Source organism: Pseudoflavonifractor sp. An176, assembly GCF_002160435.1.
GTDB classification, from domain to species: Bacteria; Bacillota; Clostridia; order Oscillospirales; family Oscillospiraceae; genus Enterenecus; species Enterenecus faecium.
In genome coordinates this window covers 171198-228868 of the sequence record NZ_NFKO01000001.1, presented here as the reverse complement: position 1 = coordinate 228868, position 57671 = coordinate 171198, and the positions used below count along the sequence as shown (strand labels likewise).

The following is a 57671-nucleotide window of genomic DNA, read 5'->3' as shown; positions in this document are numbered from 1 at the left end:
ATCAGGTGGCCCCTATGCCGGAAGCGGCGGGTATGGAAAAAGTGCGTACCATGCGTGAGTGTTTGCCCTCGGCCCCCTACATCCTGCGGGTAGAAGTGCTGGGAGACTTGGAGCTGACCAACGGTACCGGGCAGCAGAAGGTAAAGGTGGCCCAGGTCTATGCCGGGGAGGACTTAGAGGTGGGGCAGGAGTTTTACCTCTATAGCTATGCATGGTGGGTTAGTCTTTCAGAGAATTACAAAAGCCTAGAGCGTGCATATGTCAATGTTTTGGAAGTGGGACGAGAGTACCTAGTATTTGTAAATGGAGAGATTGATACTTTGAATTCCTCTATTCCGGTCTATCGCTGTATGGAGGGAGTTATGCTTCCGGATGGCGGATGGATGGACTTTATGTCCCCGGTGTTTTGTTATGACAACATCGAGAATGTTCCGGTTGAATACACTGGGAAATGGGAGTCTGGCGTGACCTACACCCAGGGCCGGGACAACGAGTTCTTTGGAGCCACCGACAAGCTCATTGAAGCCTGGGAGCAGCTCAAAGCGGAGATGCTCCAGAGATATCCCCGCTGACACATTGCCCATACAACGACGAAAGCCCTGTACCATGCGGTACAGGGCTTTGAGTCATGAGTGTATGGAATTACACAGCACGGGTGACCTTGCCGGAACGGAGGCAGCGGGTGCACACATAGACGTGCTTGGGGGTGCCGTCCACCACAGCCTTAACGCGCTTGACGTTGGGCTTCCAGGGACGGTTGGAGCGGCGGTGGGAGTGAGAAACCTGGATGCCGAAGTTCACGCCCTTACCACAAAACTCACATTTGGCCATATCTACAAACCTCCTCGCTGGTTGGAATTACATTCATACGATAACTACGATATCTTACCAGAAACTTAAGAGAAAATCAAGGGGCATTTTTCAAAAAGAAGTATTTTTTTCGTTGGGGCTTTGTGGTAAAATAAAGGAACAAAACGCGAGGAAAGGGCGTGAAATCATGGGAAAAGGGCCTACCATTCGTTTGGGCACCATCATTGACCAGTTTCATCTTGAGGTGCTGTACGGCCCGGAGGGCTACCGGGACCGCCAAATCTCCATCCAGGACGTGAACCGTCCCGGCCTCCAGATGACGGGTTATTTCGACTACTTTGACCGGGAGCGTATGCAGCTGCTGGGCCTGGTGGAGTGGTCTTACTTGCAGGAGCGCACGGCAGAGGAGCGCATGGAGCGCTTTGACCAGCTGTTTTCCTATCACACCCCGGCGGTGATTATCGCCCGGGGCCTGGAGCCGTACCCGGAGTGCATGGGGTCGGCCAAGAAGTACGACCAGGTTCTGTTGCGCACCAAGGAGAATACGGCGGATTTCATGAGCACCCTCATCGCCTACCTGCGGGTGGCTCTGTCTCCCACCATCACCCGCCACGGCGTGCTGGTGGAGGTGTACGGCGAGGGCGTGCTGCTCATGGGCGAGTCCGGCGTGGGCAAGAGTGAGACCGCCATTGAGCTTATCAAGCGTGGCCACCGCCTCATTGCCGACGATGCGGTGGAAATCCGCCGGGGCTTCAACAACCGCCTGGTGGGCACCGCCCCCGAGCTCATTCGCCACTATATGGAGCTGCGAGGCATTGGCGTGGTGGATGTCCGCCGCCTGTTCGGTATGTCCGCCGTCAAGTTCGAGACCAACATCGACATGCTGGTGAAGCTGGAGAACTGGCAGGACGGGGCCATGTACGACCGCCTGGGTGCCGACGAGTTTTTCACAGAGCTGATGGGTGTGCAGCTGCCAACCCTCACCATTCCCGTCAAGCCGGGACGGAATCTGGCGGTCATCCTGGAGGTGGCGGCCATGAACAACCGTAATAAGAAGATGGGCCACAATGCGGCGCTGGAGTTCACCCGCCAGATTGACGCCCACATTGATGGTCAGCTCTCTTCGGACCGATGAGGACACCTGGACACAACGCCTTTCCGGGCGTTGTGTCTGCTTTTCAGGAATTTATATAAGGAGGAAGCGATATGTGTGGAATTGTAGGATATGTGGGGAGGGAGCAGGCGGCGCCCATTTTGTTGGACGGCCTGTCCCGCCTGGAATACCGAGGGTATGACTCCGCCGGAGTGGCGGTATACCATGACGGACAGGTGCGGGTGGCCAAGTCCAAGGGACGTTTGCAGGTACTCTCGGACATGATCCAGGGCGGACGTGCCATTCCGGGCACCATCGGCATCGGTCACACCCGTTGGGCCACCCACGGGGCGCCCTCGGACACCAACTCCCACCCCCATGTCAGCCACAGCGGCAAGATTGCGGTGGTGCACAACGGCATCATCGAAAACTATGCCCAGCTCAAAAGCTTCCTCCAGGCCAAGGGGGTGCCCTTTGTCTCTGAGACGGACAGCGAGGTGGTGGCCCAGCTGGTGGAATACTTCTATGAGGGGGATCTGCTGGCGGCGGTGGGCCGGGTGCTCCACCGCATTGAGGGCGCCTATGCCCTGGGCATCCTGTGCTGCGACCAGCCCGACCAGCTCATCGCCGTGCGCAAGGACAGCCCCCTGATTTTGGGGCTGGGGGAGGAGTCCAACTTCCTGGCCTCTGACGTCACCGCCATTCTCCGCCACACCCGGGACGTCATCTATATGGAGGACGGGGAGGTGGCGGTGCTCACCGCCCAGGGCATCCAGTGCTACAACAGCCTGCTCCAGCCCATCACCAAGGAGGTCGCCCGGGTGGACTGGGAGGTGGACGCCGCCGAAAAGGGCGGCTACGAGCACTTCATGGCCAAGGAGATCATGGAGCAGCCCGAGGCGCTGCGCCGCACCATCTTCCCCCGCATTCAGGACGGGGAGGTGTACCTGGAGGACTTCGCCCTCACCGATGAGGAGATCCGAGACCTCCAAAAGCTGTACATTGTGGCCTGCGGCTCCTCCTACCATGTGGGCATGGTGGGCAAGTACCACCTGGAGCGGCTGCTGCGCAAGCCCGTGGAGGTGGCCCTGGCCTCCGAGTTCCGATACATGGAGCCCATTGTGGATGAGCACACCCTGGTGGTGGTCATCAGCCAGTCCGGCGAGACCCTGGACACCATGGCCGCTCTGCGGGAGGCCAAACGTCTGGGGGCCAAGGTGCTGGCCATCGTCAATGTGGTGGGCTCCTCCATCGCCCGGGAGTCTGATGTGGTGCTGTACACCTGGGCCGGGCCGGAGATCGCCGTGGCCACCACCAAGGCGTATAGTACCCAGCTGGCGGTGCTCAACCTGTTGGGGCTGTACTTTGCCCGGCGACTGGGCACCATTGAGACGGAGGAGTACCGGGACATTTTGGGCCAGATGCTCCTGCTCCCCGCCCAGATGGAGGAGGTGCTGGCCCAGAAAAGCCAGATCCAGTATCTGGCCTCCCAGTACTTCAACCACGAGTCCATCTTCTTCATGGGGCGCAACGTGGACTATGCCCTGGGCCTGGAGGGGTCGCTGAAGCTCAAGGAGATCTCCTACATCCACTCCGAGGCCTACGCCGCCGGAGAGCTGAAGCACGGCACCATCTCCCTGATTGAGGACGGCACACTGGTGGTGGCGGTGGGCACCTACGGGGCCCTCTTTGACAAAGCGTTGAGCAATGTGGTGGAGGTGAAGAGCCGTGGAGCGGACGTGCTGGCCCTCACCACCGCCAGCCATGCCCAGCGGATGGAGGAAGTGGCCAACGGCATGATGCTCATCCCCGACACCCACCCCATGCTGCTGCCCTCCCTGGGCGTGGTGCCCCTCCAGCTGTTTGCCTACTATGTGGCCCTGCACCGGGGCTGTGATATCGACAAACCCAGAAATCTGGCCAAGTCGGTTACCGTGGAATAAAACTCCGTTCACCCTCGGCCTTATGGCCGGGGGTGAAAATTTGTCTTGCAATTTTCGGGGCAGAGGAGTACACTGACAGACAAACAGGCAGAGTAGGTGCGCACGTGTGGTGCTCTCCCTTGGGGGAGAGACAGTGCCGGCGGGACGGGGAGTTGTCCGCCGGACGAATAGCACGAGGGGAAATCCCCCCAGGCTTGCAGTGTGCCCACCGCATCCCGCTGCCGCATAGCGGAGCCATTGTCCCTCCTTTGTGCGGCGTTCCCGTTTCCGGGCTGCCCGTGCAAAGGAGGTATTTTTATGGACAAACACCCGCCCCTGACCACAGGGGCACAGGCAGTGGAGTATATCCACTCCTTTTCCTGGCTGGGCAGCCGCCCCGGCCTTTCTCGCACCCGGCAGCTGCTGGCTGCCATGGGCAACCCGGAGCAGCAGCTCCAGTTCATTCACATTGTGGGCACCAACGGCAAGGGCTCCACGGCGGCCATGCTGGCCTCGGTGCTCACCGCCGCTGGCTATACCACGGGCCTGTACACTTCCCCCTACATCCACCACTTTGAAGAGCGGATGACGGTGAACGGGGCGGAGATCACCGGAGACGAGCTGGCCGCCATCACGTCCTGGGTGGGAGGGCTGGCCGACCAGATGGAGGAGCATCCCACCGAGTTTGAGCTGGTGACCTGTGTGGCCCTGGAGTTCTTCCGTCGCCGGGGCTGTGACATCGTGGTGCTGGAGGCCGGTATGGGCGGCCGCCTGGACTCCACCAATGTCATCCCCGCCCCCCAGGCGGTGGTCATTACCAACATCGGCCTGGACCACACCGCCCAGCTGGGCAATACCGTGGAGGCCATTGCCGCCGAGAAGGCGGCGGTTATCAAAGATGGTTGCCCCGTCATCCTCTATGAGCAGAAGGAGAGCGTCACCCAGGTGGTGCGTGAGGTCTGTCAGGCCCACGGGGCCTCCCTCACCATTGCCCGCGCCCAGGACGTGGTCCTGGACCGGGAGAGCCCGGAGGGGCAGTGGTGGAGCTGGAAGGGTCAGTCCCTCTTTGTCCCTCTGCTGGGGGACAACCAGCGCCACAACGGCGCTGTGGTGCTCTCCACCCTGGAGGCCATTTCCGCCAAGTATCCCGTCTCGCCCCAGGCTCTGGCCCAGGGGCTGGAGCGGGTGCGCTGGCCCGGCCGATTTGAAGTCCTGTCCCGTAACCCCTGGTTTGTGGTGGACGGGGGGCACAATCCCCAGTGCGCTGCCACGGTGGCGGACAACCTGAAACGCTATTTCCCGGGAAAAGCCCCGGTGCTCCTCATGGGAGTGCTGGAGGACAAGGACCGGGCGGGGCTGTGTGAGCTGGTGGCCCCGTTGGCCCAGGCCTTTGTCACCATCACGCCCCCCAGCCCTCGGGCGCTGGACGCTGAAACTCTGGCCCACGAACTGACGGCCTACGGAAAGCCGGCCTATGCTGCCGCCTCCATCTCCCAGGGGGTGGAGCAAGCCATGGAGCTGGCGGTCGCGGACGGGCTGGTGTGCGCCCTGGGCTCTCTGTACTCTGTGGGAGAGATTCGCACCTGTGTATTGTCGAAAAAGGGAGATTTGTCATGAATAAAAAGTTTTCGGTTCTGATCTTGGCCCAAGTGGCCGTTTTGCTGGCCATGGAGGTGGTGCTGTCCCGGTTCTTCTCCATCGCCACCCCCATCACCAAGTTTAGCTTTGCCTTTGTGCCTCTGGCGGTTTGCGGCGCCCTGTTTGGCCCGGTCTGGGGCGGCGTCATGGGAGCCTTAGCGGACCTGCTGGGTGCCATCCTCTTTCCCATCGGGCCCTATTTCCCCGGCTACACCTTAAACAATGCCCTCCACGGGGTGGCTCTGGGCATGGCCCTGAAAGAGGGACGGAGAAAGTGGTGGCAGCTGGCCCTGGCCTTGGTGTTCAACCGCGTGGTCATCGGAATCTTCCTGGCGGCTTTGTGGGGACACATGCTCACGGACAATCCCTACTGGGCCGTGGCGGGCGCCCGTGTGGTACAGGCTGCGGTGATGGCTCCGGTGCAGTTTATCATCATCCGACTCATGCAGCGCCCGGTGGAGCGGTACGCCGACCTGTCCCACAGACGGGGCATGGCGTAATCTCTGATTTCATAATGGATACCATGTCCGCATACCTTCTTGGATAGGAGGTGTGTGGACATGGCTTTTTTATCCCAAATCAGCGGTGTGCTCTGGGGTGGCCCGCTGTTGGTGGGCTTTCTGGCGGTGGGGCTGTACTACTCCCTGCGCACAGGATTCTTCCAGATCTTCGGTCTGCCGGTGTGGTGGAAGCACACGGTGGGGGCACTGTTTCAACGGCAAAAGGCGGAGCAGGGGGGAGTCACCCAGCTGCAAGCTCTGTCCACGGCCTTGGCGGCCACCATCGGCACTGGCTCGGTGGCGGGTGTGGCGGCGGCCATCTTCTTCGGCGGTCCGGGGACGGTGTTCTGGATGTGGATGTCCGCCCTGCTGGGGATGATGACCGGGTGCGCAGAGAAAATCCTGGCCATTCAATACCGGGAGAAGGACGAGAAGGGCCAGTGGCGGGGCGGGCCCATGACCTACATCCAACTGGGACTGAAACTGCGGTGGCTGGGCTGTGTGTACGCTCTGCTGTGCGTGGCGGAGACTCTGGTGGGGGGCAACCTGGCCCAGGCCAATTCCATCGCCACCGCGCTGGAGCGGTCCGTGGGGCTTTCCCCGAAAGTGGTGGGAGTGGTGCTGGCAGTGGTGGTGTCGGTGGTGCTCATGGGGGGCATCCGCCGGGTGTCCCGGCTCAGCCAGCTACTGGTGCCGGTGATGGCGGTGATCTTCATCGGCGGCGGGGTAGGGGTGATTGCCGTCAATGCCCAGAAGCTCCCCCAGGTGATGGAGCAGATTGTCACCTATGCCTTTGCCCCCAAGGCGGTGGTGGGGGGCTACTCCATAGGCCTTGCCCTGCGCTACGGATTGGCCCGGGGGGTGTTCAGCAACGAGGCGGGGGTGGGCATGTCCGCCATGGCCCACGCCTGTGCCCAGGTGGACCACCCGGGAAAACAGGGCATGTGGGGCATCTTTGAGGTGTTCTTTGCCACCCTGGTCATCTGCACGGTCACGGCGCTGGTGATTCTCACCTCTGGGGTCTACGACCCCGTGGCTGCTCAGAACATGATTGTGGTCGGGGAGGTTCCCCGGGAAATGCTGGGCAGCAACCTGGCCGCTTCCGCCTTTGCCTCCCTGTGGGGGAAGGCAGGGGAGTGGATGGTGACGGTGAGCCTGACCCTTTTTGCCTTTACCTCTCTGGTGGGGGCGGGATACTATGGGCGTCGGGGGGTGGAGACCCTCACCAAGTCGCCCCTGGTGTTGGGGGTGTACCATGTGGTGTTTCCCCTGTGCGTGGTGGCGGGGGCTGTGGGAGACTTGGCGGCGGTGTGGGAGCTGGTGGACCTGTGTAACGGCCTGTTGGCCATCCCCAATCTGGCCACCCTGTTGCTGCTGTCTCCAGTGGTGCTGCGCACCCTAAACCAGTGGCTGAAGAAAAAATAAAAAGAATTTGAAAAAAGGTGTTGACATTGGCGGAGAATCTGGTATAATGACCTTCGTTGACCCGACAGAGGCCACAGGGAGTGGTATCGAAGAGGTCATAACGAGCACGATTGGAAATCGTGTGACGGCCAAAAACCGTCCGAGGGTTCGAATCCCTCCCACTCCGCCAAAACCCCGAACGTTTTGCGTTCGGGGTTTTCCTTATTCCATATCCTTCCGCTCTTTTCACAAATTATGGCCAGGTTCTAGGAGTGTAAAAAGTATGAGTATGCAAATTCGCAGTAAAAAGGATTTGAAAGAAGCGGTGCCTCCGTTTCTGGCATTTTTAGGTATGTTCGTTATCATCTGTGCGGTGATGTTCCTGTGGGGGGGAATTGCCGATTACCAGGTGCGGCAAAAGCAGGTGGATTGGCCTGTGGTAGATGCTACAGTCATGCATGTGGATGAAGAGAGGAGAACCACACATAGTCACACAACATATACAGAGTATACGATCCATTACCAGTATTCAGTTGATGGACAAGTATACGGTGGAAATTTTGAGCAGAACAGGGGGATGCAGGTGGGTGAAACCATACAAGTCAAGTACGACCCCGATGATCCTGCGTACTCCACCGATGTACTAGAGCCGTCCCTTTCTTCCATCGTCATCGGTTCTGTGTTGGCAGTGGCAGGGGTCACAGCAATCATAGAGGCAAATGTTCTGGAGAAAAAGCGAAAATTGGTAGACGCTCGATGTGAGTAAGCGCGGCGTATTATAGGGAAGGCATTCCAGGCGGAAGCGGCTGTTTTACGGCCGCTTCCGCCTTTTCTGTTTTTTGCCCCAGTGACCCCACCAGAAGGCAGGGAGAGAAGACAGCTGGAGCGGGTCCTGACCCGGAAAATCGTTCTCTATATTTTTGTGTGCAAAACGCACAAAAACGGGAAAATATGGTCAAAATTTAGATGACCTGTGTGTATGTTGCCTGAAAGGGGCGAGATGTTTAGTCAAAATGACGGAGCAAAAGGGTTGCAAAGCGGTTTAAAATGGGTTACAATACGGTTACAATTTGACAACAAATTGAAACAAGGAGCGATTGAATGAATGTGAAGGTGACCAGCGCAATGCTGGCGACACTCATGGCATGCACATTGATCCAGCCCAGTAAAGCAGTTCAGCCTCAGGTTTCTGAGCCCGCTGTCGTCGAGCAGTTGGGCAGCGCAGATGAACTGATGGCCGTGGTTTCTGCCGAGGCGATCGTGGCCCGGCAGGCCGCAGAGAACATCCAGCACCCCCAGGGCATTGGCCTGTATCTTGACTCCGTCGCACTGTTGAACGTGGGGCGTGAGATGATCGGGGGAGAGTGTTACGTAACCGTGAAATCTTTCCTGGCTGCCGCCCAGCCCCAGGCTGTGGTGGAGCAGGTGGACGGCGGTGTGTCCGTGTCCGCCACCGACCCGGCGACCCAGGAGACTCTGCAGATGTCGGTGTACGACGGCGCCTGTTATGTGGTGGCCAACGACCGCTATCTCTATCTGGACCAGGGTGTGGTGAACCTGAACGGGGATCTGGCGATTCCCGTGGATACCCTGGCTGAGATTCTGAACCTGAAGCTGGTTCGGGACGATGCCACCGGGTACATCCGCCTGTACACTCAGGAGGGCCAGGGCTATATCACCCCTGGCAGTGCCTATTACAACAGCAATGATCTCTATTGGCTCTCCCACATCATCTATTCGGAGAGCGGCAATCAACCTATGGCGGGGAAGATCGCAGTGGGCAACGTGGTGATGAACCGCGTGGCCAGCTACAAGTTCCCCAACACGGTGGAGGGCGTGATTTTCCAGAAGAATCAGTTTAGCCCTGCCTCCAGCGGCTCCATTCACCGCGACCCCAACTGGGAGAGCGTGGTGGCTGCCAAGCTGGTGCTGGACGGAGCGGTGGTGCTGGATAACGCTCTGTTCTTCAACCGGGCAGGCCTGGACTGCTACGCCTCCCGGAACCGTGCCTATGTGGCCACCATTGGCGGCCACTCCTTCTATGCCTAACGAGTGTCCTGTGCCCCCCAACTTGGGGGGCACAAAATTTTTTTCAAAAAATCGAAAAAAGGGGGTTGACATTTTTCGTATACGTGCTATACTAAGCAAGGCTCAAGCGAGCGGCGCAAAACGAAGCACAAGACAAACGAACAAACATAGCGGATTAGTGTAATGGTAGCACACCAGACTCTGACTCTGTTCGTGAGGGTTCGAATCCTTCATCCGCTGCCAAACGGACATGACCAAGGTCATGTCCGTTTTTCTTTTTCTCAGAAAAACCCACCTCTTGCCTGGACCGGGGCAAAGTGATATAATAATTTGCTAATATGGGTATCCCCGGGATAAACGAGGCCTGGGAGTCATACCTATGAAGAGAAGAGTGAATGCTTTGTAGGGACCGAATGTTCCATGGAGTGATTCCACCGATAAAGGAGAATGGTCATGAAGATTGTGGTATTGGCGGGCGGACTGAGCCCGGAGCGGAATGTCTCGCTGTCCAGCGGCTGCAAGGTGTGCACCGCCCTGCGCCAGCGGGGGCACCAGGTGGCCTTTGTGGATATGTTCCTGGGCACCCACGCCCCGGTGGAGACCCTGTTTGACGCACCTCTGGATGAGGAGCTGACCCGGGTGGGCCGGGTGGCCCCCGACCTGGAGCAGGTGAAGGCCTCTCGCACTGACGAGGGCGCCAGCCAGTTCGGCCCCGGAGTGCTGGAGCTGTGTGCTCAGGCGGACGTGGTGTTCCTGGCCCTCCACGGAGCCTGCGGCGAGGACGGCCGGGTGCAGGCCGCCCTGGACCTCATGGGCATCCCCTATACCGGGTCCAACTACCTGGGCTCCGCCATCGCCATGGATAAGGACCTGACCAAGCGCATCGTGGCCCCTCTGGGGGTGCAGACCCCCAGCTGGGAGCTGGTGGACTATACCGCAGCGGACATCCCCGGCCTGGTGGAGCGTCTGGAAGTGCCCTGCGTGGTCAAGCCCGTGGACTACGGCTCCTCCATCGGCGTGTCCATTCCCCGCACCAAGGAGGAGCTGCAGGCTGCTCTGGAAGAGGGGCTGGAGCTGGGCGGCCGCTGTGTGGTGGAGCAGTACGTGTCCGGCCGGGAAATCCAGGTGGGCATTCTGGAGGGAAAGGCCCTGCCGTCCATTGAGATCATCCCCAAAGAGGGATTCTATGACTATGAGAACAAGTACCAGCCTGGGGCGGCGGACGAGATCTGTCCCGCCCAGATTCCCCAGCAGTGGGAGCAGCGGCTGGCCGAGGCCGCTTTGAAGGTGTTCCACGGGGTGGGCCTGGCGGTGTACTCCCGGGCGGACTTCATTGTCACCGAGGACGGCACCCCCTGGTTCTTGGAGATCAACACCCTGCCCGGCATGACTCCCACCAGCCTGCTGCCCCAGGAGGCGGCTGTGGTGGGCATCGACTACGGCACCTTGTGCGAGCGCATCATTGAGGCATCCTTGCAGGCCCGCAAGGCGGGACACTGAGGACCAGTAAAGGAGAAGAAGAGATGGAAGCTTTGACATTGGCGCAGCTACTCCAGGCAGTGGGCGGCACCCTCATCGGAGGGGAGGCCGACCTGAATCAGACGGTCACCGAGGTGTGCACCGACAGCCGCAGTGTCCCACAGGGCTGCCTGTTCCTTCCCCTGGAGGGGGAGAGGTTTGACGGCCACTCCTTCATCAACAGCGCCCTGGAGCAGGGGGCGGTGGGGTGCATCACCGCCCGGGAGCGGGAGAGCTACCTGCCGGGGAAGTTCTACATCAAGGTGCGATCCACCCAGCGGGCCCTGCGGGACCTGGCCCGGTACTATAAGGAGATGTTCCACATCCCCTTTGTGGCGGTGACCGGCTCGGTGGGCAAGACCACCACCAAGGACATGGTGGCGGCGGTGTTGGGGGCCAAGTACAAGGTGCTGAAAACCGAGGGCAACTTCAACAATGACATCGGCCTGCCCCTCACCCTGCTGCGCCTGGACCACACCCACCAGATCTGTGTGCTGGAGATGGGCATGGACCACGCCGGGGAGATCGACTACCTCAGTGAGCTGGTGGAGCCGGATGTGGCCCTCATCACCAATGTGGGGGACTCCCACATTGAGAACCTGGGCAGCCGGGAGGCCATCTTTGCCGCCAAGTGTGAAATCTTCAACCATCTCAAGGCGGATGGCACCGCCATTCTCAACGGGGACGACCCCATGCTTTCCACCCTCAAGGGCAAGCTGCCCCAGACCACCTACATGGTGGGCAGCGGGGAGGGGCTGGACTACACCGCTTTTGACATTGACAGCGACGGAGCCAGCCACATCTCCTGCCAGGTGAAGACCCCCCACAGCAAGTTCCAGGCGGATATCCCCGCCCTGGGCACCCATATGATCTACCCCACCCTCATGGCCACCGCGGTGGGCGAGCTGTTCGGCATGGAGGCCGACGAGATCACCCGGGGCATCCGGGCGTTCCTCCCCACCAAGATGCGGATGAATGTGGTCAACTGCCCTGGGGACGTGGTGATTTTGAACGACGCCTACAACGCCAATCCCCAGTCCATGCGGGCAGCTGCCGCCGTGCTGGGCGACGCCAAGGACCGCCGCCGTGTGGCCGTGGTGGGAGACATGAAGGAGCTGGGCGCCAATAGCGCTATGTTCCACCAGGCGGTGGGCGGCTACTTTGCCCAGGCCGGGGTGGAGCGGCTCATCGCCATTGGTGACCTGGCCAAGCACATGGCCCAGGGAGCCGTCCAGGCGGGCATGAGCCAGGAGCAGGTCTCCTATTTCCATGACCTGGAGGAGGCCAAGGAGGCACTGAGCCGGGAAATCCGAGCGGGGGTGACCATTCTGGTCAAGGCCTCCCGGTCCATGGCTTTTGAGAAGATTGTAGACTATCTGACGGCCCAGACCCAGAAGTAATAATGGGTTAGAGGCCGGTGGACGAGGAGAACGGAATGATTGATATACAGTTGACCGGCCTGGTCAAAGAATTTGAAGTGGGCAGAAAAATCCTGGACGGGTTTTCCCTCCAGGTGGATACCGGGGAGCGGGTGGGCCTGCTGGGCCGCAACGGCGCCGGCAAGACCACCATCTTCCGCATCATCACCGGCGAGGTGGAGGCGGACGAGGGCACTGTTACCATCGCCCCCGGCAAGCGGGTGGGCCTCATCTCCCAGATTCCCGTCTACCCCGAGGGGTACACCGTGGAGGACGTGCTGGACACTGCCTTTGAACGCCTGCACAACATCGAGCGGGAGCTGGCCGAGCTGGGGATGAAGATGGGGGACCACCCCACCCAGAGCGTCATGGAACGCTACGACAAGCTCACCGCCGCCTTTGAGGCGGGGGGCGGTTACCACACCAAGACCCAGCTCAACAAGGTGTGCAACGGCCTGGCCATTGACCAGGATATGAGAGGACGGCTCTTTTCCGCCCTGTCCGGCGGCGAAAAGACCCGCATCAACCTGGCCCGTCTCATCTTGGAGGATACGGATATCCTCCTGCTGGACGAGCCCACCAACCACTTGGACCTCAACGCCACCGAATGGCTGGAGGAGTATCTGGAGCACTTCCCCGGCACCGTCCTGGCCATCTCCCACGACCGATGGTTCCTGGACAAGGTGGTGCGCCGGGTGGTGGAGCTCCAGGACGGCAAGGCGGAGTTGTACTCCGGCAACTACACCTTCTACGTGGAGGAGAAGGAGCGGCGGTACCAGGAGCGGCTGCGCCAGTATGAGAAGGAGCAGGCCAAGATCGCCCAGCTGGAGCAGGCCGCCCAGCAGATGCGCCTGTGGGCCTTCCAGGGCAACGATAAGCAGTACAAGCGGGCCATCAACATGGAAAAGCGCATTGAGCGCATGAACACCACCGCCAAGCCCACCCGGGAGAAGAAGATGACCACCCGGTTTGGGGAGCGGGAGTTCCACGGAGACGAGGCCATGGTGGTCACCGGGCTGTCCAAGCGCTTCGGGGACCGTACCCTCTTCTCGGATTTGAATCTGGAAGTGGCGGGGGGCGAGCGCATCGCCCTGTTGGGAGACAACGGCACCGGAAAGTCCACCTTCCTGAAAATCCTCATGGAGGAGGAGGCCCCGGACCAGGGCAGCATCTACCTGGGCCCCTCCATCCGGGTGGGGTACCTGCCCCAGATCATCCACTTCGATCACCCGGAGCGCAACTTGGTGGACACCATGCTCTACGCCCAGAACTGCACCACCCAGGAGGCCCGGGACCGTCTGGCCTCCTTCCGGTTCCGGGGGGATGACGTGTTTAAGTCCGTGTCCACCCTGTCCGGCGGTGAGCAGTCCCGGCTGCGGCTGTGCATGCTCATGGACAGCAAAATCAACCTCCTGGTGCTGGACGAGCCCACCAACCACCTGGACATTGACTCCAGAGAGTGGATGGAGGAGGCGGTGGCGGAGTACGGGGGCAACCTGCTCTTTGTCTCCCACGACCGCTATTTTATCGAGAAGTTTGCCACCCGTGTGTGGATGCTGGAAGACGGCAAGATTCAGGACTTCCGGGGCACCTACGGGGAGTTCCGGGCCTGGCGGGAGCGGCAGGCCCAGCTGAAAAACGCCGCCAAGGCCCAGGTGCAGCCGGAAAAGCCCAAGGCGGAGGAGAAACCCAAGCGTTCTGGCGGCACCAAGGAGCTGGAAAAGCAGGTACGGAGTGCGGAGCGGGCGGTGGAAAAGGCGGAGATCCGCCTGGACGAGCTCACGGGTGAGCTGGAGGCTGCCGCCAGCGACTACCTCAAGGCCCAGGAGCTCTACGAGGAGCGCAGCCGCCTGGAGGACGAGCTGGCCCACCTGTATACCCAGTGGGAGACCCTGGCTGCCCAGCTGGAAGAGGCCAAGGGGTGAGAACATGACGGACAAACTCAGAGGCATTGAGCAGCGGTACGGGGAAATTGAGGCCCGTCTGGCTGCCAACGAGACCTATGAAGACCCGGACCTGGTGTCCCGGCTCAACAAGGAGCAGCGGGAGCTGGAGCCCTTGGTCACCGCCTACCGCAGCTGGTGCAAGGCAGGGGAGGACCTGCGGGGAGCGGAGGAGCTGCTCTCCGACCCGGACTTTAAGGACCTGGCCCAGGAGGAAATGGCCCAAGCCAAGGAAGAACTGGAGCGCCTGGAGCAGCTCATCCGGGAGCTGCTGTTGCCCCGGGACCCCAACGACGACAAAAACGTGATTGTGGAGATTCGTGCCGGAGTGGGCGGGGAAGAGTCCGCCCTCTTTGCCCACTCTCTTACCCGCATGTACACCATGTACGCGGAGAAGCGGGGGTGGAAGGTGGAGGTCAACAGCATCAGCGAGACCGAGCTGGGAGGCGTCAAGGACATCTCTCTGACCATCTCCGGGGACGGGGCCTACTCCCGGCTGAAATTTGAGAGTGGCGTACACCGGGTGCAGCGGGTGCCGGAGACGGAATCTGGGGGCCGGGTGCACACCTCCACCGCCACCGTGGCGGTGCTGCCGGAAATGGAGCAGGTGGACGTGCAGCTCAATCCCGCCGATGTGGAAATGCAGGTCTACCGGGCCTCCGGCGCCGGAGGTCAGCATGTGAACAAGACCTCTTCGGCGGTGCGCCTCATCCACAAGCCCACGGGCACAGTGGTGGAGTGCCAGCAGGAGCGCAGCCAGTTCCAGAACCGGGAGAAGGCCATGCGCATTTTGGCCTCCATGCTCTACGACCAGGAGCAGCAGCGCATTTCGGAGGAATACGGAGACCAGCGGCGCAGCCAGGTGGGCTCGGGCATGCGCAACGAGCGCATCCGCACCTACAATTTCCCCCAGGGGCGGCTCACCGAGCACCGCATCGGGCTGACCATATACAAATTGGACGCTGTCATGGACGGAGATCTGGACGAGATCATCGACGGGCTCATCACCGCCGACCGGGCCCAGCGGCTGAAACAAGGAGAGGGCTAGAGAAATGTATACCCATGTGATTTTTGACTTAGACGGAACCCTCCTCAACACCATTGACGACCTGGCCAACGCCGGAAACTGGGTGTGCACCCAGCGGGGCTGGCCCACCCACACCGTGGAGGCCTACAAGACCAAGGTGGGCAACGGCATCCCCAAGCTGGTGGAGCGGTTTGCCCCCCAAGGCACATCCCAGGAGGAGCTGGAGGAGGCTCTGGCCCAGTTTATGGACTACTACGGGGCCCACAAAGAGGACCTCACCGCCCCCTATTGGGGGATGGCCCAGGTTCTGGACGCCTTAAAGCAGGCGGGGGTGGGCATCGGTGTGCTCACCAACAAGGCCCACTCTCTGGCTGGGGCGGTGATGGAGCGGTACTACCCTGGGGTGTTCACCCACATCCAGGGGGCACTGCCCGACCAGCCCACCAAGCCCGACCCTACCTTGCTCTATGCCCTCATGGAGCAGATGGGAGCCAAGCCGGACACCACCCTCTTTGTGGGGGACAGCAACGTGGACATCCGCACCGGTAAAAACGGCAAGCTGGACACCTGCGGGGTGCTGTGGGGGTTCCGAAGCCGTGCTGAACTGGAGCAGGAGGGGGCCCACCACTTGGTGGAGCGGCCCGGACAGCTCCTCTCCCTGGTGCTGGGTCGACCTGAGACCCAGACCTTGGCTCCCCACGAGGTGACCAAGGCTGCCCAGCTGTTGGCAGCGGGGGAGCTGGTGGCGGTGCCCACCGAGACGGTGTACGGCCTGGCCTCGGATGCCTACATCGAGGAGTCGGTGCGGGCCAACTACGAGGCCAAGGGCCGCCCGGAGGAGAAGCCCCTGAACGTGCTGGTGGACGGCATGGACATGGTGGAAGGGGTGTGCCGGGACATTCCCACTGAGGCCTACACCCTGGCCAAAGCCTTCTGGCCTGGCCCTCTGACCATGATTTTGTGGGGCAAGGGCACCCTGCCCTCCATCGTTCCCGCCGGGGGCACCACTCAGGGGGTGCGCTGCCCCGACCACCCGGACACCCTGGGGGTTATCCGGGCTCTGGGCCATCCTCTGGCCTGTCCTTCCGCCAACATCTCCGGCCACCCCAGCCCCAAGAACGCTTCCCAGGTGCTGGAGCAGCTGGACGGCCGCATTGGGGCAGTGCTGGACGGCGGCCCATGTTCGGTGGGGGTGGAGTCCACCATTGTGAACCTGACCGTAAAACCCTTCCGCATCCTCCGCCAGGGCGGCCTGAGCCGCGAGGCCATTGAGCAGGCCCTGGGCTGTGAGGTGGAGGGATGAGCTTCACCATCATTGGCCTCACCGGGCCCACAGGGGCGGGCAAGACCACCGTGCTCCACGTGCTGGAGGGCATGGGGGCGGCGGTGTTGGACGCCGACGCCATCTACCATGACCTCACCGTGTCCAGTCAGCCCATGCGCCAGGCGCTGCAAGAGCGGTTTGGCCCGGACATCTACGATGACCAGGGTGTGCTGCTTCGAAAGCAGTTGGGGGCCAGGGTGTTTGGGGACTCCCAGGCCCTGGAGGATTTGAACGCCATCACCCACCGCTATATCCAGCTGGAAATCCAGCGCCGTTTGGACCAGGCCCAGGCGGAGGGAAAGCAGATGGCGGTGGTGGACGCCATTGCCCTCATTGAGAGCGGAGTGGCGGACATCTGCCACATCACCGTGGCGGTGGTGGCCAAGGCGGAGACCCGCATCGGGCGCATCATGGCCCGGGACGGCATCGACGAGACCTATGCCCGCAAGCGGGTGGAGGCTCAGAAGCCTGCGGAGTTTTTCCAGACCCACTGCCAGTACACCTTACACAACGACGGAGACGACCCGGGGCAGCTGGAACAGCAGGCCACGGCGTTGTTTGCCCATATATTGCACAGATAAACATATAGGAGGTTATACCCATGGAAGAGAACAACAAGGGAAAGCTGCTCCGGGAGCAGCTGCTCAACCAGAAGAAGAACGGCTGGGACAAGGTGGACGAGGCCACCGAGCACGCCATTTTTGATTACTGCGAGGGCTATAAGGTCTACCTGGATAAGGGCAAGACCGAGCGCACCTGTGTGGACTACACCGTGGAGCTCATTGAGGCTGCCGGTTTTGTGCCCCTGGAGCGGGGTATGGAGCTGGTTCCCGGCATGAAGGTCTACCGGGTCAACCGGGGGCGCGGCATCAACCTGGCGGTCATCGGCTCTGCCCCCCTGGATCAGGGCGTGTCCATTGTGGCTGCCCACATCGACGCCCCCCGTCTGGACCTGAAGCCCACCCCCCTCTATGAGGACAGCGAGATCGCCTTCCTCAAGACCCACTACTATGGCGGCATCCGCAAGTACCAGTGGGTGACCATCCCCCTGGAGCTGCGGGGCGTGGTGGTGCTCAAGGATGGCTCTGTGGTGAATGTGTCCGTGGGCGGCAACCCCGGCGATCCCCAGTTCACCATCAACGATCTGCTGCCCCACCTGGGTGCGGACCAGTCCAAGAAGCCCCTGGGCGAGGCTATTCCTGCTGAGAGCCTGAACCTGGTGGTGGGCAGCCGCCCCCTGAAGGACGACGAGGGCGACGGCCGGGTGAAGCTGGCTGTGATGCAGATTTTGAATGAGAAGTACGGCATCACCGAGGCCGACTTCATCTCCGCCGAGATCGAGGCGGTCCCTGCCTTCAACGCCACTGACATCGGCTTTGACCGTACCCTGCTGGGCGCTTACGGCCACGACGACCGGGTGTGTGCTTACGCTGGCCTGAAGGCCATGCTGGACCTGGAGGGAACTCCCTGCCGTACCGCCGTGTGCGTGCTGGCCGACAAGGAGGAGATTGGCTCTGAGGGTGTGTCCGGCATGCAGTCCGCCTTCTTTGACACCTTCATGGAGGACCTGTGCGACAGCCAGAACGTGCCTCTGCGGGCCTGCTATGAGAAGTCCTTCTGCCTGTCCTCCGACGTCACCGCCGCCTTCGACCCCAACTTTGCTGAGGTCTATGAGCGCAACAACTCCGCCTTCGTTAACTACGGCGTGGGCCTGAGCAAGTACACCGGTGCCCGCGGCAAGGGCGGCTGCTCCGACGCTGGCGCTGAGGCTGTGGGCTATATCCGCCGCCTGCTGGACGACCGTGGGGTTCTGTGGCAGATGGCTGAGCTGGGTAAGACCGACCAGGGCGGCGGCGGCACCGTGGCCTGCTACATGGCCAACCGCAACATCGACACCCTGGACGCCGGCGTGCCCGTGCTGTCCATGCACTCTCCCTTTGAGACCGTGTCCAAGCTGGACTGCTACATGACTTACGCAGCCTGCCGGGCTCTGTACGAGGGCTAAGATTTCCGTTCAAAAGGCAAAGCCTTTTAAACGGAGAAGTTGCAGCCTGCTGCGCGCAAGATTTTGCCCACCAGGGGCGGGCAAAACTCACACTTGCAGGCTGAGAGGTGTTTTTCCCGATGCGCATGTCCCCGGGAAAAACGGATTCTGATGTTTCGCACCTGCGGGTGCGAACTCTGCGAGGCTTTTTTGCCGTTTGCAGGATAAAGCACCCCATTCCTGGAAATACTATCCGGGAAGGGGGTGCTTTTGCATGAAAAAAGAGGATAACAGCGGGGGAACACAGCCTGCGGAGGAACAGCAGCAACAGCTCACCGAGCTGGGGGCTTCCATGGTGAAGACCGGGTGCGGGACCATTCAGACCATCACCATCATTGGCCAGATCGAGGGGCACCAGGAGGCCCCGGAGGGGGCCAAGACCACCAAGTATGAGCACGTGCTGCCCCTGCTCACAGCGGTGGAGGAGAGCGATGAGGTGGACGGGCTGCTCATCCTGCTCAACACCATGGGGGGCGACATCGAGGCGGGGCTGGCCATTGCGGAGATGATCGCCGGGATGTCTAAGCCCACGGTGTCCCTGGTGCTGGGGGGCGGCCACTCCATCGGGGTGCCCTTGGCGGTGTCCGCCAAGGAGTCCTTCATTGTGCCCTCCGGTGCTATGACCATCCACCCGGTGCGGCTCAACGGCATGGTCATCGGGGTCAGCCAGACCTTCCACTACTTCCAGCGGGTGCAGGAGCGGATTTTGGACTTTGTCACCCACAACAGCGCCATCACCCGGGAGCGACTGGAGAAGCTAATGCTCAACACACAGGAGATGGCTGCCGATATGGGCAGCATCGTCTACGGCCAGCAGGCAGTGGAGCTGGGGCTCATTGACCACCTGGGCGGGCTGTCCGACGCCATGGCCTGCCTGCGCAAGCGCATGAAGAAATATCGTAAGAAGTGAACATCCCGCTCTGGTTATCCAGAGCGGGATGTTCCTTTAGCGCAGGGGAAGACGGCGAACGGGGCCGCCCTGCTTTTTCTTTTTGTAGAGGGAGGGACCATAGAGGAAGATCACCGCCAGCACGGCGGATATGCTGGCCTGAATGATAAAGGCCATGTCCACGGCCAGATTGGCCGTGGAGGCATCGGGACTGTCGGGATTGTATTTGATGGTCAGGGAGTCCCCAGCCTTGAGATCGTCGCTGGAGCGCTGAGCGGTGCCGGTGTAGGTGGTGTCTCCTGCCTCATATTGGTACTCCACCTCATACACCGTGGTACCATTCACCTGGGAGTCAGTGACCTCCACCACCTGGGCAGTGGCAACGGTCCACTCGGTCTGGTCCCACTGGGTCTGGAAGTTGGAATAGCCGGAGATGAAGATGCCAACGGCGCTGACGGCAAATACGAAGCCCAGAAACAGGATGAAGTTGAAGAGAAAGCCCGAAGACTTCGCCTGCGGCTGGTTGTGTGTTTTCTTTTGTTTCATGTTGATTCACCCCAAAAAGTATCAGGGACAAGGGAGACGCACCGTCCCATGTCCTTTCCTGTAATGATACCCGACCTGGGGGCCTGTGTCAATGAAATCCGAAGTTGTATGTATGTGGATGAAAAATCCACCGCAAAATGACAGAGAACGAAAAGAAAACCTTGCGTTTATTGTAAAATGTGCTAAACTAAAACAGACAAGTGGAAGCGAAATTTGACAAGGGAGGAAAGGAAATGAAGGTAATGAAGAAAAAACAGGTGCTCAGCCTGGCGCTGTCCGCCCTCTTCCTGGCCAGCAGTCTGCCCCTGCAGGCCATTGCGGCAGACACAGGTGGAGATACCAAGGCGGCGGCCCGTGCCGTAGAGGGTACCGCCATGATTACCCCGGACAGTCCGGTGTTTGTGTCCTCGGGGGCGTCCACCGCCCACTATGCTGTGGACGGCATCACCCAGGAGACCTATCAGTGGGCCTCGGACGACATGAAGACCAGCGGTGCGACCCCCACCGATGCCCAGACCCCCCAGTGGCTCACCGTAGACCTGGGGGAGAGCGTGACCCAGCCCGTGGAGGTGGCGGGGGTTCAGCTGTGGTACAACATGAAGGTGTGGCCCATGGTGTACGAGATTCAGACCTCTTCGGACAACGGGACAGAGGACGCCTGGACCACCCTGGTGCGGGTGGAGCGCTCCCCCTTTGACGGAGCGGTGAAAAACGGCAGCGGCCAGAACATCGCCGACGAGACGGGGAACACCACCCCCGCCTCCGCGGCCAACACCGACACCATCACCTCGGACACCACCCCCGCCCTGGCAGAGGGGGCCTCAGTGGAGCGGTATGTGCGCTTCTATGTGGAAAAGGTGAACACCGCCGCTCCCGGCAACAACGTGTGCCTGCGGGAGATTCAGGTGTATGCCAAAGAGGCGGAAGAACCCACCGAGGAGCCCTGGAACCTGGCCCTCAACCGCCCGGTGACGGCCAGCGGGGCCGTGGAGGGGACCTCCGCATCCAATGCGGTGGACGGCTCCAAGACCACCCAGTGGAACTCCCCGGACCTGAAGGACTTCAAGGTCACCGACAACTCCAAGGACCAGGAGCTCCAGACCCCTCAGTGGCTCCAGATGGACCTGGGAGCCACCGGCTCGAAGCTTCAGACCGTGAAGATCACCTATGCCAGCAACAAGGTGTGGGCCATGGAATATGAGCTCCAGACCACCGACACCCCGGAGGATGCCGATTCCTGGCAGCGGGTGGCCTATGTCAGCCGAGCTTCGGCTAATTCCACTCTGGTCAACGGAGAGGGGCAGAACATCGCAGACCCTGCCAGCTATACCGACACCATCACCACCACGTCCCAGCCCGCTCTGGGTCAGACCCAGCTGGGCCGGTATGTGCGGCTGTACATCCACAAGACCAACGCCCAGGCCCCCGGCGGCAACAATGTGAACATTGCCGAGGTTGCGCTCATGGGCACCAATCCCGACGTTCACCCCCCTGTGGACGTGGATGGAGCACTGAATAAAGTCACTGTGTCCAATCCCAGCCTGGGAGATACCCAGATCACTTTGCCCACCATCTCCGGGGCGGACCTGGTGGTGCGGGGCAGCGAACTGGAGAACGTGGTGGCCAATGACGGCACCATCAGCTCGTGGAACATTGGCGCTCGGGACGTGACGCTGCTGCTGCGCCTTACCGACCGGGGAGACGAGACCAGCTATGCCCAGAAGAATGTCACCGTCACCGTGCCCGACCACTCCTCCAACTATCCCACTGAGTGGTTCCCCACGGTGACCAACCCCAACCCCAAGCCCGAGGTCATTCCCACCGTCCAGGAGTGGTACGGCTATGAGGGCAGCTTTACCCTCACCGCGGACTCCAAGGTCATCCTCAACGACAAGGCCAATGTGGGCCTGGACAAGGTGGCCCAGAACCTGGTGACCGATGTGGAGGAGATCTCCGGCATCACCCTGACGGTGGAGACAGGCACCGCCCCCACCGGGCCCCACGACATCTATCTGGAGTCTCTCACCGACCCCGCCGCCTATGACCTGGGGGAGGAGGGCTACCTGATGGTGACCAATGACCAGGGGCTGCACATCTATGCCCCCACCTATACCGGATGCCTGTATGGCACCATCACCGCCGAGCAGATTCTGTGGCAGGCCCAGGACCATGTGTCCATTCCCCAGGGCATCATGCGGGACTATCCCGCCTATGAGGTGCGTGGCATCATGCTGGACGTGGCCCGCACCCCCTACCGCTATGAGCTGCTCCAGGACTATGCCAAGATCATGCTGTGGTACAAGATGAACGAGTTCCACCTGCATGTCAACGACAACGACAACGCCAACATCAGCTCCTCCTCCTTTGAGACTCATTCCGGCTTCCACCGCCTGGAGAGTGAGGAGTTCCCCAGCCTCACCTCGGAGACCAAGCATGCAGGCATTCCTGCCGATCTCATCAACTCCGACTACTACAACAACAACGAGGACTATCAGGGCAACCCCACCTACACCAAGGACCAGTGGCGGGCGCTGACCCAGATGTGCGAGGACATGGGCATGTATGTGCTCACCGAGCTGGACATGCCCGGTCACTCCCTGCTGTACAACAAGTACGCCGCTGAGAACCCGGACAACATTGAGTGGCTGGCCGGGGGCACCATGCTGGCCCCCAGCACCACCAGCCTGGGCCAGCAGCTGGAGCTGCTGGACTTGACCGGCCCCAACAGCCAGCGGGCCCTGCGCTTTGCCTCCACCCTGTGGGACGAGTACACCCGTGGGGAGGACCCGGTGGTGAACGCGGACGTGGTGCACATCGGCGCCGATGAGTACTGGGTGCACAACCAGGCCACCAACGATGCCTTTGCCAAGTTTGCCGACACCATGCGCCAGACCATCCAGAACAACCTGGGTGAGGACACCAAAATCCGCATGTGGGGCGCCAGCACCGGCAGCTTTGCCACCGCTCAGACCGCCCTGGGCAAGACCGCCCAGGAGCTGGCGGAGGACTACCAGCTGGACATCTGGAGCACCGCCTATGACCAGGCCGCCCAGCGTGTGGCCGAAGGGTATCAGGTCATCAACTGCCGGGACGCCTTCCTGTACGCCAACCCCGGCCGCACCAACCGAGACGTGCCCAACGCCGAGTACCTGTTCTACGACTGGAACCCCACCATGTTCGGCGGCAACAACCCCCTGGTGGGTGAGCCCAACCTGGTGGGCGCCAAGGGCGTGGTCTGGGGCGACCAGAGCCAGGAGGGCATGACCGAGCAGGACATCCACCAGCGGGTGCTGCGCACCGTGTCCATCCTCAGCGAAAAGACCTGGGGCGGCACCGACGAGGAGGATACCTTCCCTGAGTACGAGCTGCGTGCTGCCCGTCTGGCCGAGGGCCCCGGAACCCAGATCGCCATGGAGGTGGACAGCGCCAGCTCCCTGGTGCTGGACTACAACTTCCAGAATGTCTCCAAGGACGGAGATAAGGTGTATGACGCCAGCGGCAACGGCTATGACGCCACCCTCACCGGCGGCGCTGTGGAGGACGGCTGGCTCACCTTCGACGGCTCCGCCCTCCTGGAGACCCCGTTGAAGACTCTGTCCTATCCCTACACCGTCTCCTTTGATTTGAAGCTCTCTGTCCAAGATGGTGAGGCCAACACCGCCGAATCCTCCCTGTTCTCCGGCTATGACGGCCGCATCCAGGTGGCGGGACACAATGGCAACCTGAGTGCGGATGTGAACTACTTCACCCGTGACTTTGGCTACCAGGTGCCCACCGACGGCACCGCGGTGAACATCACCATCGTGGGCACCTTCCAGGCCACCCGACTCTATGTCAACGGCCAGCTGGTGACCTTCCTGTCCCAGAAGCAGGACCAGGACGGCGTGACCCCCAATGCGGTGTCCACCCTCTACTCCTCGGTGCTGCTGCCCCTGGAGAAGATCGGTCAGGACTTCCACGGCCAGATGGCCAACCTGAAGGTGTACAACAAGGCCCTGTCTGCCCAGGAGGTGGCAGGGACCGATGACGGCCTGGTGAACGTGGCCCAGGACGCCTACGCCGGCGGCGACTCCTACCAGAGCAGCGACGCCTCCGGCCAGGACAACGGAGTGCAGCGCACCCGCATCGCCATGAAGGCGGTGGACGGCGAGACCTTCACCAGCGACGACGATGCCTCTTCGGAGATCTACTCCTACTGGCAGGGCGACCACGGGGACAGCTCCCTCACCGTGGACCTGGGCCAGGTGCGCACCATCTCCCAGGTGGACCTCCAGTGGAGAGCCGACGGCGTGGGCCGTGACATCAAGATTATGACCTCTCTGGACGGGGAGACCTGGACCGAGGCCAAGGTGGTCTCCGGCAACACCGCCGCCCGCCAGACCGTGAAGCTGGACCAGGCGGTGGAGGCCCGCTTTGTGAAGATGCAGGGTAACCAGTCCAGCGGTGTGTACAAGCTCCAGGAGATGCTGGTCTACGAGCAGGTGGACAAGACAGAGCTCCAGGCGCTGTTGGCCCAGGCCGAGGAAATCGTGGCCGAAAAGGGCCTGACCTTTACTTCTCAGGACACTCAGGAGGAGCAGGCGCTGTTTGAGGCCGTGGTGCTGGCCCGTGCCCTCCAAGGCAGCCCCTTGGCTACTCGCAGCGAGGTGGAGAACAGCGCCGCAGCCCTCACCGAGGCCATGGAGAATCTGCCTGTGGAGCCTACACCTACTCCCACTCCCGAGCCTACGCCGGAGCCCACCCCCGAGCCCAGCCAGGTGGACAAGACCCTGCTGCAAAAGACCTATGACTACGCCATGACGCTCTCCACCGAGGGTGTCACCGACACTGCCAAGGCTGCTTTTGAACAGGCACTGGCCAATGCCAAGGTAGTTCTGGCGGATGAAAACGCCTCTCAGGAGGATGTCAACGCCGCTTGGGACGCCCTGCTGGAGGGTATCTGGGGCCTGGGCCTCACTCAGGGCGACAAGGCCATGCTGGAGCAGCTGATCGCCAAGGCGGAGGACATGACTGCCAACGCTGACAAATATGTGGCCGACCACTGGCAGGAGTTGGTGGGCGCCCTGGCGGCTGCCAAGGACGTGATGGCCGACGGCGACGCCATGGAGGAGGACGTGCAGCCCGCCGCTCAGGTGTTGCTCAATGCCATCCTGGCCCAGCGTTTCAAGGCTAACAAGTCCATCCTGGAAGACCTCATCGGCAAGGCTGAGAGCTTGGACCTGTCCGGCTACACCGCCGAGAGCGTGGCCACCTTCCGCACCGCTCTGGCCAACGCTCAGATCGTGATGGCGGACAACAGCCTCACCGAGGACGACCAGAAGACGGTGGACGCCGCTGTGGCTCAGTTGGACACCGCCATCCGTGGTCTGACCACCGAGAGTGGTGAGACCCCCAACGCCACCGACAAGCCCGAAACCACGGACAAGCCGGATGCCACCCAGAAGCCGGAGAGTGTGCCTCAGACCGGAGATGGGAACTGGGTGATGGTGCCCGTTCTGACCCTCTTGGTCTGTGCTGCTTGCCTGGCTGTGGTTGCGGCGGCCCGCAAGCGAGTCCGCTGATCTCTTTGCACCAAATACCCCGGACCGGGTTCTCCCGGTCCGGGGTATTTCGCGTGTCGAACCAGTTCGACACGTTTCTCAAAAATGCCAGCATTTTTGAGAGAAATTGCAGCCCGCTGCATGCAGAATCGGGTCAAAGGGCGACCCGATTCCACACTTGCGGGCTGAGATGTGTTTTTCCCGATGCGCATGTCCCCGGGAAAAACAGATTTTGATTTATTTTCCCGCCCTTAGGCGGGAAAACTCTGCCGAGGGCTTTTTGACGATGCAATATCATCTGGCCTTTTGCATGGATATGAGATATTTTGACGAGATTTCCGATGGTAGGGAGAAAAACGCTGGAATTTGACTATGGGATGTGGTAATATACTATGATGCACCGGATTTCAGTCCTGGGCAATCAAGAAAAATGAGGTGATAATCTTGTCCTTGCTCATGTCAATGTTTATGGGCTTTGTCCAGGGCGTGGCGGAATTTCTGCCCATCTCCAGTTCCGGGCATTTGACCCTGTTGCAGCACTTCTTTGGGATGAAAGAGGTGGATAACCTCTTTAACATCCTGCTGCATTTTGCCACGCTTCTCGCTGTGTGCGTGGTATACTGGAAGGACATTGTGGAGATGGTGGTGGAGTTCTTCCGCGGCTTCGCCTCTCTGTTTTCCGGCCACGGCAGCCGGGAGTCCCGGCCCCCCACGGCCCGCCGCCTGGTGTTGATGGTCATCGTGGGCACTCTGCCTCTGTTTGTGGTCCTGCCCTTGGAGGGGGTGGTGGAGCAGCTGGGTAACTATCCCGCGGCTGTGTCTGTGATGCTCATTCTCACCGGCTTTATTCTGTTTTTCTCGGACCGCATGGGCGGCGGACGTAAGAACGCCCGCACCGCCACCGTGAAGGATGCTCTGTTGGTGGGCATTGCCCAGGGGGTGGCTACCATCCCCGGCATCTCTCGTTCCGGCAGCACCATTTCCGCCGGTATGCTTCTGGGCTTTGACCGGAAGTTTGCCGTGCGCTATTCCTTCCTGCTGTCCCTACCTGCGGTGCTGGGCGCTACCTTGCTCAAGGTGGGCAAAGCCGTGGGCGAAGGTGTGGACACCAGTTTGCTGCCCAACTATCTGGCGGGCATGGTGGTGGCCGGCGTGGTGGGGTATTTCTCCATCCAGCTGGTGCGCCTGCTGGCCAGCAAGGGCAAGTTCGGCAATTTTGCATACTACTGCTGGATCGTGGGCGTAGTTTCCCTGGTTGCCGGTTTTATCGTACTCTAATGTGAGGAGGAAGCTATGGCTTCAACGCAAAAGAAAACCACCAAAAGCGGCGGGAAACGGACCCAGAGCAAGTCTGCCGCTCCCAAAAGTACCAAAAAGAAGACGACCTCCACCGCCAAGCCCAGAAAGAAGGCGGCCCCTGCCGCTCCTTCCTACCACCGAGAGATTGGCGGCGTGGTATGCCTGGTGTTGGCCTTCTTTGGCTCTTTTGGCTACTTTGGTGTCAAGGCCGCATTCATCGACCTGTTTTGCGACTTGCTCCGGGGCCTGTGTGGCTACGGCTACTACCTGGCGCCGCCCGTGCTGGTGCTGTGCGCCTACATCTTGATCTTTCACCGCCGCCGCCCGGTGCGGCTGCGCCTGACCTGTGCACTGCTGCTGCCGGTGCTGGCCGGGGCTATACTCCACCTCATGCTCAGCGGCATCCGCTTTACATGGGGGATGAATCTCATGGGCCAGCTGTGGATGGCTGGCCTGCGCAGCAACTCCGGCGGTGTGCTGGGTGGCATCCTGGCCATCTCCTTCCGCTACGCCTTCAGTACGGTGGGAGCTATGGTGGTGCTCCTGGTGGTGACTCTGCTCACCTTGCTCTTCTCCTTCAACCGCACCCCGGTGGAGTTCTACCAGGACATGCGGGGCTGGATGGAGGAGCGGGAAGAGGCCCGGCAAGCCCGGTGGGAAGAGGAGGAAGCGGAAGAGCCTCAGACCTATGAGGAGCCTCAGCCGCCCGCCCCTCGGAGAAGGGAGCGGAAACCCGCCATTGATATTCCCGTAGACGACACCCCCGCCCCTCAGCCTGCCCCCCGAAAGAAGAAGCTATTCGACTTGTGGGGGAAGGAATCCGAGCCTACGCCGCCCGCCGCAGTTTCGGAGGAGCCCACGGGTGAGGTGGCGGTGGAGGAGGAACTGCCCGAGATTTTCCCCGCACCCCAGGTGGAGCCGGAGCCTGAGTTGGCTGTGGCTCAGCCCGTCCCCGCACCGGCCCAGCCCCCGGTGGAGAAGGTTACCCGCCAGGAGGCTCAACAGGCCCACGCCCAGGTGGCCCAGGAGATCGAGGCAGGCATGGAACAGAGCAACACCGGGGTGTACCGCTATCCCCCTGTGTCCCTGCTGGCGGAAGGCAGCGGCATGGCCGCCGCTGCCGCTGGAGAGCTCCAGACCAACCAGCAGCGACTCCAGGACGCCCTCATCTCCTTCGGCGTGGATGCCCACATCGTCAACGTCACCCGGGGTCCCTCGGTGACCCGGTACGAGCTGGAGCTGGAGCAGGGCGTGAAGCTGAACAAGATCACCAACCTCTCCGACGATATCGCCTTGGCTCTGGGCGCCTCCGCGGTGCGTGTGGCCCCCATCCCCGATAAGATTTCCACGGTGGGCATTGAGGTGCCCAACCGCCAGGTGAGCCCTGTGGCCATTCGGGACGTCATCAGTGACCGAGCCTTTACCGACAGCCCCTCCAAGGTATCCTTTGCCGTGGGCAAGGACATCGGGGGCAACTGTGTGGTGGGCAACATCGCCAAGCTGCCCCATATGCTCATTGCCGGTACCACCGGTTCCGGTAAGTCGGTGTGCACCAACTCCCTCATCATCTCTCTGCTGTACAAGGCCACCCCCGACGAGGTGCGCCTCATCATGGTGGACCCCAAGATGGTGGAGTTGGGGGTGTACAACGGCATCCCCCATCTGCTCATCCCCGTGGTCACCGACCCCAAGAAGGCCGCCGGTGCTCTGCAATGGGCGGTGTGCGAGATGATGAAGCGGTACAAGGCTTTCTCTGAGGTGGGAGCCAAGGATCTGGCTTCCTACAACAACCACGCCCGCAAGAGCGGGCGGGACACCATGCCCCAGATCGTGGTGGTCATCGACGAGCTGGCCGACCTGATGCTGGTGGCCGCCAAAGAGGTGGAAGAGTCCATCTGCCGGGTGGCCCAGATGGGCCGTGCCTCGGGCATGCACCTGGTCATTGCCACCCAGCGTCCCTCTGCCGACGTCATCACGGGCCTGATGAAGGCCAACATCCCCAGCCGCATTGCCTTTGCCGTGGCCTCCAGCTTGGAGTCCCGCATCATTCTGGACACCACCGGTGCCGAGAAGCTGGTGGGCAAGGGCGACATGCTCTATGCCCCTCTGGGCCAGGGCAAGCCCCAGCGTGTCCAGGGCTGCTTTATCTCTGAGGAGGAGGTGGCCCAGGTGGTGGACTTCATCAAGCAGAGCGGCACCGCCCAGTACGACGAGTCGGTGATGCATGAAATCGAAAAGCACGCCGAGGAGAAGGAGAAAGGCGCCAAGGGTGTGGGCGGGTCCGATCCCAACCAGGGCGGGGACTATGACGAGCTGCTCCCCGCTGCCATCGACGTGGTGCTGGAGGTAGGACAGGCCTCGGTGTCCATGCTCCAACGCCGCCTGAAGCTGGGCTACGGCCGAGCCGCCCGCCTGGTGGACCAGATGGAGGAGAAGGGCGTGGTGGGCCCCTTTGAGGGCTCCAAGCCCCGCCAGCTGCTCATTACCAAGGAGCAGTGGCAGGAGATGCAGTACCGCCAGAACATGGTGGACGCCGTGCCCGAACCCTCGGAGCCGGTACCGGAGGAGTTCCCCTTTGAGGGGGACGCCGTGGAACAGAGCCGGGATTTACCGCCATTTTAAGAAGAAAAGAGCTGGACAGAACTTGGGTTCTGTCCAGCTCTTCTACTTATTGAAACCAGCTGGTCTCCCGGCTGTCCACCACATCCAGGGCGGCGGAGAGCATCTGGGCGGCTTCCCCCCGGGTGAGAGTGTCCGAGAGAGTGGCCCCAGGGGCCACCACGTCCAGCGCCTCCAGGTTGGCCACCGACTGGCTGGCCCAGGCGGGAATCTCTTGGCTCACCGAGGTGGTGTGGATGGGGATGTCGGTGGTGCACAGAAGCTCTTCCAGCATCACCGCGGCCTCCAACTGGGTGATGGAGTCCGAGGGGGAGAACACCACTTGGCCGTCCTCATTTTGTTCTCCCAGCCCAGCCCCCTGCATCACAGCAGCGGAGACATATCCTTTGGCCCAGGCGGAGATGTCTCCATCGTCATAAAAGCCGGTGGTGGAAACCCCGTCCAGGGGCTGGGTCTGGGTCACATCCATGGCCAGCACCAGAAATTCCTCCCGGGTGAGGGGCTGATGGGGGTCAAAGTAGGCCACCCCTGCCATTTGGCGGCCCACGTAGATGCCCTCCTCGGCCAGGCGCAGGGCGGCATAGTGGTAGGGACTGCCGTCCAGATCGGCATAGGTCACTCCACAGGTGGGCACGGTGATGGAGATTTCCACGGTGGCGGGCTCGGAGACGTTGCCCATGCTGTCAATGGCCACATAGGAGAACACGTCCGAACCCTTCTTGTTCTCGTAGGGGGTGTACCAGAAGGTGGAGGTGTCCTTCTCATCCAGAGTCACCTGGCCCCGGGCGGGGCTGTCCACCACCTGGTAGGTGATGAGATCTCCCTCGGGGTCCACGGCGGAGAAGGTGCTGGTGATGGCAATGTCCTGATAGGTGGTCAGGGTAAGATTTTTCGCCACCGGCGGGGTGTTCTCCCCGCTGGTGCTGACGGTGGTGACCACGGCGGCGGACACCGGCATGGTCAGGGCCCCCGCCAGCAGCAGGCAGAATAGGGGAAGACGGTATTTCACAAGAGGGTGCCTCCTTGCTCTGAGTTGATACCTCTAGCATGGCACATGGTGGTGAAAAATATTCGATCAAGTTCGGTCTTTGAGCCAGCTGGGCAGCGGCCTCATTTTAATACCCGACACCATGCCCATGGCCACAAAGAGGGTGAGGGTGGAGGACCCGCCGTAGCTGAAGAAGGGAAGAGTCAGACCAATGACCGGGGCCACATACAGGCACATGCCCACGTTGAGAATGGTCTGAATCATGAGCATGGCGGCGATGCCCATGGCGATATAGGCGGACATGCGGCTCTTGGCCTGCCGGGACACCCACACACAGCGCAGGATGATGGCGAAGAGGAGCAGCAGCACCACGCAGCACCCCAACAGCCCCAGCTCTTCTCCACACACCGAGAAGATGAAGTCGGTGTGGCGGGCAGGCAGGTTCTGAGATAGAGCGGACTGGGTCTGTTTGCCGTGGAGGTAGCCCATGCCGGTGATTTGCCCGGAACCAATGGCCAGCAGGGAGCGGCTCTGCTGCCAGCCCCGGCCCAGAGGGTCCAGGGAGTGGTCAAAGACCACCCGGAAGCGCATGATGCGGTAGTCCGTCCAGAACTTGGTGTGGGGGAGCACGAAATTCCATAGCAGGATTACTCCGGCCACCAGGGGAATGCCGACCCCTAGGAACCACCGCTTCTGGACGCCGCCCACCCAAGCCATGATGACAAAGATGAACAGGTACACCAGCACCATGCCGTAGTCGCCGGAGAGGGCGGCCAGCATTCCGGCAAAGAGCATGGTCAGCCCGGCGTACTTCAACAGGGAGGTGAATCGGCTCACCCCAAAGGAGCGCTGGTGGTTGATGAGCCAGGCCAGCACGCAGATGTAGGCCAGCTTGGCCATCTCGCCGGGCTGGAAGCCGGTGGATAGGCCGGGGAGAAAGACCCAGCTGCGGTTTCCGGTGCCGTCGTCTCGGCCGAAGGGGAGCAGCAGCAGGATGATGGCCAGACCCAACACCAGAAATACCTTCCACCACTTTTCCAGCAAAAATTCCAGGTCTACAAAGGTAATGACAATGTAGATCACGATGCCCAGGCAGAGAAAGATGGCCTGCTTGAGGGGGTAGCTGTGGAGGGCAGGGTCGTACCGGGTGGCGCTGTACACCAGGGCAATGCCAAAGAGATTGGCGCACACGCACAGGGTCAGGAGCAGCACGTCCCCTTTTTTAAAGAAATCACGAAGGTTATCCATGAAGACCATGGGAGTTCTCCTCTCATAATATGGGAAAGATCACAATGATAAAGATTAGTATAGCACATATGGCCGGGGTGTGCTATACTGTCTTGAAAGAGTTTACAAGTTGAGGTGAACGGCTATGCAGTATATCACCCACAGCCCGGAGGAGACCAGGGCGTTGGGCCGTACATTGGCACAGGCGCTCCAGGGGGGCGCCGTGGTGGCATTTACCGGGGACCTGGGGGCGGGGAAGACCGCCTTTGTCTCTGGAATGGCGGAGGGATTGGGAATTGAAGAGCGGGTGACCAGCCCCACCTTTACCATCGTCAATGAATATGAAGGGGGCCGCCTGCCTCTGTTCCACTTTGACATGTACCGCTTGGGCAGCGCCGACGAGCTGTTCCACATCGGCTGGGAGGACTACTTGGCCCGGAATGGTGTGTGTGCCGTGGAGTGGAGCGAGAATGTGGACGAGGCCCTGGACGGGGACACCATTCGGGTGGATATCTCCCGAGGCGAGGACGACAACACCCGCATCATCACCATAGAGGGGGTAGCGCTATGAAGATTTTGGCCTTGGAGACCTCGGCGGTCACCGCCTCTGTGGCCATCACCGAGGACGAGAAGCTGCTGGGGCAGTCCTTCCAGAACAGCGGCCTGACCCACTCGGTGACCCTCATGCCCATGGTGACCCAGCTGCTGGACAACGTGGGGCTCACCCTCCACGACATTGACGTGGTAGCGGTAGCCGCCGGACCTGGCTCCTTCACCGGGGTGCGCATCGGCGTGGCCGCGGCCAAGGGCCTGGCTTGGCCCGACGGGAAGCCCTGCGCGCCCTGCTCCACCCTGGAGTCCATGGCATGGCAGTGCGCCCACATGGAGGGGGAGATCTGCGCGGTGATGGACGCCCGGCGCAATCAGGTGTACGCCGCCCGGTTCTTAGCCCAGAACGGGACTCTCACCCGGCTGAGCGAAGATGCCGCCATTGGCCTGGACCAGCTGGCCCAGGAGCTTGAAAAATCCTCCAATGCGAAATTTCTCGTTGGAGATGGCGCATCCTTGTGTTATAATTTCCTCAAAGAGCGGGGAATATCCGCCACTATGATGCCGCCCCACCTGGTCTATCAGACCGCTTGGGGTGTGGCCCGGGCAGGGCTGGAGCTGGCCCGCCGGGATCAGCTGGTGTCCGGGGCTGCCATGGCGCCCCAGTACCACCGCCTGAGCCAGGCCGAACGGGAGCGTTTGGCCCAGGGCAAATCTTTGACCAAATGACCGATATAAGAAAAGGGGTTTGACGACTATGGAAAAAGTACACGTTTTGGACCATCCGCTCCTGCAGCACAAGCTGTCCATCCTGCGGGACAAGAACACCGGCGTGAAGGACTTTCGCAGCATCGTCTCTGAGATTGCAGGGCTGATGTGCTACGAGGCCACCCGGGACCTGCCTCTGGAGGATGTGACTATTGAGACTCCCGTGGCCACCGGCACCTTCAAGATGCTGGCCGGCAAGAAGCTGGCTGTGGTGCCCATTCTCCGGGCTGGCCTGGGCATGGTGGACGGTATTCTGAACCTGATTCCCTCCGCCAAGGTGGGCCACATCGGCCTGTACCGGGACCCTGAGACCCTGGCTCCCGTGGAGTACTACTGCAAGATGCCCAGCGACATCGCCGAGCGGGATGTCATCGTGCTGGACCCCATGCTGGCCACTGGTGGCTCCGCTGCCGCTGCCATCACCTTCCTCAAGGGCTACGGCTGCAAGCACATCAAGCTGATGAACGTGCTGGCCGCTCCCGAGGGCATCGCCTGCATCCAGAAGGAGCACCCCGACGTGGACATCTACGTGGCTGGGCTGGATGAGAAGCTCAACGACCACGGCTATATCGTGCCCGGTCTGGGCGACGCTGGCGACCGCATCTTCGGCACCAAGTAAAGAATAAAGAATCGTCCCGGATTTTCCGCTCGAAAATCCGGGACGATTTTTTTATCTCTCTTTCAGCAGCTTGTCCAGCTCTTCCATAAAGGTGTTGATGTCTTTGAACTGGCGGTACACCGAGGCAAAGCGCACATAGGACACCTCGTCCACGTTCCGCAGCTTCTCCATCACCAGCTCGCCGATCTGGGTGGAGGGAATTTCCCGCATCAGCTCATTTTGCAGGGTCTGCTCGATCTCATCGGCGATGCGCTCCAGGGTGTCGGTGGGTACCGAGCGCTTCTCGCAGGCCTTGAGCATGCTGCCCATGAGCTTGGTCTTGTCGAAGGACTGGCGGCGACCATCCCGCTTGATGACCACCAGGGGGAGGCTCTCCATGGTCTCGTAGGTGGTGAAGCGCTTGTGACAGGCCAGGCATTCCCGGCGACGGCGAATGCTGCTGCCCTCGTCGGCGGGGCGAGAGTCTACCACCTTGCTCTCAGGGTGGGCACAAAAGGGGCATTTCACGGGCGGATCATCCTTTCCTTGTGTGATGATAAGATTGTGGAAATTATAACATAAAAGTGGGCGGGTGTGTACCAGTTGTAAAAAATTTTTTTCGCTCTGCATAAAGAAAATTCAGGGGTGGCATACTGCTGACAGTGAGGTGATAAACATGGATAAACGTGATAGCCGCATGACCAATAAGATGGGCTCTGAAAACTGCAAGCGCCAGAGCACCGAGAACCGCAAGAAGCAGTCCCCGGAGAATCGCAAGCAGTCCGGCATGGAGAGTAAGAACCCCATGGGCAAGGGCTACTAAGAGCGGAGCCTGAAGGAGAGAGCGTGTGTATGAGACCAAGAGGTTTTGTACACACGCTTTCCCTTTCTGGAGAGAGGAGCCCGCCCTCTCAGGGCAGGCTCACAGGATGTTTTTCAAAGAGGGCAGCTCCGCCTCCACCAGCAGCTCCAGCTGATAGAGAATGCGGGCGTTGGCCGCGGCATATTCCCCCGGCTGTTCCCGCTGCTCCAAAATGGCCAACGCCTCCTGAAAGGCGGTACTCACCCCGTCAATGTCGTCGTGGTGTAGGGTGGTGTGGAGGTAGAACATCTGGTCCTCCCAGTTTTTCCAGGCCTTCTGAGTGAGGTCGTAGGCTTTCTCCCAATCCCCCTGCTGTACTGCCTCCCCGGCCTGTTCCAGTTGCATAGAGAGAGACTGGGTTTCATGGGAGAGGTACCACACGTGGAGGGAGCACCCGGCCACTAAGGCGGCCAGAAGGACCACCGAACATAACAATCGTTTCATTGCTTGCCCTCCTTGGGGACACAATAGGTGTGGCCCAGATCGTCCACCGTCATGAGAAACACCTGCTTGTGGGAGGTGAGACCGTGGGAGGCAAGCTGCTGCTGGAGCCACTGGTCCCCGTACCCTCGGCCCCGCAGGTCCTGGGCGAGCAGCCGCCCGTCGCTGATGACCACCAGGGGCAGACCGGGCTCTTCCGGGTCTTGTCCCACCTGTCGGGCGGTGGCGGGCTGGAGGGCGGCGTAAGGGAGGACAGACAGCTGGCCGTTGGTCTCCAGCACGGCGGTATGGATTTCCTCCAGATAGGGGTGGCCCAGAATGCGCAGTTCTTCCAGAAGCTCGTCCAGGGTCAGGCGATTGGCCCGCAGGGCCTGCTCCACCACCTGCCCCTGGCGCACCACCACGCTGGGGCGGCCCCCCAGGAGGGTGCGGAACCGGATGGACTTGGTGGAGAGAATGGAGAGGATGGAGGCAATGGCCAGCAGCACCGCAATGGGAATGACCCCGGTGAGCAGGGGAATGCCGTTGTCCTGCATGGGGACGCTGGCCAGGTCGGCGATGATGAGGGCCAGGGTCAGCTCGCTGGGTTCCAGCTCCCCCAACTGCCGCTTGCCCAGCAGACGAATGCCCGCCACCAGGAGAATGTAGAGCACCAACGTGCGAATGAGTACCACAAACATGGGAACACCTCCGGCAAAATATGGTTTATTGAACATTTTGCCCTTGAATCTAGGGGAATATCCCTGGCGTTTGTCCATAATTCCGATTTTAAAAATGACATGAAAAAGCCTGCGAGAATTTCTTGTATTTTGGATGGTTTTGCGATAAAATGAACCGAGTATAAATAAAGGTGGGATATATGTTGAAGGCAACTTTGATTCTGGCCAATGGTGCTATGTTCCAAGGTCGATCCATCGGAGCCACCGCAGATCGGGTGTGCGAGATGGTATTTAACACCTCCATGACCGGGTATCAGGAAATTTTGACCGACCCCTCCTATGCGGGGCAGGGCGTGGTCATGTCCTATCCCCTCATCGGCAACTATGGAGTGAACCATTGGGATAACGAGTCCTCCCGTCCTTGGGTGGAGGCATTTGTGGTTCGTCATCTGTCCCCCCGGGGCAGCAACTTCCGCTGCGAGGGCGAACTGAACGACTTTTTGAAAGACAACAACATCACAGGAATTGAAGGGGTAGACACCCGTGCCCTGACCAAGATCCTCCGCAATCAGGGAAGCATGAATGGCATGATCACCTGTGCGGAGCATTTTAATGTGGCGGAGATTTTGGACAAGCTCCGCGCCTACAAGGTGGAGGGCACCGTGGAGCGGGTCACCCGCAAGGAGCCCGAGGTGTTCCCCGCTGTGGGTGAGCAGAAGTACCGGGTGGCCATGATGGACTACGGCGTCAAGCAGAACATGATTGACTGCCTGTGCCGCCGTGGCTGCGAGGTTACCGCATTCCCCGCCTCTACCCCCGCTGAGACGGTGCTGGAGGGCGGCTTTGACGGCGTGATGCTCTCCAACGGCCCCGGCGACCCCGCCGAGAACGTGGAGTGCATTGCCCAGCTCAAGAAGCTCTATGACAGCGACATCCCCATGTTCGGCGTGTGCCTGGGCCACCAGATGCTGGCTCTGGCCACCGGCGCCCGCACCGGGCGGCTGGACTACGGCCACCGTGGCGGCAACCACCCCGTGCGGGATATTGCCGAGGGCCGGGTGTTCATCACCAGCCAGAACCACGGCTACATGGTGCTGGCCGACTCCGTCCACCCCGAGGTGGCCGAGATCAGCCACATCAACGTCAACGACAACACGGTGGAGGGCCTGCGCTACAAGCGCCCCAACTGCTTTACCACCCAGTTCCACCCCGAGGCCAACGCCGGTCCCCGGGATACCGAGTATCTGTTCGACCGTTTCATCGCGTCCATGGGAGGTGACAAGTAATGCCTAAGAATCCCGAAATCAAGAAGGTTCTGGTGCTGGGCTCTGGCCCCATCGTCATCGGCCAGGCCGCTGAGTTCGACTACGCCGGCACCCAGGCCTGCCGTGCTCTGAAAGAGGAGGGCCTGGAGGTTGTACTGGTCAACTCCAACCCCGCCACCATCATGACCGACAAGGACATTGCCGATCATGTGTATATCGAGCCCCTGAACATCCCCACCGTCACCCAGGTCATTGAGAAGGAGCGTCCTGACTCCATTCTGCCCACTCTGGGCGGCCAGACTGGTCTGAACCTGGCCATGGCCCTCCACGAGAATGGCACCCTGGCCAAGTACGGCGTGAAGCTGCTGGGTACTTCCCCTGAGTCCATCCGCAAGGCCGAGGACCGCCAGGGCTTCAAGGACTGCATGGAGGAGATCGGCCAGCCCTGCGTCACCTCCGAGGTGGTGGAGAGCGTGGAGGACGCCGTGTCCTTCGCCAACACCATCGGCTACCCCGTCATCGTCCGTCCCGCCTATACCCTGGGCGGCACCGGCGGCGGCATTGCCTACGACGAGCCCTCCCTGCGGGAGATTGCCGACCGCGGCATCAACCTCAGCCGTGTCAACCAGGTTCTGATTGAGCGCTGCATTGCCGGTTGGAAAGAAGTGGAGTTCGAGGTGCTCCGTGACTCCGCTGGCAACGTCATCACCGTGTGTTCCATGGAGAACATCGACCCCGTGGGCGTGCACACCGGCGACTCCATCGTGGTGGCTCCCACCCAGACCCTGGCCAACGAGGAGTTCCAGATGCTGCGTACCGCCGCTCTGGACATCATCTCCGCTCTGGAGATCGAGGGCGGCTGTAACTGCCAGTTCGCTCTGAACCCTGACAGCTTCGAGTACGCCGTCATCGAGGTCAACCCCCGTGTGTCCCGTTCCTCCGCTCTGGCCTCCAAGGCCACTGGCTATCCCATCGCCAAGGTGGCTGCCAAGGTGGCTCTGGGCTATACTCTGGACGAGATTCCCAACGCCGTCACCGGCAAGACCACGGCCTGCTTCGAGCCCACCCTGGACTACTGCGTGCTGAAGATTCCCCGCCTGCCCTTTGATAAGTTCACCACCGCCAGCCGTACTCTGGGCACCCAGATGAAGGCCACCGGCGAGGTCATGGCCATTGCCAACTCCTTCGAGGGCGCCCTCATGAAGGCCATCCGCTCCCTGGAGCTCAACGTGCGGGCTCTGAAGCTGGACAAGCTGGACGACCTGTACACCGACGAGGTGGAGGACCTGCTGGCCCAGGTCACCGACGAGCGTCTGTTCGTGGTGGCTGAGGCTCTGCGCCGTGGCGTGTCTCCCCACAAGATCAACCAGATCACCAAGATGGACATGTGGTTCCTGGACGGTTTCAAGCGCATCATCGACATGGAAGAGCGCCTCAAGGCCTGCCGTGGGGTCCCCGATGTGGACACTCTGAAGGAGGCCAAGGAGATGTGCTTTGCCGATAGCTATATCGGCAACCTCTGCGGCATGGAGCAGAAGGATGTGAAGGCCCTGCGGGAGAAGTACGGCATCGTGCCCTCCTTCAAGATGGTGGACACCTGCGCCGCCGAGTTCGACGCAGAGACCCCTTACTACTACTGCACCTACGACGGAGAGAACGAGGCCGACGGCGGCGAGCACGACCGCAAGAAGGTGCTGGTGCTGGGCTCTGGCCCCATCCGTATCGGCCAGGGCATCGAGTTCGACTACTGCTCCGTCCACTCCGTGTGGTCTCTGAAGCGACTGGGCTATGAGACCATCATCGTCAACAATAACCCCGAGACCGTCTCCACCGACTTCGACGTGGCCGACAAGCTGTACTTCGAGCCTCTGACTGCTGAGGACGTGCAGAACATCGTGGAGCAGGAGAAGCCCGACGGTGCTGTGGTGCAGTTCGGTGGCCAGACCGCCATCAAGCTGGCCAAGGCCCTCACCGACATGGGTGTGCCCATCCTGGGCACCTCCTCCGACGGCGTGGATGCCGCCGAGGACCGTGAGCGCTTCGACGAGATCCTCAACCAGTGCCGCATTCCCCGCGCCAAGGGCCGCACCGTGTTTACCACCGAGGAGGCCCTCCAGGCCGCCAATGAGATCGGCTATCCCGTGCTGGTGCGCCCCTCCTACGTGTTGGGCGGCCAGGGCATGGAAATTGCCTATAACGACCGCAACATCACCGACTTTATGCGCATCATCAACCGCACCGTCCAGGAGCACCCCATCCTCATCGACAAGTATCTCATGGGCCGTGAGGTTGAGGTGGACGGCGTGTTTGACGGCGAGGATATCCTCATCCCCGGCATCATGGAGCACATCGAGCGGGCTGGCGTTCACTCCGGCGACTCCATCTCCGTCTATCCCACCATCCATGTGGAGGACAAGCACAAGGAGACCATCCTGCGCTATACCCGTGATCTGGCCAAGGCCCTGGGAGTTATCGGCCTGATCAACATTCAGTTCATCATCTACAACGACGATGTGTACGTCATCGAGGTCAACCCCCGTTCCTCTCGTACCATCCCCTATATCTCCAAGGTCACTGGCGTGCCCATCATTGACCTGGCCACCAAGGTGATGGTGGGCCAGAAGCTGAAGGACCTGGGCTATGGTACCGGCATCTACAAGGAGGCCGACTACTACGCCGTGAAGATGCCCGTGTTCTCCTTCGAGAAGCTCACCGACGTGGACACTGGCCTTGGCCCTGAGATGAAGTCCACCGGCGAGGTGCTGGGCATTGCCGAGTCCTTCCCCCAGGCCCTCTTGAAGGCCTTCAAGGGCGCCAACATGCGGGTCCCCAAGAAGGGTGGCCGTATCATCATCACCGTCAAGGACGAGGATAAGCAGGAGATCGTGGGCATTGCCCGGGGCTTTGCGGATATGGGCATTGAGATTCTGGCCACTGCCGGCACCTGTGAGGTGCTCCATGAGGCTGGCGTGCCCTGCACCCAGGTGGCCCGTGTCTCCGAGGCCCACCCCAACATCAGCGACATGATCGCCTCCGGCACCATCGACCTGGTTATCAATACCCCCACCAAGGGCCGCCGCCACGACACCGACGGATTCAAGATTCGCCGTGCCACCGTGGAGCACTCCGTGGGCTGTGTCACCGCCATTGATACCGCCCGGGCCATGCTCACCGTCCGTGAGCAGAGCCGCAGTGCTGACCTGCGTCCCATTGACGTGACTACCATCTAAGGGAGGAAACTATCGGAATGGCACATCAAACGGTCATCGTTCTGGACTTCGGCGGTCAGTACAACCAGCTCATTGCCCGCCGTGTGCGTGAGTGCAACGTGTACTGCGAAGTCAAACCCTATACCACCCCCTTGGCCGAGCTCAAGGCCATGAACCCCATCGGCATCATCTTCACGGGTGGCCCCAACTCTGTGTATGAGGAGGGGTCCCCCAAGGTGGACCCCGAGATCTTCACCTGGGGCGTGCCTGTGCTGGGCATCTGCTACGGCTGCCAGCTCATGGCTCACACCCTGGGCGGCCAGGTCACCCCTGCCCAGGACGACACCGCCCGGGAGTACGGCAAGACCGAGACCTGGTACAACACCAACAGCCCCATCTTCAAGGGCCTGCCGGAGCAGGGCATCTCCTGGATGAGCCACGGCGACTATATGGCCCAGGTGCCCCAGGGCTTTGACCTGGTGGCCCACAGCGCCAACTGCCCCAACGTGGCCATTGCCAACGAGGAGAAGGGCTTCTACGGCGTGCAGTACCACCCTGAGGTCAACCACACCGAAAACGGTGTGAAAATGATCCGCAACTTCCTCTATGAGGTCTGTCACGCCGCTGGCGACTGGACCATGGAGGACTACAAGAACACCGCCATTGCCGCCATCCGCGAGAAGGTGGGCGACGGCAAGGTGCTGTTGGCCCTGTCCGGCGGCGTGGACTCCTCTGTGTGTGCCGCTCTGCTGGCCGAGGCTGTGGGCAGCCAGCTCACCTGTGTGTTCGTGGACCACGGTCTCATGCGTAAGAACGAGGGCGACGAGGTGGAGGCCGCTTTCTCCAAGTGGGCCATGAACTTCGTCCGGGTGGACGCTGAGTCCCGCTTCCTGGCCAAGCTGGCTGGTGTGGAAGAGCCCGAGCACAAGCGTAAGATCATCGGCGAGGAGTTTATCCGCGTCTTCGAGGAAGAGGCCAAGAAGATCGGCACCGTGGACTTCCTGGCTCAGGGTACCATCTATCCCGATGTCATCGAGTCTGGCGCTGGCGATGCCGCCGTCATCAAGAGCCACCACAACGTGGGCGGCCTGCCCGACTACGTGGACTTCAAGGAGATTCTGGAGCCCCTGCGCCTGCTGTTCAAGGACGAGGTGCGTCAGCTGGGCCGTGAGCTCCAGCTGCCTGAGTACCTGGTCAGCCGTCAGCCCTTCCCCGGTCCCGGCCTGGCCATCCGTGTCATCGGCGACCTGACCAAGGAGAAGCTGGACACCCTGCGGGAGGCCGACGCCATCTACCGGGAGGAGATCGCCGCCGCGGGCGAGGACAAGAACATCAACCAGTATTTCGCTGTGTTGACCAACACCCGTTCCGTGGGCGTCATGGGCGATGGCCGCACCTACGACTACACCCTGGCCCTCCGGGCTGTCACCACCAGCGACTTCATGACCGCGGACTGGGCCCGCATCCCCTACGACCTGCTGGACAAGATCAGTGTCCGCATCGTCAACGAGGTGCCCGGCATCAACCGTATTTGCTACGACATCACTTCTAAGCCTCCTGCCACCATTGAGTGGGAATAATTAGAAGTAAATAGAACCACAAAGGGACCGCTCGATGGAGAATCGGGCGGTCCTTTTTCTTCCTTGCCTATGGGGAGCAAAGTCCCATTTGTGGCCCTCTGATTGGGCAATCCCGCATTGAATGTGCTGGGGAAATTTAGTATAATATATCCATTAACTTTGAAATCGAGGACCGATGTTATGATAACTGGAGCCATTAAAAATAAAGTGGATAAGATTTGGACGGATATCTGGGCTGGCGGTATCACCAACCCCATCACCGTCATTGAACAGCTCACCTACCTGATGTTCATCCGCTCCCTGGACGAGAAGGAGCTGGAGCGGGAGGAGTTCGAGAACCTCACCGGGGAGGAAATGGACAAGATTTTCCCCCAGTCCCCGGCGGGCCAGGCCATGCGGTGGAGCAAGTTCAAGAATCGGGACCCCCGGGACATGTTCGATATTATTTCCCAGCGGGTCTTTCCTGCCATTAAGAACATGCGCAGTGGAAAACTCCCTGACTTCCAGGAGGACGGCGCCATGGTGGAGGTGGACGCCCAGAGCGGGGGAGAGGGGCAGGAGGACACCGCCTTCGCCCGCTATATGGACAGCGCCATGTTTCTCATTCCCACCCCCCAGGTGCTGCAAAAGATCATCACCGGATTGGACGAGCTTTATGAGCACGACATTGCGGAGCGGGACATGCAGGGGGACCTGTACGAGTACATGCTCAGTAAGCTCAGCACCGCTGGGGCTAACGGCCAATTCCGCACCCCCAAGCACATCCGGGACATGATGGTGGAGCTGTTGCAGCCCACCCCCGATGATGCCATCTGTGAAATAATCTTACTGAGTTTGATACAAAGGACAGGAATAATTAAAAAGTGCGCCTTTGCGGTGTAAAAACAGTCGTTGCGGTGTAGAATCCGAAGCGGCTGTTTTTTATTGTAGCAGAGCGTATATACCACGCCGAACTATTGACAAATATATTGTCAAAGGCTATAATTTATACAAGAGGAGGGCGCACCTATGGATGAAATCATTCGTATGCAAGAATATTTACTTTTAATACGACGCACTGTTGGATGGACTGCCGAGGAGTTTGGTGAAAAAATCGGCGTCACCAGACAGACTATTAATAACATCGAAAGTGGTCGCAATAAGCTGACCAAAACACAATATATCGCCATGAGAAGTGTCCTCGATGCAGAAATGATTCAAAAGCCAGATGACACAGAAATGCTGAAAGTTCTTCTGGATGTCCTTGTGGATCACCCGGAGAACTACAGTGAAGACCACAGAAATGAACTCTTGGCCAAAGCAAACATGATGGCTCCTTCCATCCTAGCAGGCACTTCCACTCGTGCGGATGTGTCTAAGGAATGGATGAAAGTAGCCGGTGCTGTGGTTGGTGCCGGAGTTCTTATGGGACCTCTCGGAATCGGTGCAGGCATTGCTGCTGTGAATGTGTGGCTTGCTAAATCAATCGCCGACGGAAAAAAGAAGTCGAAAAAGGGCAAGGAGTAATCTTATGGGCGGATATGTGAAAAAGAAAAAAGACATGGTTTTTCAGAGTGTGGATTCTCTCCAGCAGATCGTAAATGTTGTAAATGAGGCCGCCGCTGCTGTGAACGACTCGAAACGAACAATCAAAGAAAGTGCAATCCCCGAAGTCCTTGCAGGTGCCCTTGGTGCTGGAATTGGCGGTGTAGGTTCCTTTGCTGCCCTCTATGGCCTGGGCGTTGTTGGTTTGTCCGCTGCTGGAATAACATCTGGACTGGCGGCTGCTGGTGCCGTGGTCGGCGGTGGTATGGTAGCTGGCATATTTGTTTTGGCCGCCCCTATCGCAGCGTTAGCAGCAGGAGGTGTTGGCGTTGCAGCACACCTCAAAAATAAACAGTTGCGACAGGAGAAGGAGCGTCTCTATAAAGAAGTTCTCGCTCGTCATGAAGCGATTATCAAGGCACTAAAAGATGAAGCAGACGCCACGCAGGAACGTCTGGATTATTTGCAGAGTTTGAATATACTGCTCCAGCAAGCCGTGAAGGATTTGGGCCACGACTTGGGGGTGGCTTAAAGGAGGGCTTCTATGGGAAAGCAAATCAAACTCCCCAATATTGACTTTGTCAAGGTTGGTAACACCCTTGTTGAGTCAGGCAAGACCGCAGGCGCATTTGTCAAAAACCATGCGACTGAATTTCTCGCAGGGGCTCTTGCTGGTGTAACCATTGATAACATTCGTATTCGTATGGGTCGTAAAAAGGACAAAAAAGCCTTTGAGGAAAATGCTCACAAACAACAGCAAGTTATCAGAAAACATGAAGCTGAAATCAATGTGCTGAAAGACAAGGCAGAACAGGGACAGGAAGCTCTACAAAAGGTTGACCAGTTGGAGCAAATCGTAAATAACCTAACGGAGGGAGGTGCTTCTGAATGAGCAAGTACAAGTATAGCGAAACCGAAAGGCAGATAAATTCTGTACTCAAGCACCACGATGAAGACCTCAAATCGATTCACTTTCCGTCTTTGTCTGAAGCGGATGCCACTGTAGCCAAAGCGGATGCCCTGCTTCGTAGGCTTGGATATCAGCCGGATGCGATCAAGGGCTTAGTGCCTGTACAACCCAGAAAAACAATGGTTATCCCTACTTGGGAGCAATGCTGCGCCGAAGCAGAAAAACACATAGGAACGGACTGCGAATTGGAGTCCCTTTTCACTGAGGAGGAACTCCGCAGTAACGAGCTTGCTATTAAACAACTCAACGAAGAATTTAATGCTGTACATCGGCTTGATGCCTTTGACATCAGCATCGCCGCTCTTGCCGGGTTGGTTGGTGCTGCAGTGGATATTCTTCTTGTCGGCATTCCGCAGAAAACCCCGGATGGGCTGAAAGGTGGTCCCCTTTCCAACTACGTTCGAGACTACTTCGATAAAAAATTCCCAGAAGAAGAAATGCAGAAACTTGCCAATTCAAAAGTCAGCAAGGTTCCTTATGATGCCCAGGACAATCGCCACACAACAATCCGTGTGGAAGGACTTTCTGCTTACTACCACAGACTGCTTCAATTGGGGCATGATCCTCTCCTCGGTTTCGTATTCGGTGTAGCGGATATTTTGACCGGCAGAATGACTACCATCGACAAAGCCGGAAATATCGTATTTCAGGTAATGGAGAATTATGCCGACCGCAAAGAATCAGATATCTTCGCAGCACTGGCAAAACAGGTCATTCATTTCAAATCGGACGTAACCACTTCTATGGGACTCCCTGTACCGCTGATGAGTCTCTTTAACCTTCTTCAATTTGGCAGCATCGGTGAAGAGGAACAAACCATAGCAGAAATCGTTCAAGGTATGTACTATGAGGGTTATGATTTTATCCACTTCTGCTCCATGTCCATTCCCGCAATGCTTGTAGAGGTTATTGTCCGTTTGGGTTATTCTATTAAGCGCATAAAGGAAGGACACGAAATAAAGGATGCTATTCCGTTTTCCTTAAACCGAGAGAAGCACCCTAAACTGGCAACAATGCTCTTCATTGCTCATGCCGGTGCTACGGCAGCAAATGCCGGAAAGGTATATTTTACGCACAACCCTGTTGCAATCAATTATCCTCAATGGATAGCCTTTGCTAAATACACCTATAGCCAACTCAAATGGGCACTGCTCGAAAGACCTGCCCTACGAGAAGCCTATGTGCGTGGTAAAATCAATGAAGAACTGGATGATGTCCTCTCGGAAGCCGAAGCAACCTTTGACCGATTCGCAAGAGATTACATCGTAGTATTCAACTGAAGAGGATGCTTATGGAAAAAGGATGGATGTGTCGCAAAACGTAAGTTTTGTGGCACATCCGTTTTTTAGATCATATCGCTTTTTAAGTCGTAGCCGTGGTGAAGGGGACCGGAGCCATGGCCCAGGTCCAACATGGCGGACAGAGCCCCAGAGATGTAGGCCTTGGCCCGCTGGATGGACTCCTCCAGAGAGAAGCCTTTGGCCAGATTGGAGGCAATGGCGCTGGACAGGGTGCAGCCGGTGCCGTGGGTGTTGGGGTTTTGGATTCTGGACCCGTGGAACCAGGTGCACGCGCCGTCCACACACAGCAGGTCGCTGGCGTCGTGGACGTGGTGTCCACCCTTGCACAACACGGCGCAGCCAAAGGTGTCCGCCATCTCCCGGGCGGCTCGCTCCATGTCCGCCTGGGTGGTGATGGTCCGTCCGGTGAGTGCCTCGCTCTCCGGGATGTTGGGGGTGATGACAGTGGCCAGAGGGAAGAGAAGCTCTTTCATGGCCCCCACAGCGCTGTCTCGGGACAAGGTGCTGCCACTGGTGGCCACCATCACTGGGTCCACCACCACTCGCTGGGCGTGGTAGTGCTCCAGCCGCTGGGCGATGACTTCCACCAGAGCAGGGGAGGGGACCATGCCGATTTTTACCGCATCCGGGGGAATGTCCTGAAAGACAGAGTCGATTTGCTGGCGCAAAAATGCTGGAGAGACCTCCAAAATGGCGGACACTCCGGTGGTGTTTTGCGCGGTCAGGGCGGTAATGGCGGTCATGGCATACACGCCGTTGGCCATCATGGTTTTGATATCCGCCTGGATGCCGGCCCCTCCACTGGAGTCGCTGCCGGCTATGGAAAGTGCGGTTTTCATGTTACGCCTCCTCAAAACTGGGAATGGTCTCGTCAGACAGGCCTTGCAGCTCTTCCCAGTGCGCGCTGGCATCCTGGTCATACACGCCTACGATATAGAACCCGGCGTTCTTGGCGGTGGCGGCGGCATAGACGGCGTCCTCATAGACGGCGGTCTCGGCCGGGGTGCAGCCCATGCGTTGGGCGGCCTGGAGATATATGTCCGGCTGGGTCTTGCCCACCCCCACCGTCTCACAGGACAGGAGGAACTGGAAGTAGTGCCGTACCCCCAGCCGGGACAGGCACAGCTCCACCAGAGGTTCAGCGGTGGCGGAGGCCACACACATGGTGGTGCCCGCCTGGTGCAGCCCCTCCAGATAGGCGGCAACACCCTCTTTCAGAGGAATATCATTGCGGTAGTGCTGGTCCATCATATGCTCCATTTCCGCCACCATGTGGTTGGAGGTGATGTCCAGCCCAAAGGTCCGCCGGAACAGATCGGCGGACTCCTCCATGGTCATGGGCTTGATGGCCTCTAAGATGTGGTTGGGGACCTGTTCCACCCCACGGCTGTGGAGGTACTCCTCCGCCAGCTGGCTCCAGTAGGACATGGAGTCCACCAGAGTGCCGTCCAGGTCGAAAATGGCAAACTTTTTATCCATGGGCCACCATCTTTCGGGACAACTCCAGAAGTTGGGCGGTGGCGGCTCCGGGATTGGGAGCGGCAAAGATGGCAGACACCACCGCCACACCGTCCACACCGCTGCCGGAGAGCTCCAGCAGGTTGGAGGCGTTGATGCCGCCAATGCCCACCACAGGGATGGACACGGAGGCGCAAATCTCTTTGAGCTGCTCCATGGACAGGCTGGTGGCATCCTGCTTGGTGCTGGTGTTGAACACAGCACCCACACCGATGTAGTCCGCCCCGGCCTGTTGGGCGGCCACCGCCTCCTGCACGGTCCCAGCGGAGATACCCAGGATTTTGTCCGGGCCAATCATGGCCCGAATATCCCGGCCCTGGATATCGGACTGGCCCACGTGAACGCCGTCGGCGTCAATGTCCAGGGCGATTTCCACGCTGTCGTTGACCACAAAGGGGACGCGGTATTGGGCACACAGCGCTTTGAGGGCCTGGGCCTCCTGCTCAAAGGCAGAGGCATCCAGGTCCTTCTCTCGAATCTGCAAGAAGGTGGCGCCGCCCTCCAATACTTCCTGGCACACGTCCACCAGAGTCTGGTCGGGCTTGAGCCACATGCGGTCGGTGACGGCGTAGAGCAGCATGGAGCTGCGAATTTCATCGTTTGTAAACTTCATAGCGTATCTTCTCCTGTAGTTGTTCCTCGGCCAAGTTAAAAATCCCGTCGATGAGATCGGTGCGGAAGGTGGCGTTGCCCGTGCCCTTCTTCAGCCGCTGTTCCTCCGCCAGTTCACCGGCCACACCCATGGCGGCCATGGCAGACACGGTGGCGGCAAAGGTGTCCTGGGGCTGAGCGCCACAAAAAGCCCCGATGAGGGAGGTGAGCATGCAGCCGCTGCCCGTGATACGGGCCATGGTGGCGCAGCCGTTGCGCAGTACCACCGTCTCATTCCCATCAGAGACAATGTCCAGCACTCCGGAGATGGCAATCACGGTGTGGAGCTGTGCGGCCAGGGTAGCGGCCATCTCCATGGCCTCCCCCAAATTCTCCTCTGTGATGGCGTCCATGGCGCTCACATCCACACCGCTGCCCACGGCGTGCTGGCCGGCCAAAAAGCGAATCTCCGAGGCGTTGCCTCGGATGGCGGCAAACTGCACCTGGTCCAACAGGCGCTTGGACTCATCCCGGCGCAGCTGAGTACCTCCGGCAGCCACCGGGTCCAGCACCACGGGCTTTCCCAGCTCGTTGGCCTTACGCCCGGCCAAAATCATGGAGTCCACAAAGTCCATGGCCCCCATGTTGCACACCAGGGCGTGGGCTCCGCATACGGCCTCCTCCACCTCCCGGATGTCCTGAGCCATGGAAGGGGACGCGCCAGAGGCCAGAATGATGTTGGCGCAGTCGTTGACGGTGACAAAGTTGGTGATGCACTGGACCAGGGGAGCGACGGCGTGCACCTGACCCAGCGGTTGTGTGAAGCGATTCATGTGTTCTACTTCCTTCCAAAGAAAAATGGGAGACGACCTGGCAGGCTGTCTCCCAACGAATCTCCCACAAGCTTCCTACGTCGGCATTACCCGCATCAGGTTCACGGGTCGATGGTCACACCATCCTCTCAGCCTGTGTACAAGCTCCCCAAAGGGTATTATAGGGCTTCTCTGGTCCAAAGGCAAGGGGAGAAGAGAAAATACTGTAAATTTTTCTTGTGAAATACCTGGGCAAGTAGAGACAATACTGGTGAAAACGGAGTAATTACTTGTAACGGCGTGGTTTTGATTGACAACGAATGCTATTAGTTTCGTAATAACTAACGGAATTAGTTTTGGAGGAATGAATATGAGTGCAAAGGGATTGGCCAGAGAGGTCATTGTGTCCGAGGCGGTGGCCTGCATGGAACACACGGGACAACCCACCGTGTCCCTCCATGAGTTGGCCCGCAGGCTGGGGGTAAAGACCCCGTCTCTGTACAACCACATACAAAATACCCGACAGCTCCAGCGAGAGGTGTTCCGCTATGCCATTGACAAATTTGTGGCCCATCAGGAGGCAGCGGTGGCAGGGAAGAAGAGGGACCAGGCGGTGCGGGCGTTTGCCCAGGCCTACCACGCCTTTGCGGTGGAGAATAAGGGGCTGTATCGGCTGATTATGTCCATCCCCTCCCAGGAGGATGACCAGGCCAAGGAACTGGCTCTGCCGCTTCTGAAAACGGCGGTGGAGGTGCTCTCCGGCTATGGTCTGCCCCAGGAGCGGGTGGCCCACTGGCAGCGGGTGTTCCGTGCCATCCTCCACGGGTTCATTGCCCAGGAGGACTTGGGATATTTTTATTACTACGATACCACCGATGTGGGGGAGAGCCGGGACATTGCCATTCAGTGTTTCCTGGACGGACTCCACGCTGAGGTGGATGCAGGAGAGAAGAACAGAGCAGGAGAGAGAAACCATGACGAAGAATAACGAACTATTTACCACCATGCCGGTGGGGAAGGCGGTGGCCAAGCTGGCCATTCCCACCGTGGTCAGCCAAATTATTGTGATTCTGTACAGCTTGGCGGATACCTTTTTTATAGGGTAGATTGGCGATCCCAACCAGATCGCCGCTCTGTCCATTACCTTTCCCATCTACACCCTGTTGACGGCCGTGGCCAACCTCTTTGGCATCGGTGCCAATAGCGTGATCGCCAGAAGCCTGGGGCAGAACGATGAGTCCACTGTCAAGAAAGCTTCGGCCTTTGCCTTTTGGGCCAGCCTGGGTCTTCCATATGGACGTGGCAGGCGCTGCCGTGGCCACCATGCTGTCCAATGCCATTTCCATGGTGTATTTCTTTGTGGTGCTCTACCGCATCCGCAAGGAGACGGTGCTTACCATTGACGAGAAGCGAGCCGAGCGCATTGTTACAGTGTATGGGCAACGGGAAGAATCTCCTGTACAGCGTCTCCACGACAAAGATCAGAAGCGTAAGGAATTCTATGAGCTGTACACAGGCACCCAATGGGGGCAGGCAGATAACTATGACCTGTGCCTGGACAGCGGAAGACTGGGCATTGAGCCCTGTGTGGATATGATTGCAGCCCTGTATCAGCAGCGATGCAAGGCTACAGCGACATAATTGGGCATCAAAAAATCCCCATCGCACCCAAGTGCGATGGGGATTTTTGTGTAGTAGGAGGGAAGAATTACTTCTTCTGCACGTACTTCAAGCAGTCCAGAGTGACGGCCACCAGGATGATGATGCCGGAGAACACGAACTGCAGGTTGGCGTCGATGCCCAGAACGGTCAGGGCGTAGGTCAGAGCGGTGAAGATGAACACGCCCACCACAACGCCGGAAATCTTACCGATACCACCGGTGAAGGACACACCGCCCACCACGCAGGCGGCGATGGCGTCCATCTCCCAGCCTTGGCCGTAGGAGGCGGAACCGGAGCCGAACATACGGATGCACTCCAGCCAGGAGCCGAAGCCATAGAGGATACCAGCCAGAACGAAGGCACCCAGGGTGACAGCGAACACGGAGATACCGGACACGGAAGCGGCCTCGGGGTTGCCGCCCACGGCGTACAGGTTCTTGCCAAAGGTGGTCTTGTTCCAGATGAACCACACGATGACCACAGCGGCCACAGCCCACAGGATGATGGTGGGGAACTTGCCGATCTTGGGGATGATCATGTTGGGGATGTTGGACTCAATGGCGCCGAAGGACACGCCCTTGGTGCCGTAGGTCACCAGACCGAAGATAACCAACATGTTGGCCATAGTGGCGATGAAGGGGTGCATCTTGAACTTGGCGGTAAAGAAGCCAGCGATGGTGGTGAAGATGGTGCACAGCACGATGCAGACCACCAGAGCCAGAATCACACGACCCACGACGGGGATGCCAGTAAGGTCAAAGGTATGACCAAACACAGAGCCGGTATTGATACCCTTGTGCATGATGATGGTGGAAGCAGTCATGCCCATACCAACCATACGGCCGATGGACAGGTCGGTACCGGCCAGCATGATCAGGCCGGCAACGCCCAGAGCCAGGAACATACGGGGAGAGGCCTGCTGGAGGATGTTCAACACGTTGTTCATGGTGAGCAGCTGCATACCCTTGACGGCGGGGGTGATGAAACACAGAGCGATGAAGATAACCAGGATGGCCAGGTACAGACCGTTCTTCAGCAGGAAGTTCCGGGTATTGAAGGTGTAGCGGTAGTTCTCCACCTTCTGGGCCAGGGTCTCGCCCACGGTAAACTTGGACATCCGCAGCAGGTCGATGAGGTGGAACTTGTGCTCATAGGCGGCGTGACGGCGATCCTTGACCTCCTGGAGGTCCTTGGACAGCTGCATCTTGGCGTCAAAGAGACGGTTTTTGTGGACGTACTTCTCGTCCTTGATCTCGTGGGCATCAGTGAGCTTAGACAGGGCCTTCTGGTGCTCCTGGTTCAGCTCAGCCACGGTGGCACGATACTTCTCCTGGGCGAAGGACTTCTCCTCCTTGCAGCTGGTGGCCACGTACTGGAAGTAGTCCTGGTTAAAGTGGGCCTTCAGGTAGGTCTCAGCATCGGCGATCAGCTTGGACACCTCGGCCTTGTTCTTGGCTTCCACAGCCTTGGCCTTCTCCAGTTCCTTGCGCCAACCCTCAGCGATGGAATCCTTCTCCTGCTGGGTGTAGATGCGGTCGCGCTTCAGACTGTCCAGATTGGCCTGAATCTCCAGCACTTTGTCGGTGCCGTCTGCCCGGAGGGCGTCGATTTTTGCTTGAATGCTGCCGACGTACTCGTCGATGGACTGGCGGAGCTTGTCCTCTTGCTCAGCCGTCAAAATATTTGTTTTCACAGGTGCCATATACAACTTCTCCCATTAAAGGTATTTTGCGCTCAATCTCAAGAGCTCTTCCTGGTCGGTCTCCTTGGTGTTGACGATGCCGGACAGGCGACCGTTGGACATTACGCCGATGCGGTTGGTGATACCCAAAATCTCCGGCATCTCGGAGGAGACCACGATGACGGTCTTGCCCTGCTTGGCCATGTTGATGATCAGCTCGTAGATCTCGTACTTGGCGCCCACGTCGATGCCGCGGGTGGGCTCGTCCATCATGAAGATCTGGGGCTCACGCTCCAGCCAGCGGCCGAAGATGACCTTCTGCTGGTTACCACCGGACAGGCTGGAAATCATATCCTCGGGGCCCATACACTTGGTATGCATGATGCGGATCTCCTTGTTGGTGGCCTTCACCATCTTGGGATCGGACAGGGCCACGCCACTCTTGTATTGATTCAGGTTGGCGATGGTGGTGTTGAAGGTCAAATCCGCCTTGAGGAACAGACCGTTGGCCTTGCGTTCCTCGGTGATGAGGGCGAAGCCGTGGTCGATGGCCTCTTTGGGGTTGTTGAAGTTCATCATCTTGTTGCGGAAGTACACGCGGCCAGAGGCGCGGGTACGCATGCCGAAGATGGTCTCCATCAACTCGGTACGGCCAGCGCCCACCAGACCGTACAGACCAAAAATCTCGCCCTCCTTCACATCGAAGGTGATGTCCTGGAGGTGAGGGGCAAACTTGGTGGACAGGTGCTGCACCGACAAAATGGTGTCTCCGGGAGTGTTGTCCACGGGGGGGAAGCGGCTTTCCAGGGAACGGCCTACCATGGCGCTGATGAGTTCGCCCATGTTGGTCTCCTTGGAGGGCTTGGTCATGACCAGGTTGCCGTCTCGCAGCACCGAGATCTCATCACAGATTTCAAAAATCTCGTCCATCTTGTGGGAGATGTAAATCAGGGAGATGCCCTGATCCCGGAGCATCCGCATCATCTCAAAGAGCTTGTCCACCTCTTTGACGGTGAGGGAGGAGGTGGGTTCGTCCAGCACGATGACCTTGGCGTTGTAGGAGATGGCCTTGGCGATCTCGCACATCTGCCGCTGGGACACCGACATGTTGCGCATGGGCTGATTCAGATTCACAGTCATGCCCAATTTGCGGAACAGCTCGGAGGCTTTTTTCTTCATGACACCCTCGTCCACGACACCAGCCTTGGTGGGGTATCGGCCCAGGAACAGGTTGTCCATGACGTTGCGCTCCAAGCACTGGTTCAGCTCCTGGTGCACCATGGCAATTCCGTTTTCCAGGGCGTCCTTGGGGCCGGAGAAGTTGATCTCCTTGCCGTCAAAGTAAATTCTGCCCTCGTCTTTTTGGTATGTACCGAACAGGCACTTCATCATGGTGGATTTACCAGCGCCGTTCTCGCCCATCAAGCCCATGACAGAGCCGCGCTTCAGGTCCAGGTTGATGTGATCCAGAACCCGGTTACGGCCGAAGGATTTGCACATACCGCGAATCGACAGGACAATATCGTTCTTTGCTTCTGCCATTCTCGTTACTCCTGTTTACAGATTGACAGGTTCGCAATGCACGTTGCGGACGCTGTCGGTGATTACTGGTGAGAGTGTTGGGGAGAAGGTACCCGCCGGACAGGAGAAGCCTCCTAAACCGGAGAATTCCTTCTCCCCAATAAAGGTTTACAACGTATTCAGATACGGATCGCGACCCGCATCTAACGCCAAATTACTGGAGCAAGCCGGTGTAAGAGGTGGCGTTGTCGGTCTTGATGACGTTGATGGCGAAGGCATCGTAGGCGCTGGGGTTGCCCAGACGGTTGGTGATACTGGCCTCAGACTGGCCGTCACCGTCCACATACTCGACCTCCAGGTTCAGCAGGTCGTCATACTTCTTCAGCAGGGGCTTGTAGGTAGAGCCCAGGAAGTTATCAGCGGAGTTGTAGGTGTTCAGCCAAACCTTCTTCACGGGGCTGGTCTCCTTGTCCAGCTGGTTGGAAACAGGAGCCCAAGTCACGGTGGAGTCCAGGAACTCCTCATAGTTCTCCTCGGTGACGGCCACATTCAGGGCGTAGAAGGAGCGCTCCTCAGCATTGTACACATACTCCTGATCGGACAGCACGTTGCCGGCCTCGTCAGCGGTGCTGATACCGGTCTGGACATCCACACCATCCAGAGCGTTACGGATCACGCGGAGGGTCAGGTAGGCCTGCACGTCGGCGTGCTGGCTGATGGTGCCGCCGTAACCTTCAGCGATAGCAGCAACGGCGTCGGAGTTGGCGTCATAGCCGAAGGTGGGAACACCAGCCTCGTTGGACCAAGCGTTGAACATGGCCATGCCCATGCCGTCGTTGTTGGAGGCCACGACGTCGATCTTGTCGCCGAAGGAGGAGACCCAAGTGCCGATGGTGTTACCAGCGGTGGGAGCGTCCCAAGTGGCGCCAGCGGCGTTCTTCATCTCCTGGGAGGCCAACTCACGGATGATGTAGGTCTTGCCGTTGACTTCCAGCTTGCCGTCCTGAACCTGGGTGGCCTTGCCTTCCACGTTGGTACCAACGGCCTCGGAGATGACGTTGCCGGAATCGTCCTTCACAGCGGTGCCCAGAGCGGAGCGGACGCCGCGGGTACGGGCGATGGAGTCGTTGTGGCCCTTGTCGCCGATGGCCAGCACGTAGCCGATGATGCCATCGCCGTTCTTGTCGATCTCATCGATGTGAGCCTTGATGTAATCCAGAATCATCTGGCCCTGGAGCTCGGCGCCCTGGTTGGCGTCGAAGCCCACGTAGTAGGTGTCCTCGTTGAAGTTCAGAGCGTCCATATCCAGTGCACCGGTTTCGGAGTTGGAGGGCTGACGGTTGAACCACACCAGGGGCTTCTGATTGTTGGCAACAGTAGAGCTGTCGCCACCCTCACCGCCGCCACCGTTACCGCAGGCAGCCAGACTGAAGGCCATAGCAGCGGCCAGAGACAAAGCAAGCACTTTCTTCTTCATAACGATTCTCCTTTTCAAATTTAGGTGATTGACGGAGCATACGCGAGCTCCATCTCTTGTCCTCTATGTTACCGAAATTGCCTGGCGAAAACAAGGTGAAAAATCACCGAAAGAAGGGCAAAAAATTATTCCAACTGAACAACATGCGAAAAAAACGAACGCTCAAATTGTGCACTATGACGGGTCTTTGCGCTGTTCAAAGGCGAAAAGCGCCTTTTGGCTGTCGATGGAGAATAAATTATTCCGATCGACAATCTGCGTGGAAGTGTCCACGGTGGGGGCCACTTGTTTACTCTGTCCTGTGAGAAGCTTGTATGCGCTCTCCACGCCCAGGTATCCCATGGCGTAGGGATTTTGCACGATGAGGGCATCGACCGTGCCGTTTTGCAGGCCGTCCACGGTACTGACGTTGGAGTCAAAACCCACCAAAAAGATGTCATCGGCGGCATCCCGATTTTCGATGGCCTTGGCGGCGCCCACGCTGGTGGGCTCGTTGAAGGCCAGAAGGACGTTGATCTCCGGGTGTTGGGTGAGAAGGGCGGTGGTATCGGTCTGGGCAATGTGGGACTCTGCCAGGGTGTTGATGACACTGACCACTTGGGCCCGACCGCTGCGGGTGAACGTCTCCACGGCGCCCCGCTCCCGCTCCTGGCCGTTGGCAGAGCTGATATCATAGTTGATAATGCCCACGTGCAGCTCTCCCTCCATCCGGGCGAGAGCGGCTTGAGCTGCCATCTGTCCGGCGGCATAGTTGTCCGTGCCGATGTAGGTGCTCACGGCCTGAGAGTCCACGTTGCTGTCAATGGCCACGATTTTGACCCCTTTTTGGGCGGCGGCATCAATGGCGTCTGCGTTGTTGTCATAGTGGATGGCGGAGAAGACCAGGGCCTCAGTGCCTGCCTGAACGGCTTTATCCACCATCTGATTTTGAGTCTCGTAGTCCTCCTCGGCGTCAGGGCCTACGATGTTGAGGCCCAGGTTGTACTCGGTGGCCGCTGCCTCAGCTCCTGCAAAGACCGACAGCCAAAACTCCGTCTGGGTGGATTTGGCGATGAGGGTGACGGTGTGGGGGGCGGAGATGTTGGAGGTCGAAGTGCAGCTGCACAGCAGCAGGGACAAGGCCGCCGTAAGTGCGGCCAGGATGCGTTTATTTCCCTTCATAATTTCCCTCCCAAAGCTTCGGCATGCGAATCTCCACACAGGTGCCCACATCCAGCTTGCTGGTAATGGTGAGGCCATATTCCTTGCCAAAGTAGATTTGCAGACGGTCGTTGACGTTGCGGATCCCGATGCCGGTGCGCTCCTTGGGGCCGTGCTCCAGGATGGCCACGATCTGCTCCTGGCTCATACCCACCCCGTTGTCCTCCACTCGGAATACAATGTCGTCCCCATCTTGCTGGACGTATACGTCAATGCGCCCTTCGTCCACCAGCAGATCCAATCCGTGGTTGATGGCGTTTTCAATGATGGGCTGAAGGGTGATTTTGTTGCACAGGTAGTGCAGACACTCGGGGTCCACGTGGAAGTGATATGTAAATTGGTTTTTATACCGGTATTTCTGGATTTGCAGGTAGCTCTCTGCGTGCTCAATTTCCCTGGAAATGGGGATGAGCTCGTGGCCCTTGCTGATGCTGATGCGGAACAGACGAGCCAGGGCGTGGACCATTTTCACTGCATCGGCGTTACGGCCCTGTTCGCACATCCAGGCGATGGAGTCCAGGGTGTTGTAGAGGAAATGGGGGTTAATCTGGGCTTGCAGAGCCTTGAGCTCGGTTTTCCGCAGATTGACCTCCTCCTCCCGCACGGTGTTCATCAGCTGTTGGATGCGCATGACCATGTGACCGAAGGAGCAGGACAGTTCCTGTACTTCCCGGGTACCGCCCACGGGGTAGTAGTCGAAGTGGTCGGCATCGGACTCAAAGTCCTCCATGGCAGACTCCAGAGACCGGAGGGGGCGGGAGAGCAGGCGGGAGAGCAGCCAGCTGGTGAACAGGGCGGCCAGAAGCACCATGGCGGCAATGAGCAGGGACAGGTGCACCATCTCGCTGACGTTGCGGTTGACCAGCTCGTCCACGTAGCTGACACCCACCACCCGCCAATCGCTGCCCTCCACACTGGTGAGGGAATAGATGACGGTGTCATTGGCCCAAGCGCCGTCCTCCATTTGAGAGAGCTTGGCCGTGTCCTCGGATTTCAAGCCGGAGTAGAGCAACTGCTGCTGGGGGTGATAGACCATGTTGCCGTCCCCGTCCATCAAAAAGCAGTAGCCCCGCTGTCCAATGCTTACATTATTAATATAGCTGGAGATGCTGGAAAAGCTCAGATCCAGGGAGACCCAGGCGGCAGAGCCATCCTGGGGTAGGCGGGAAGTCATGGTGACCACCCAGGGGTAGTATCCCTCAAAAATACTCTCCACGTGGGGAGCGGACATGTAGGGGCCCTGGGAGGCCTGGGCTTTTTCCAGATCAAAGGAGAGGTTTTGGAGGATGTTATCCTTGGGTTTGCGGTCAGGGGACCAGCACTGGAGCAGCTGGCCGTCGTGGGAATAGCTGGTCACCGCCACCACGTCGGGGCGGAACTCCAGAAAGGCGGACAGCAGCTCATCCCGGCTCTCGTCGGTCTCCGACATGGACTGCTCCACCAGTTCCATGGCCTGACGCATATCAGAAAGGTAGTTGGAGACGGTGGTGGACACCTGAGACACGGCCTGCACACTGGTGGTGCGGGCGTTCTGTACCATGGCCTCCTGGTAGCGGTTTAAAAACAGGGCCAGAAAGCAGAACAGGGTGATGGCCACCACGCCCACCACCATGGCTACCAGGATGGTGGTGATGCGCAGGCCGGTCTGGACGTTGTTTTTGCTCAAGCCTGGCCACCCGCCTTTTCCGCCTCCAGCCTGCGGCGCA

Annotated in this window: 51 protein-coding genes, 2 tRNA genes and 2 riboswitches (2 of these 55 cut by a window edge); of the genes, 36 read left to right on the top strand and 17 right to left on the bottom strand. The window is 59.5% G+C overall.

Annotated elements, in window-relative coordinates; translation table 11 throughout:
* Positions 1–572, top strand: partial view of a hypothetical protein gene (locus B5F12_RS01075; protein ID WP_087228949.1) — the 3' portion only. The gene continues 118 nt to the left of window position 1, outside the view; only the last 572 of its 690 coding nucleotides appear in the window; its start codon lies off the left edge, out of view; it ends in the stop codon at positions 570–572.
* Positions 573–642: 70 nt separating this feature from the next.
* Here the strand turns inward: B5F12_RS01075 and rpmB are convergent, their stop codons facing one another.
* Positions 643–831: a 50S ribosomal protein L28 gene (rpmB, locus tag B5F12_RS01070; RefSeq protein ID WP_087228945.1), complete on the bottom strand. Its 189-nt coding sequence runs from the start codon at positions 829–831 to the stop codon at positions 643–645.
* Positions 832–997: 166 nt separating this feature from the next.
* Between rpmB and hprK the strand changes: the two genes are divergently transcribed.
* The 17 genes from hprK (at position 998) to B5F12_RS00985 (ending at position 19579) form a co-directional block, all read left to right on the top strand.
* Positions 998–1945: an HPr(Ser) kinase/phosphatase gene (hprK, locus tag B5F12_RS01065; protein WP_087228942.1), complete on the top strand. Its 948-nt coding sequence runs from the start codon at positions 998–1000 to the stop codon at positions 1943–1945.
* A 71-nt stretch (positions 1946–2016) separates the two neighbouring features.
* Positions 2017–3846 (top strand): glutamine--fructose-6-phosphate transaminase (isomerizing), encoded by a 1830-nt coding sequence (gene glmS / locus B5F12_RS01060; protein WP_087228939.1) that lies wholly within the window; start codon positions 2017–2019, stop codon positions 3844–3846.
* A gap of 86 nt (positions 3847–3932) precedes the next feature.
* Positions 3933–4069: riboswitch (THF riboswitch) on the top strand.
* A 74-nt stretch (positions 4070–4143) separates the two neighbouring features.
* Positions 4144–5442, top strand: coding sequence for a folylpolyglutamate synthase/dihydrofolate synthase family protein (locus tag B5F12_RS01055; RefSeq protein WP_087228935.1), 1299 nt, complete (start codon positions 4144–4146; stop codon positions 5440–5442).
* Entirely contained in the window at positions 5439–5963 is a 525-nt protein-coding gene (locus tag B5F12_RS01050; RefSeq protein ID WP_087228932.1) for a folate family ECF transporter S component, read from the top strand. The genes B5F12_RS01055 and B5F12_RS01050 overlap by 4 nt, the downstream gene beginning before the upstream one ends.
* A gap of 60 nt (positions 5964–6023) precedes the next feature.
* Positions 6024–7388 (top strand): sodium:alanine symporter family protein, encoded by a 1365-nt coding sequence (locus B5F12_RS01045; RefSeq protein ID WP_087228929.1) that lies wholly within the window; start codon positions 6024–6026, stop codon positions 7386–7388.
* Between the two features lie 77 nt (positions 7389–7465).
* Positions 7466–7557 (top strand) — tRNA-Ser (locus tag B5F12_RS01040).
* Between the two features lie 93 nt (positions 7558–7650).
* On the top strand, positions 7651–8133 hold the full coding sequence (locus B5F12_RS01035; protein ID WP_087228926.1) for a DUF3592 domain-containing protein: 483 nt from the start codon (positions 7651–7653) through the stop codon (positions 8131–8133).
* Positions 8134–8468: 335 nt separating this feature from the next.
* Positions 8469–9416 carry a cell wall hydrolase gene (locus tag B5F12_RS01030; RefSeq protein ID WP_087228923.1) on the top strand — a complete coding sequence of 316 codons (948 nt, stop codon included), beginning with the start codon at positions 8469–8471 and terminating at the stop codon, positions 9414–9416.
* Positions 9417–9564: 148 nt separating this feature from the next.
* Positions 9565–9638: transfer RNA gene (locus tag B5F12_RS01025), tRNA-Gln, on the top strand.
* Between the two features lie 210 nt (positions 9639–9848).
* Positions 9849–10895, top strand: coding sequence for a D-alanine--D-alanine ligase (locus tag B5F12_RS01020; protein WP_087228921.1), 1047 nt, complete (start codon positions 9849–9851; stop codon positions 10893–10895).
* A gap of 23 nt (positions 10896–10918) precedes the next feature.
* A complete protein-coding gene (gene murF, locus B5F12_RS01015) occupies positions 10919–12313 on the top strand; it encodes a UDP-N-acetylmuramoyl-tripeptide--D-alanyl-D-alanine ligase (protein ID WP_087228918.1) in 1395 nt (464 codons plus the stop codon).
* Between the two features lie 35 nt (positions 12314–12348).
* Positions 12349–14256 (top strand): ribosomal protection-like ABC-F family protein, encoded by a 1908-nt coding sequence (gene abc-f / locus B5F12_RS01010; RefSeq protein WP_087228915.1) that lies wholly within the window; start codon positions 12349–12351, stop codon positions 14254–14256.
* A gap of 4 nt (positions 14257–14260) precedes the next feature.
* Complete coding sequence (gene prfA, locus B5F12_RS01005) at positions 14261–15322, top strand: peptide chain release factor 1 (protein WP_087228912.1); 1062 nt, start codon at positions 14261–14263, stop codon at positions 15320–15322.
* A 4-nt stretch (positions 15323–15326) separates the two neighbouring features.
* Positions 15327–16604 (top strand): L-threonylcarbamoyladenylate synthase, encoded by a 1278-nt coding sequence (locus tag B5F12_RS01000; protein WP_087228909.1) that lies wholly within the window; start codon positions 15327–15329, stop codon positions 16602–16604.
* A complete protein-coding gene (gene coaE / locus B5F12_RS00995) occupies positions 16601–17206 on the top strand; it encodes a dephospho-CoA kinase (RefSeq protein ID WP_087228906.1) in 606 nt (201 codons plus the stop codon). The genes B5F12_RS01000 and coaE overlap by 4 nt, the downstream gene beginning before the upstream one ends.
* Before the next feature lie 20 nt (positions 17207–17226).
* Positions 17227–18630: an aminopeptidase gene (locus B5F12_RS00990; protein ID WP_087228903.1), complete on the top strand. Its 1404-nt coding sequence runs from the start codon at positions 17227–17229 to the stop codon at positions 18628–18630.
* Positions 18631–18883: 253 nt separating this feature from the next.
* The gene (locus tag B5F12_RS00985) at positions 18884–19579 is read left to right on the top strand and encodes an ATP-dependent Clp protease proteolytic subunit (protein ID WP_087228899.1); all 696 of its coding nucleotides are present in this window, start codon (positions 18884–18886) and stop codon (positions 19577–19579) included.
* A gap of 36 nt (positions 19580–19615) precedes the next feature.
* On the opposite strand, the gene B5F12_RS00980 is transcribed toward B5F12_RS00985, so the two are convergent.
* Positions 19616–20104 (bottom strand): DUF3592 domain-containing protein, encoded by a 489-nt coding sequence (locus B5F12_RS00980; protein ID WP_087228896.1) that lies wholly within the window; start codon positions 20102–20104, stop codon positions 19616–19618.
* Between the two features lie 233 nt (positions 20105–20337).
* Here B5F12_RS00980 and B5F12_RS00975 point away from each other — a divergent pair, with 233 nt between their 5' ends.
* The 3 genes from B5F12_RS00975 to B5F12_RS00965 all read left to right on the top strand — a co-directional run bounded on the left by B5F12_RS00975 (position 20338) and on the right by B5F12_RS00965 (position 29565).
* On the top strand, positions 20338–25665 hold the full coding sequence (locus B5F12_RS00975) for a discoidin domain-containing protein (RefSeq protein ID WP_087228893.1): 5328 nt from the start codon (positions 20338–20340) through the stop codon (positions 25663–25665).
* A 414-nt stretch (positions 25666–26079) separates the two neighbouring features.
* Complete coding sequence (locus tag B5F12_RS00970; protein WP_242954855.1) at positions 26080–26922, top strand: undecaprenyl-diphosphate phosphatase; 843 nt, start codon at positions 26080–26082, stop codon at positions 26920–26922.
* A 15-nt stretch (positions 26923–26937) separates the two neighbouring features.
* A complete protein-coding gene (locus tag B5F12_RS00965; RefSeq protein WP_087228890.1) occupies positions 26938–29565 on the top strand; it encodes a DNA translocase FtsK in 2628 nt (875 codons plus the stop codon).
* Positions 29566–29611: 46 nt separating this feature from the next.
* Here the strand turns inward: B5F12_RS00965 and B5F12_RS00960 are convergent, their stop codons facing one another.
* Both B5F12_RS00960 and B5F12_RS00955 read right to left on the bottom strand, forming a co-directional pair.
* Complete coding sequence (locus B5F12_RS00960) at positions 29612–30571, bottom strand: Ig-like domain-containing protein (protein WP_087228887.1); 960 nt, start codon at positions 30569–30571, stop codon at positions 29612–29614.
* Between the two features lie 66 nt (positions 30572–30637).
* Positions 30638–31807, bottom strand: coding sequence for an FtsW/RodA/SpoVE family cell cycle protein (locus B5F12_RS00955; protein WP_087228884.1), 1170 nt, complete (start codon positions 31805–31807; stop codon positions 30638–30640).
* Positions 31808–31922: 115 nt separating this feature from the next.
* Between B5F12_RS00955 and tsaE the strand changes: the two genes are divergently transcribed.
* From tsaE to upp, 3 genes are read left to right on the top strand one after another with little or no spacing between them, the layout of a single operon-like run.
* Positions 31923–32348 carry a tRNA (adenosine(37)-N6)-threonylcarbamoyltransferase complex ATPase subunit type 1 TsaE gene (gene tsaE, locus B5F12_RS00950; protein WP_087228880.1) on the top strand — a complete coding sequence of 142 codons (426 nt, stop codon included), beginning with the start codon at positions 31923–31925 and terminating at the stop codon, positions 32346–32348.
* A complete protein-coding gene (tsaB, locus tag B5F12_RS00945; RefSeq protein ID WP_087228877.1) occupies positions 32345–33055 on the top strand; it encodes a tRNA (adenosine(37)-N6)-threonylcarbamoyltransferase complex dimerization subunit type 1 TsaB in 711 nt (236 codons plus the stop codon). Before tsaE ends, tsaB begins: the two co-directional genes overlap by 4 nt.
* A gap of 28 nt (positions 33056–33083) precedes the next feature.
* Positions 33084–33713: a uracil phosphoribosyltransferase gene (upp, locus tag B5F12_RS00940; RefSeq protein ID WP_087228874.1), complete on the top strand. Its 630-nt coding sequence runs from the start codon at positions 33084–33086 to the stop codon at positions 33711–33713.
* Positions 33714–33764: 51 nt separating this feature from the next.
* On the opposite strand, the gene nrdR is transcribed toward upp, so the two are convergent.
* Complete coding sequence (nrdR, locus tag B5F12_RS00935) at positions 33765–34220, bottom strand: transcriptional regulator NrdR (RefSeq protein WP_087228871.1); 456 nt, start codon at positions 34218–34220, stop codon at positions 33765–33767.
* 148 nt (positions 34221–34368) lie between these two features.
* Between nrdR and B5F12_RS11815 the strand changes: the two genes are divergently transcribed.
* Positions 34369–34515 carry a hypothetical protein gene (locus B5F12_RS11815; protein WP_158096579.1) on the top strand — a complete coding sequence of 49 codons (147 nt, stop codon included), beginning with the start codon at positions 34369–34371 and terminating at the stop codon, positions 34513–34515.
* A gap of 99 nt (positions 34516–34614) precedes the next feature.
* Here B5F12_RS11815 and B5F12_RS00930 read toward each other — a convergent pair whose 3' ends face one another.
* Positions 34615–34998 carry a DUF4363 family protein gene (locus tag B5F12_RS00930; RefSeq protein WP_087228868.1) on the bottom strand — a complete coding sequence of 128 codons (384 nt, stop codon included), beginning with the start codon at positions 34996–34998 and terminating at the stop codon, positions 34615–34617.
* A complete protein-coding gene (locus B5F12_RS00925) occupies positions 34995–35675 on the bottom strand; it encodes a DUF421 domain-containing protein (protein WP_087228865.1) in 681 nt (226 codons plus the stop codon). The genes B5F12_RS00930 and B5F12_RS00925 overlap by 4 nt, the downstream gene beginning before the upstream one ends.
* Before the next feature lie 179 nt (positions 35676–35854).
* Here B5F12_RS00925 and B5F12_RS00920 point away from each other — a divergent pair, with 179 nt between their 5' ends.
* The 8 genes from B5F12_RS00920 to B5F12_RS00885 all read left to right on the top strand — a co-directional run bounded on the left by B5F12_RS00920 (position 35855) and on the right by B5F12_RS00885 (position 45482).
* A complete protein-coding gene (locus B5F12_RS00920) occupies positions 35855–36940 on the top strand; it encodes a carbamoyl phosphate synthase small subunit (RefSeq protein ID WP_087228862.1) in 1086 nt (361 codons plus the stop codon).
* On the top strand, positions 36940–40149 hold the full coding sequence (carB, locus tag B5F12_RS00915) for a carbamoyl-phosphate synthase large subunit (RefSeq protein WP_087228859.1): 3210 nt from the start codon (positions 36940–36942) through the stop codon (positions 40147–40149). Before B5F12_RS00920 ends, carB begins: the two co-directional genes overlap by 1 nt.
* 17 nt (positions 40150–40166) lie before the next feature.
* Positions 40167–41708 carry a glutamine-hydrolyzing GMP synthase gene (gene guaA / locus B5F12_RS00910; RefSeq protein WP_087228856.1) on the top strand — a complete coding sequence of 514 codons (1542 nt, stop codon included), beginning with the start codon at positions 40167–40169 and terminating at the stop codon, positions 41706–41708.
* Positions 41709–41888: 180 nt separating this feature from the next.
* Positions 41889–42590, top strand: a complete 702-nt coding sequence (locus B5F12_RS00905) for a type I restriction-modification system subunit M N-terminal domain-containing protein (protein ID WP_087228853.1) — start codon at positions 41889–41891, stop codon at positions 42588–42590.
* A 126-nt stretch (positions 42591–42716) separates the two neighbouring features.
* The gene (locus B5F12_RS00900; protein ID WP_087228850.1) at positions 42717–43214 is read left to right on the top strand and encodes a helix-turn-helix transcriptional regulator; all 498 of its coding nucleotides are present in this window, start codon (positions 42717–42719) and stop codon (positions 43212–43214) included.
* 4 nt (positions 43215–43218) lie between these two features.
* Positions 43219–43764 carry a hypothetical protein gene (locus tag B5F12_RS00895; RefSeq protein WP_087228847.1) on the top strand — a complete coding sequence of 182 codons (546 nt, stop codon included), beginning with the start codon at positions 43219–43221 and terminating at the stop codon, positions 43762–43764.
* A gap of 12 nt (positions 43765–43776) precedes the next feature.
* Positions 43777–44124, top strand: coding sequence for a hypothetical protein (locus B5F12_RS00890; protein ID WP_087228844.1), 348 nt, complete (start codon positions 43777–43779; stop codon positions 44122–44124).
* Positions 44121–45482: a hypothetical protein gene (locus B5F12_RS00885; RefSeq protein ID WP_087228842.1), complete on the top strand. Its 1362-nt coding sequence runs from the start codon at positions 44121–44123 to the stop codon at positions 45480–45482. The genes B5F12_RS00890 and B5F12_RS00885 overlap by 4 nt, the downstream gene beginning before the upstream one ends.
* A gap of 65 nt (positions 45483–45547) precedes the next feature.
* Here B5F12_RS00885 and thiD read toward each other — a convergent pair whose 3' ends face one another.
* From thiD to thiM, 4 genes are read right to left on the bottom strand one after another with little or no spacing between them, the layout of a single operon-like run.
* The gene (gene thiD, locus B5F12_RS00880) at positions 45548–46342 is read right to left on the bottom strand and encodes a bifunctional hydroxymethylpyrimidine kinase/phosphomethylpyrimidine kinase (RefSeq protein WP_087228840.1); all 795 of its coding nucleotides are present in this window, start codon (positions 46340–46342) and stop codon (positions 45548–45550) included.
* A gap of 1 nt (position 46343) precedes the next feature.
* On the bottom strand, positions 46344–46982 hold the full coding sequence (locus tag B5F12_RS00875; protein ID WP_087228837.1) for an HAD family phosphatase: 639 nt from the start codon (positions 46980–46982) through the stop codon (positions 46344–46346).
* Complete coding sequence (thiE, locus tag B5F12_RS00870) at positions 46975–47634, bottom strand: thiamine phosphate synthase (protein ID WP_087228834.1); 660 nt, start codon at positions 47632–47634, stop codon at positions 46975–46977. Before thiE ends, B5F12_RS00875 begins: the two co-directional genes overlap by 8 nt.
* Entirely contained in the window at positions 47615–48445 is an 831-nt protein-coding gene (thiM, locus tag B5F12_RS00865) for a hydroxyethylthiazole kinase (protein ID WP_087228831.1), read from the bottom strand. The genes thiE and thiM overlap by 20 nt, the downstream gene beginning before the upstream one ends.
* Positions 48446–48498: 53 nt before the next feature.
* Positions 48499–48606: riboswitch (TPP riboswitch) on the bottom strand.
* A gap of 188 nt (positions 48607–48794) precedes the next feature.
* Between thiM and B5F12_RS00860 the strand changes: the two genes are divergently transcribed.
* From B5F12_RS00860 to B5F12_RS00850, 3 genes are all read left to right on the top strand, one after another.
* On the top strand, positions 48795–49412 hold the full coding sequence (locus B5F12_RS00860; protein ID WP_158096716.1) for a TetR/AcrR family transcriptional regulator: 618 nt from the start codon (positions 48795–48797) through the stop codon (positions 49410–49412).
* A complete protein-coding gene (locus tag B5F12_RS12240; protein ID WP_275532683.1) occupies positions 49399–49530 on the top strand; it encodes a hypothetical protein in 132 nt (43 codons plus the stop codon). Before B5F12_RS00860 ends, B5F12_RS12240 begins: the two co-directional genes overlap by 14 nt.
* 157 nt (positions 49531–49687) lie before the next feature.
* Complete coding sequence (locus B5F12_RS00850) at positions 49688–50065, top strand: cytidylate kinase family protein (RefSeq protein WP_242954854.1); 378 nt, start codon at positions 49688–49690, stop codon at positions 50063–50065.
* 67 nt (positions 50066–50132) lie between these two features.
* Here B5F12_RS00850 and B5F12_RS00845 read toward each other — a convergent pair whose 3' ends face one another.
* From B5F12_RS00845 to B5F12_RS00820, 6 genes are all read right to left on the bottom strand, one after another.
* On the bottom strand, positions 50133–51788 hold the full coding sequence (locus B5F12_RS00845) for a galactoside ABC transporter permease (RefSeq protein WP_087228823.1): 1656 nt from the start codon (positions 51786–51788) through the stop codon (positions 50133–50135).
* A 15-nt stretch (positions 51789–51803) separates the two neighbouring features.
* A complete protein-coding gene (locus B5F12_RS00840) occupies positions 51804–53309 on the bottom strand; it encodes a sugar ABC transporter ATP-binding protein (protein ID WP_087228820.1) in 1506 nt (501 codons plus the stop codon).
* Positions 53310–53502: 193 nt separating this feature from the next.
* Positions 53503–54765, bottom strand: a complete 1263-nt coding sequence (locus B5F12_RS00835; RefSeq protein ID WP_087228817.1) for a substrate-binding domain-containing protein — start codon at positions 54763–54765, stop codon at positions 53503–53505.
* A gap of 174 nt (positions 54766–54939) precedes the next feature.
* Positions 54940–55926: a substrate-binding domain-containing protein gene (locus B5F12_RS00830; RefSeq protein ID WP_087228814.1), complete on the bottom strand. Its 987-nt coding sequence runs from the start codon at positions 55924–55926 to the stop codon at positions 54940–54942.
* A complete protein-coding gene (locus B5F12_RS00825) occupies positions 55913–57631 on the bottom strand; it encodes a sensor histidine kinase (protein ID WP_343286304.1) in 1719 nt (572 codons plus the stop codon). Before B5F12_RS00825 ends, B5F12_RS00830 begins: the two co-directional genes overlap by 14 nt.
* Positions 57628–57671, bottom strand: the final stretch of a protein-coding gene (locus B5F12_RS00820; RefSeq protein WP_087228811.1) for a response regulator. The gene runs 1240 nt beyond the window's last position; only the last 44 of its 1284 coding nucleotides appear in the window; its start codon lies off the right edge, out of view — the gene reads right to left on this strand; its stop codon occupies positions 57628–57630. Before B5F12_RS00820 ends, B5F12_RS00825 begins: the two co-directional genes overlap by 4 nt.

What these genes read in the sequence shown, in the direction of transcription:
- B5F12_RS00925 (WP_087228865.1), bottom strand. Translation starts at nt 35,675, where the DNA reads ATGTTTGTGGTACTCATTCGCACGTTGGTGCTCTACATTCTCCTGGTG.
- B5F12_RS01050 (WP_087228932.1), top strand. Translation starts at nt 5,439, where the DNA reads ATGAATAAAAAGTTTTCGGTTCTGATCTTGGCCCAAGTGGCCGTTTTG.
- B5F12_RS00920 (WP_087228862.1), top strand. Translation starts at nt 35,855, where the DNA reads ATGTTGAAGGCAACTTTGATTCTGGCCAATGGTGCTATGTTCCAAGGT.
- thiE (WP_087228834.1), bottom strand. Translation starts at nt 47,634, where the DNA reads ATGAAGTTTACAAACGATGAAATTCGCAGCTCCATGCTGCTCTACGCC.
- B5F12_RS00975 (WP_087228893.1), top strand. Translation starts at nt 20,338, where the DNA reads ATGAAGGTAATGAAGAAAAAACAGGTGCTCAGCCTGGCGCTGTCCGCC.
- B5F12_RS00895 (WP_087228847.1), top strand. Translation starts at nt 43,219, where the DNA reads ATGGGCGGATATGTGAAAAAGAAAAAAGACATGGTTTTTCAGAGTGTG.
- hprK (WP_087228942.1), top strand. Translation starts at nt 998, where the DNA reads ATGGGAAAAGGGCCTACCATTCGTTTGGGCACCATCATTGACCAGTTT.
- B5F12_RS01000 (WP_087228909.1), top strand. Translation starts at nt 15,327, where the DNA reads ATGTATACCCATGTGATTTTTGACTTAGACGGAACCCTCCTCAACACC.
- B5F12_RS01045 (WP_087228929.1), top strand. Translation starts at nt 6,024, where the DNA reads ATGGCTTTTTTATCCCAAATCAGCGGTGTGCTCTGGGGTGGCCCGCTG.
- thiM (WP_087228831.1), bottom strand. Translation starts at nt 48,445, where the DNA reads ATGAATCGCTTCACACAACCGCTGGGTCAGGTGCACGCCGTCGCTCCC.
- B5F12_RS00835 (WP_087228817.1), bottom strand. Translation starts at nt 54,765, where the DNA reads ATGAAGAAGAAAGTGCTTGCTTTGTCTCTGGCCGCTGCTATGGCCTTC.
- B5F12_RS00980 (WP_087228896.1), bottom strand. Translation starts at nt 20,104, where the DNA reads ATGAAACAAAAGAAAACACACAACCAGCCGCAGGCGAAGTCTTCGGGC.
- B5F12_RS00985 (WP_087228899.1), top strand. Translation starts at nt 18,884, where the DNA reads ATGAAAAAAGAGGATAACAGCGGGGGAACACAGCCTGCGGAGGAACAG.
- B5F12_RS01020 (WP_087228921.1), top strand. Translation starts at nt 9,849, where the DNA reads ATGAAGATTGTGGTATTGGCGGGCGGACTGAGCCCGGAGCGGAATGTC.
- B5F12_RS01030 (WP_087228923.1), top strand. Translation starts at nt 8,469, where the DNA reads ATGAATGTGAAGGTGACCAGCGCAATGCTGGCGACACTCATGGCATGC.
- B5F12_RS00830 (WP_087228814.1), bottom strand. Translation starts at nt 55,926, where the DNA reads ATGAAGGGAAATAAACGCATCCTGGCCGCACTTACGGCGGCCTTGTCC.
- B5F12_RS00955 (WP_087228884.1), bottom strand. Translation starts at nt 31,807, where the DNA reads ATGGTCTTCATGGATAACCTTCGTGATTTCTTTAAAAAAGGGGACGTG.
- carB (WP_087228859.1), top strand. Translation starts at nt 36,940, where the DNA reads ATGCCTAAGAATCCCGAAATCAAGAAGGTTCTGGTGCTGGGCTCTGGC.
- abc-f (WP_087228915.1), top strand. Translation starts at nt 12,349, where the DNA reads ATGATTGATATACAGTTGACCGGCCTGGTCAAAGAATTTGAAGTGGGC.
- B5F12_RS00875 (WP_087228837.1), bottom strand. Translation starts at nt 46,982, where the DNA reads ATGGATAAAAAGTTTGCCATTTTCGACCTGGACGGCACTCTGGTGGAC.
- tsaB (WP_087228877.1), top strand. Translation starts at nt 32,345, where the DNA reads ATGAAGATTTTGGCCTTGGAGACCTCGGCGGTCACCGCCTCTGTGGCC.
- upp (WP_087228874.1), top strand. Translation starts at nt 33,084, where the DNA reads ATGGAAAAAGTACACGTTTTGGACCATCCGCTCCTGCAGCACAAGCTG.
- B5F12_RS00840 (WP_087228820.1), bottom strand. Translation starts at nt 53,309, where the DNA reads ATGGCAGAAGCAAAGAACGATATTGTCCTGTCGATTCGCGGTATGTGC.
- B5F12_RS00905 (WP_087228853.1), top strand. Translation starts at nt 41,889, where the DNA reads ATGATAACTGGAGCCATTAAAAATAAAGTGGATAAGATTTGGACGGAT.
- B5F12_RS00965 (WP_087228890.1), top strand. Translation starts at nt 26,938, where the DNA reads ATGGCTTCAACGCAAAAGAAAACCACCAAAAGCGGCGGGAAACGGACC.
- coaE (WP_087228906.1), top strand. Translation starts at nt 16,601, where the DNA reads ATGAGCTTCACCATCATTGGCCTCACCGGGCCCACAGGGGCGGGCAAG.
- B5F12_RS00900 (WP_087228850.1), top strand. Translation starts at nt 42,717, where the DNA reads ATGGATGAAATCATTCGTATGCAAGAATATTTACTTTTAATACGACGC.
- guaA (WP_087228856.1), top strand. Translation starts at nt 40,167, where the DNA reads ATGGCACATCAAACGGTCATCGTTCTGGACTTCGGCGGTCAGTACAAC.
- B5F12_RS00885 (WP_087228842.1), top strand. Translation starts at nt 44,121, where the DNA reads ATGAGCAAGTACAAGTATAGCGAAACCGAAAGGCAGATAAATTCTGTA.
- tsaE (WP_087228880.1), top strand. Translation starts at nt 31,923, where the DNA reads ATGCAGTATATCACCCACAGCCCGGAGGAGACCAGGGCGTTGGGCCGT.
- B5F12_RS00860 (WP_158096716.1), top strand. Translation starts at nt 48,795, where the DNA reads ATGAGTGCAAAGGGATTGGCCAGAGAGGTCATTGTGTCCGAGGCGGTG.
- B5F12_RS01035 (WP_087228926.1), top strand. Translation starts at nt 7,651, where the DNA reads ATGAGTATGCAAATTCGCAGTAAAAAGGATTTGAAAGAAGCGGTGCCT.
- B5F12_RS00930 (WP_087228868.1), bottom strand. Translation starts at nt 34,998, where the DNA reads ATGAAACGATTGTTATGTTCGGTGGTCCTTCTGGCCGCCTTAGTGGCC.
- B5F12_RS11815 (WP_158096579.1), top strand. Translation starts at nt 34,369, where the DNA reads ATGGATAAACGTGATAGCCGCATGACCAATAAGATGGGCTCTGAAAAC.
- rpmB (WP_087228945.1), bottom strand. Translation starts at nt 831, where the DNA reads ATGGCCAAATGTGAGTTTTGTGGTAAGGGCGTGAACTTCGGCATCCAG.
- prfA (WP_087228912.1), top strand. Translation starts at nt 14,261, where the DNA reads ATGACGGACAAACTCAGAGGCATTGAGCAGCGGTACGGGGAAATTGAG.
- B5F12_RS00990 (WP_087228903.1), top strand. Translation starts at nt 17,227, where the DNA reads ATGGAAGAGAACAACAAGGGAAAGCTGCTCCGGGAGCAGCTGCTCAAC.
- B5F12_RS01055 (WP_087228935.1), top strand. Translation starts at nt 4,144, where the DNA reads ATGGACAAACACCCGCCCCTGACCACAGGGGCACAGGCAGTGGAGTAT.
- B5F12_RS00890 (WP_087228844.1), top strand. Translation starts at nt 43,777, where the DNA reads ATGGGAAAGCAAATCAAACTCCCCAATATTGACTTTGTCAAGGTTGGT.
- thiD (WP_087228840.1), bottom strand. Translation starts at nt 46,342, where the DNA reads ATGAAAACCGCACTTTCCATAGCCGGCAGCGACTCCAGTGGAGGGGCC.
- B5F12_RS12240 (WP_275532683.1), top strand. Translation starts at nt 49,399, where the DNA reads ATGACGAAGAATAACGAACTATTTACCACCATGCCGGTGGGGAAGGCG.
- glmS (WP_087228939.1), top strand. Translation starts at nt 2,017, where the DNA reads ATGTGTGGAATTGTAGGATATGTGGGGAGGGAGCAGGCGGCGCCCATT.
- murF (WP_087228918.1), top strand. Translation starts at nt 10,919, where the DNA reads ATGGAAGCTTTGACATTGGCGCAGCTACTCCAGGCAGTGGGCGGCACC.
- B5F12_RS00845 (WP_087228823.1), bottom strand. Translation starts at nt 51,788, where the DNA reads ATGGCACCTGTGAAAACAAATATTTTGACGGCTGAGCAAGAGGACAAG.